The sequence below is a fragment of the Salipiger sp. H15 genome (assembly GCF_040409955.1).
Lineage (GTDB): Bacteria > Pseudomonadota > Alphaproteobacteria > Rhodobacterales > Rhodobacteraceae > Salipiger.
In genome coordinates this window covers 167,219-222,213 of record NZ_CP123388.1, presented here as the reverse complement: position 1 = coordinate 222,213, position 54,995 = coordinate 167,219, and the positions used below count along the sequence as shown (strand labels likewise).

General features: G+C 70.0%; 54 protein-coding genes (1 of these 54 cut by a window edge). 32 read left to right on the top strand and 22 right to left on the bottom strand.

Annotated elements, in window-relative coordinates; genetic code table 11:
* The 6 genes in view from PVT71_RS27245 to PVT71_RS27220 are tightly spaced (at most 4 nt apart) and all read left to right on the top strand, a layout consistent with a single transcriptional unit that may run on beyond the window.
* Positions 1–657, top strand: the 3' portion of a protein-coding gene (locus PVT71_RS27245; protein ID WP_353476371.1) for an ABC transporter ATP-binding protein. The gene continues 423 nt to the left of window position 1, outside the view; the window shows 657 of its 1,080 coding nt (coding positions 424–1,080); the start codon falls outside the window, past its left edge; it ends in the stop codon at positions 655–657.
* Entirely contained in the window at positions 654–1,484 is an 831-nt protein-coding gene (locus PVT71_RS27240; RefSeq protein ID WP_353476370.1) for an ABC transporter permease, read from the top strand. The genes PVT71_RS27245 and PVT71_RS27240 overlap by 4 nt, the downstream gene beginning before the upstream one ends.
* Positions 1,481–2,281 (top strand): ABC transporter permease, encoded by an 801-nt coding sequence (locus PVT71_RS27235; protein ID WP_353476369.1) that lies wholly within the window; start codon positions 1,481–1,483, stop codon positions 2,279–2,281. Before PVT71_RS27240 ends, PVT71_RS27235 begins: the two co-directional genes overlap by 4 nt.
* A gap of 4 nt (positions 2,282–2,285) precedes the next feature.
* The gene (locus PVT71_RS27230) at positions 2,286–3,185 is read left to right on the top strand and encodes a polysaccharide deacetylase family protein (RefSeq protein ID WP_353476368.1); all 900 of its coding nucleotides are present in this window, start codon (positions 2,286–2,288) and stop codon (positions 3,183–3,185) included.
* Entirely contained in the window at positions 3,182–4,537 is a 1,356-nt protein-coding gene (locus tag PVT71_RS27225; protein WP_353476367.1) for an amidase, read from the top strand. The genes PVT71_RS27230 and PVT71_RS27225 overlap by 4 nt, the downstream gene beginning before the upstream one ends.
* Positions 4,537–5,280, top strand: a complete 744-nt coding sequence (locus PVT71_RS27220; protein WP_353476366.1) for an aspartate/glutamate racemase family protein — start codon at positions 4,537–4,539, stop codon at positions 5,278–5,280. Before PVT71_RS27225 ends, PVT71_RS27220 begins: the two co-directional genes overlap by 1 nt.
* Before the next feature lie 58 nt (positions 5,281–5,338).
* Here PVT71_RS27220 and PVT71_RS27215 read toward each other — a convergent pair whose 3' ends face one another.
* The 4 genes from PVT71_RS27215 to PVT71_RS27200 are packed head-to-tail and all read right to left on the bottom strand — an operon-like array spanning position 5,339 to position 9,118.
* Entirely contained in the window at positions 5,339–6,127 is a 789-nt protein-coding gene (locus PVT71_RS27215; protein ID WP_353476365.1) for a heme ABC transporter ATP-binding protein, read from the bottom strand.
* A 3-nt stretch (positions 6,128–6,130) separates the two neighbouring features.
* Positions 6,131–7,198: an iron ABC transporter permease gene (locus PVT71_RS27210; protein ID WP_353476364.1), complete on the bottom strand. Its 1,068-nt coding sequence runs from the start codon at positions 7,196–7,198 to the stop codon at positions 6,131–6,133.
* A 1-nt stretch (position 7,199) separates the two neighbouring features.
* Positions 7,200–8,066, bottom strand: coding sequence for an ABC transporter substrate-binding protein (locus tag PVT71_RS27205; protein WP_353476363.1), 867 nt, complete (start codon positions 8,064–8,066; stop codon positions 7,200–7,202).
* The gene (locus PVT71_RS27200) at positions 8,063–9,118 is read right to left on the bottom strand and encodes a ChuX/HutX family heme-like substrate-binding protein (RefSeq protein WP_353476362.1); all 1,056 of its coding nucleotides are present in this window, start codon (positions 9,116–9,118) and stop codon (positions 8,063–8,065) included. Before PVT71_RS27200 ends, PVT71_RS27205 begins: the two co-directional genes overlap by 4 nt.
* Positions 9,119–9,575: 457 nt before the next feature.
* On the opposite strand from PVT71_RS27200, the gene PVT71_RS27195 reads away from it, so the two are divergent.
* Positions 9,576–11,576, top strand: a complete 2,001-nt coding sequence (locus tag PVT71_RS27195; protein WP_353476361.1) for a TonB-dependent receptor — start codon at positions 9,576–9,578, stop codon at positions 11,574–11,576.
* A gap of 103 nt (positions 11,577–11,679) precedes the next feature.
* Here the strand turns inward: PVT71_RS27195 and PVT71_RS27190 are convergent, their stop codons facing one another.
* Together PVT71_RS27190 and PVT71_RS27185 are read right to left on the bottom strand one after the other, a co-directional pair.
* On the bottom strand, positions 11,680–12,351 hold the full coding sequence (locus PVT71_RS27190; RefSeq protein ID WP_353476360.1) for a response regulator transcription factor: 672 nt from the start codon (positions 12,349–12,351) through the stop codon (positions 11,680–11,682).
* A complete protein-coding gene (locus PVT71_RS27185) occupies positions 12,348–13,682 on the bottom strand; it encodes a sensor histidine kinase (protein WP_353476359.1) in 1,335 nt (444 codons plus the stop codon). The genes PVT71_RS27190 and PVT71_RS27185 overlap by 4 nt, the downstream gene beginning before the upstream one ends.
* Positions 13,683–13,856: 174 nt before the next feature.
* Here PVT71_RS27185 and PVT71_RS27180 point away from each other — a divergent pair, with 174 nt between their 5' ends.
* The 7 genes from PVT71_RS27180 to PVT71_RS27150 are packed head-to-tail and all read left to right on the top strand — an operon-like array spanning position 13,857 to position 19,772.
* Positions 13,857–14,834, top strand: a complete 978-nt coding sequence (locus PVT71_RS27180; protein ID WP_353476358.1) for a MoxR family ATPase — start codon at positions 13,857–13,859, stop codon at positions 14,832–14,834.
* Positions 14,831–15,667: a DUF58 domain-containing protein gene (locus tag PVT71_RS27175; RefSeq protein ID WP_353476357.1), complete on the top strand. Its 837-nt coding sequence runs from the start codon at positions 14,831–14,833 to the stop codon at positions 15,665–15,667. The genes PVT71_RS27180 and PVT71_RS27175 overlap by 4 nt, the downstream gene beginning before the upstream one ends.
* A complete protein-coding gene (locus PVT71_RS27170; protein ID WP_353476356.1) occupies positions 15,664–16,035 on the top strand; it encodes a hypothetical protein in 372 nt (123 codons plus the stop codon). Before PVT71_RS27175 ends, PVT71_RS27170 begins: the two co-directional genes overlap by 4 nt.
* The gene (locus PVT71_RS27165; protein WP_353476355.1) at positions 16,032–16,988 is read left to right on the top strand and encodes a VWA domain-containing protein; all 957 of its coding nucleotides are present in this window, start codon (positions 16,032–16,034) and stop codon (positions 16,986–16,988) included. The genes PVT71_RS27170 and PVT71_RS27165 overlap by 4 nt, the downstream gene beginning before the upstream one ends.
* Positions 16,985–17,920: a VWA domain-containing protein gene (locus tag PVT71_RS27160; RefSeq protein ID WP_353476354.1), complete on the top strand. Its 936-nt coding sequence runs from the start codon at positions 16,985–16,987 to the stop codon at positions 17,918–17,920. The genes PVT71_RS27165 and PVT71_RS27160 overlap by 4 nt, the downstream gene beginning before the upstream one ends.
* Positions 17,917–18,570: a hypothetical protein gene (locus PVT71_RS27155; RefSeq protein WP_353476353.1), complete on the top strand. Its 654-nt coding sequence runs from the start codon at positions 17,917–17,919 to the stop codon at positions 18,568–18,570. The genes PVT71_RS27160 and PVT71_RS27155 overlap by 4 nt, the downstream gene beginning before the upstream one ends.
* Positions 18,564–19,772 (top strand): hypothetical protein, encoded by a 1,209-nt coding sequence (locus PVT71_RS27150; protein WP_353476352.1) that lies wholly within the window; start codon positions 18,564–18,566, stop codon positions 19,770–19,772. Before PVT71_RS27155 ends, PVT71_RS27150 begins: the two co-directional genes overlap by 7 nt.
* A gap of 148 nt (positions 19,773–19,920) precedes the next feature.
* Here the strand turns inward: PVT71_RS27150 and PVT71_RS27145 are convergent, their stop codons facing one another.
* Positions 19,921–22,038 (bottom strand): gamma-glutamyltransferase, encoded by a 2,118-nt coding sequence (locus PVT71_RS27145; protein WP_353476351.1) that lies wholly within the window; start codon positions 22,036–22,038, stop codon positions 19,921–19,923.
* Between the two features lie 105 nt (positions 22,039–22,143).
* Between PVT71_RS27145 and PVT71_RS27140 the strand changes: the two genes are divergently transcribed.
* From PVT71_RS27140 to PVT71_RS27125, 4 genes are read left to right on the top strand one after another with little or no spacing between them, the layout of a single operon-like run.
* Complete coding sequence (locus PVT71_RS27140) at positions 22,144–22,923, top strand: GntR family transcriptional regulator (RefSeq protein ID WP_353476350.1); 780 nt, start codon at positions 22,144–22,146, stop codon at positions 22,921–22,923.
* 39 nt (positions 22,924–22,962) lie between these two features.
* Positions 22,963–23,901: a tripartite tricarboxylate transporter substrate binding protein gene (locus PVT71_RS27135; RefSeq protein WP_353476349.1), complete on the top strand. Its 939-nt coding sequence runs from the start codon at positions 22,963–22,965 to the stop codon at positions 23,899–23,901.
* Positions 23,898–24,521: a hypothetical protein gene (locus PVT71_RS27130; RefSeq protein WP_353476348.1), complete on the top strand. Its 624-nt coding sequence runs from the start codon at positions 23,898–23,900 to the stop codon at positions 24,519–24,521. Before PVT71_RS27135 ends, PVT71_RS27130 begins: the two co-directional genes overlap by 4 nt.
* A 13-nt stretch (positions 24,522–24,534) precedes the next feature.
* Positions 24,535–26,118: a tripartite tricarboxylate transporter permease gene (locus tag PVT71_RS27125; RefSeq protein ID WP_353476347.1), complete on the top strand. Its 1,584-nt coding sequence runs from the start codon at positions 24,535–24,537 to the stop codon at positions 26,116–26,118.
* A gap of 57 nt (positions 26,119–26,175) precedes the next feature.
* On the opposite strand, the gene PVT71_RS27120 is transcribed toward PVT71_RS27125, so the two are convergent.
* The gene (locus PVT71_RS27120) at positions 26,176–27,114 is read right to left on the bottom strand and encodes a LysR family transcriptional regulator (RefSeq protein ID WP_353476346.1); all 939 of its coding nucleotides are present in this window, start codon (positions 27,112–27,114) and stop codon (positions 26,176–26,178) included.
* A gap of 134 nt (positions 27,115–27,248) precedes the next feature.
* On the opposite strand from PVT71_RS27120, the gene PVT71_RS27115 reads away from it, so the two are divergent.
* The 3 genes from PVT71_RS27115 to PVT71_RS27105 are packed head-to-tail and all read left to right on the top strand — an operon-like array spanning position 27,249 to position 30,814.
* Positions 27,249–27,767: a sugar dehydrogenase complex small subunit gene (locus PVT71_RS27115; RefSeq protein ID WP_353476345.1), complete on the top strand. Its 519-nt coding sequence runs from the start codon at positions 27,249–27,251 to the stop codon at positions 27,765–27,767.
* Positions 27,768–27,803: 36 nt separating this feature from the next.
* A complete protein-coding gene (locus PVT71_RS27110) occupies positions 27,804–29,423 on the top strand; it encodes a GMC family oxidoreductase (protein WP_353476344.1) in 1,620 nt (539 codons plus the stop codon).
* Complete coding sequence (locus tag PVT71_RS27105; RefSeq protein WP_353476343.1) at positions 29,423–30,814, top strand: cytochrome c; 1,392 nt, start codon at positions 29,423–29,425, stop codon at positions 30,812–30,814. Before PVT71_RS27110 ends, PVT71_RS27105 begins: the two co-directional genes overlap by 1 nt.
* Before the next feature lie 41 nt (positions 30,815–30,855).
* Here PVT71_RS27105 and PVT71_RS27100 read toward each other — a convergent pair whose 3' ends face one another.
* The gene (locus tag PVT71_RS27100; RefSeq protein WP_353476342.1) at positions 30,856–31,350 is read right to left on the bottom strand and encodes a MarR family winged helix-turn-helix transcriptional regulator; all 495 of its coding nucleotides are present in this window, start codon (positions 31,348–31,350) and stop codon (positions 30,856–30,858) included.
* A gap of 169 nt (positions 31,351–31,519) precedes the next feature.
* On the opposite strand from PVT71_RS27100, the gene PVT71_RS27095 reads away from it, so the two are divergent.
* Entirely contained in the window at positions 31,520–32,710 is a 1,191-nt protein-coding gene (locus tag PVT71_RS27095) for a hypothetical protein (protein WP_353476341.1), read from the top strand.
* A complete protein-coding gene (locus PVT71_RS27090; RefSeq protein ID WP_353476340.1) occupies positions 32,710–33,945 on the top strand; it encodes a Zn-dependent hydrolase in 1,236 nt (411 codons plus the stop codon). The genes PVT71_RS27095 and PVT71_RS27090 overlap by 1 nt, the downstream gene beginning before the upstream one ends.
* A gap of 99 nt (positions 33,946–34,044) precedes the next feature.
* Here PVT71_RS27090 and PVT71_RS27085 read toward each other — a convergent pair whose 3' ends face one another.
* From PVT71_RS27085 to PVT71_RS27040, 10 genes are all read right to left on the bottom strand, one after another.
* Complete coding sequence (locus tag PVT71_RS27085) at positions 34,045–35,052, bottom strand: alcohol dehydrogenase catalytic domain-containing protein (RefSeq protein ID WP_353476339.1); 1,008 nt, start codon at positions 35,050–35,052, stop codon at positions 34,045–34,047.
* A 32-nt stretch (positions 35,053–35,084) separates the two neighbouring features.
* On the bottom strand, positions 35,085–35,864 hold the full coding sequence (locus tag PVT71_RS27080; protein WP_353476338.1) for an SDR family oxidoreductase: 780 nt from the start codon (positions 35,862–35,864) through the stop codon (positions 35,085–35,087).
* Between the two features lie 5 nt (positions 35,865–35,869).
* A complete protein-coding gene (locus tag PVT71_RS27075) occupies positions 35,870–36,367 on the bottom strand; it encodes a 2,4'-dihydroxyacetophenone dioxygenase family protein (RefSeq protein ID WP_353476337.1) in 498 nt (165 codons plus the stop codon).
* Between the two features lie 11 nt (positions 36,368–36,378).
* On the bottom strand, positions 36,379–37,896 hold the full coding sequence (locus PVT71_RS27070) for a tripartite tricarboxylate transporter permease (protein WP_353476336.1): 1,518 nt from the start codon (positions 37,894–37,896) through the stop codon (positions 36,379–36,381).
* A gap of 10 nt (positions 37,897–37,906) precedes the next feature.
* On the bottom strand, positions 37,907–38,389 hold the full coding sequence (locus PVT71_RS27065; RefSeq protein WP_353476335.1) for a tripartite tricarboxylate transporter TctB family protein: 483 nt from the start codon (positions 38,387–38,389) through the stop codon (positions 37,907–37,909).
* Between the two features lie 11 nt (positions 38,390–38,400).
* The gene (locus PVT71_RS27060) at positions 38,401–39,372 is read right to left on the bottom strand and encodes a tripartite tricarboxylate transporter substrate binding protein (RefSeq protein ID WP_353476334.1); all 972 of its coding nucleotides are present in this window, start codon (positions 39,370–39,372) and stop codon (positions 38,401–38,403) included.
* A gap of 15 nt (positions 39,373–39,387) precedes the next feature.
* The gene (locus PVT71_RS27055; RefSeq protein ID WP_353476333.1) at positions 39,388–40,152 is read right to left on the bottom strand and encodes a FadR/GntR family transcriptional regulator; all 765 of its coding nucleotides are present in this window, start codon (positions 40,150–40,152) and stop codon (positions 39,388–39,390) included.
* A 306-nt stretch (positions 40,153–40,458) separates the two neighbouring features.
* Positions 40,459–40,584, bottom strand: a complete 126-nt coding sequence (locus PVT71_RS27050; protein ID WP_353476332.1) for a hypothetical protein — start codon at positions 40,582–40,584, stop codon at positions 40,459–40,461.
* A complete protein-coding gene (locus tag PVT71_RS27045; RefSeq protein WP_353476331.1) occupies positions 40,559–40,750 on the bottom strand; it encodes a hypothetical protein in 192 nt (63 codons plus the stop codon). The genes PVT71_RS27050 and PVT71_RS27045 overlap by 26 nt, the downstream gene beginning before the upstream one ends.
* A 13-nt stretch (positions 40,751–40,763) precedes the next feature.
* Positions 40,764–41,942, bottom strand: coding sequence for an MFS transporter (locus tag PVT71_RS27040; RefSeq protein ID WP_353476330.1), 1,179 nt, complete (start codon positions 41,940–41,942; stop codon positions 40,764–40,766).
* 89 nt (positions 41,943–42,031) lie between these two features.
* On the opposite strand from PVT71_RS27040, the gene PVT71_RS27035 reads away from it, so the two are divergent.
* The 4 genes from PVT71_RS27035 (at position 42,032) to PVT71_RS27020 (ending at position 45,388) form a co-directional block, all read left to right on the top strand.
* Positions 42,032–42,937, top strand: coding sequence for a LysR family transcriptional regulator (locus PVT71_RS27035; RefSeq protein ID WP_353476329.1), 906 nt, complete (start codon positions 42,032–42,034; stop codon positions 42,935–42,937).
* Positions 42,938–43,207: 270 nt separating this feature from the next.
* The gene (locus tag PVT71_RS27030; protein WP_353476328.1) at positions 43,208–43,978 is read left to right on the top strand and encodes an amino acid ABC transporter substrate-binding protein; all 771 of its coding nucleotides are present in this window, start codon (positions 43,208–43,210) and stop codon (positions 43,976–43,978) included.
* Positions 43,979–43,982: 4 nt separating this feature from the next.
* Positions 43,983–44,657 (top strand): amino acid ABC transporter permease, encoded by a 675-nt coding sequence (locus tag PVT71_RS27025; protein WP_353476327.1) that lies wholly within the window; start codon positions 43,983–43,985, stop codon positions 44,655–44,657.
* Positions 44,654–45,388: an amino acid ABC transporter ATP-binding protein gene (locus tag PVT71_RS27020; protein WP_353476326.1), complete on the top strand. Its 735-nt coding sequence runs from the start codon at positions 44,654–44,656 to the stop codon at positions 45,386–45,388. Before PVT71_RS27025 ends, PVT71_RS27020 begins: the two co-directional genes overlap by 4 nt.
* A 132-nt stretch (positions 45,389–45,520) precedes the next feature.
* Here the strand turns inward: PVT71_RS27020 and PVT71_RS27015 are convergent, their stop codons facing one another.
* The 3 genes from PVT71_RS27015 to PVT71_RS27005 are packed head-to-tail and all read right to left on the bottom strand — an operon-like array spanning position 45,521 to position 48,332.
* Positions 45,521–45,829: an antibiotic biosynthesis monooxygenase gene (locus PVT71_RS27015; RefSeq protein WP_353476325.1), complete on the bottom strand. Its 309-nt coding sequence runs from the start codon at positions 45,827–45,829 to the stop codon at positions 45,521–45,523.
* Positions 45,830–45,861: 32 nt separating this feature from the next.
* The gene (gene lsrK / locus PVT71_RS27010) at positions 45,862–47,391 is read right to left on the bottom strand and encodes an autoinducer-2 kinase (RefSeq protein ID WP_353476324.1); all 1,530 of its coding nucleotides are present in this window, start codon (positions 47,389–47,391) and stop codon (positions 45,862–45,864) included.
* Between the two features lie 2 nt (positions 47,392–47,393).
* The gene (locus PVT71_RS27005) at positions 47,394–48,332 is read right to left on the bottom strand and encodes a sugar-binding transcriptional regulator (RefSeq protein ID WP_353476323.1); all 939 of its coding nucleotides are present in this window, start codon (positions 48,330–48,332) and stop codon (positions 47,394–47,396) included.
* Positions 48,333–48,551: 219 nt separating this feature from the next.
* Here PVT71_RS27005 and lsrA point away from each other — a divergent pair, with 219 nt between their 5' ends.
* The 5 genes from lsrA to PVT71_RS26980 all read left to right on the top strand — a co-directional run bounded on the left by lsrA (position 48,552) and on the right by PVT71_RS26980 (position 54,372).
* Positions 48,552–50,027 carry an autoinducer 2 ABC transporter ATP-binding protein LsrA gene (gene lsrA / locus PVT71_RS27000; protein ID WP_353476322.1) on the top strand — a complete coding sequence of 492 codons (1,476 nt, stop codon included), beginning with the start codon at positions 48,552–48,554 and terminating at the stop codon, positions 50,025–50,027.
* Positions 50,020–51,030 carry an autoinducer 2 ABC transporter permease LsrC gene (locus PVT71_RS26995; RefSeq protein WP_353476321.1) on the top strand — a complete coding sequence of 337 codons (1,011 nt, stop codon included), beginning with the start codon at positions 50,020–50,022 and terminating at the stop codon, positions 51,028–51,030. Before lsrA ends, PVT71_RS26995 begins: the two co-directional genes overlap by 8 nt.
* Positions 51,027–52,010: an autoinducer 2 import system permease LsrD gene (locus PVT71_RS26990; RefSeq protein WP_353476320.1), complete on the top strand. Its 984-nt coding sequence runs from the start codon at positions 51,027–51,029 to the stop codon at positions 52,008–52,010. The genes PVT71_RS26995 and PVT71_RS26990 overlap by 4 nt, the downstream gene beginning before the upstream one ends.
* A gap of 35 nt (positions 52,011–52,045) precedes the next feature.
* Entirely contained in the window at positions 52,046–53,062 is a 1,017-nt protein-coding gene (gene lsrB, locus PVT71_RS26985; RefSeq protein WP_353476319.1) for an autoinducer 2 ABC transporter substrate-binding protein LsrB, read from the top strand.
* Positions 53,063–53,130: 68 nt separating this feature from the next.
* Positions 53,131–54,372 (top strand): class II aldolase/adducin family protein, encoded by a 1,242-nt coding sequence (locus PVT71_RS26980; RefSeq protein ID WP_353476318.1) that lies wholly within the window; start codon positions 53,131–53,133, stop codon positions 54,370–54,372.
* The last annotated feature ends 623 nt before the right edge of the window (positions 54,373–54,995 follow it).

Here is a 54,995-nt window from a genome sequence, read left to right as displayed (position 1 = left end):
GCGCTGTCGGGTGGCCAGCAGCAGCGCGTCGCGGTGGCCCGTGCGCTGGTGGTCGGCCCGGATCTGCTGCTGCTCGACGAGCCCTTCTCGGCGCTCGACCGCAAGCTGCGCGAGACCATGCAGGTGGAGCTGAAGTCGCTGCTGCGCGACCGCGGCATCACGGCCATCTTCGTCACCCACGACCAGGAAGAGGCGATGGGCGTCTCGGACCGGATCGCGGTGATGAACGCCGGCAGGATCGAGCAGTTCGCCGATCCCTCGACGCTCTACGCGCGGCCCGCCTCGCCCTTCGTGATGGATTTCGTCGGCCTCTCGACCCGGCTCTCGGGGCGCGTCACCGCCGCCGGGGACGGCGTGCTGCGGATCGAGACCCCGCATGGCCCGCTGCGCGCCCGGGGCGATCTGCCCGTCGGGTCCGCTGCCATGGTCGGGGTGCGCCCCGAGCTCATCGCCGTGGGTCAGGGCGAAAACAGCGTGACGGTCACGCTCGAGGACGCGATGGTGCTGGGCTCGAAGACGGTGCTGCACGGCCGCGCCGCCGAGGGCGACCGCATCCTCTGCGAGCTGCCCGGCATCCGCACCGGGCTCGCGCGCGGCGAGACGGTGACGCTCGGCTGGGCGGTCGACGACACGCTGGTCTACGGGGACGCGGCATGAGCGCCCGGATCGACCGCATCTCGCTGCTGGCGGTCCCGGCGCTCGGCTTCCTCGCCGTGGTCTACGCGCTGCCGCTGGTGCTGCTGCTGGCGAAATCGGTGCAGACGCCCGAGGGCTTCTCGCTGGCCGAGTACCGCGCCTTCTTCGCCGACGAGTACAACATGCGCGTGCTCTGGCGCACGCTGCGGGTGGCGGCGCTCACCACGCTGCTCGCGCTGGTCATCGCCTATCCCACCGCCTTCGCCATGAGCCGCGCGAGGGGAGGCTGGCTGACCGTCTTCCTCGTGGCGATGGTGCTGCCCATGTCGCTCGGCGTGGTGGTCAAGGCCTTTGCCTGGTCGATCCTCTTCCGTGCCAACGGGGCGCTCAACGGCGCGCTGCAATGGATCGGGCTGATCGACAGGCCGATGCGCATGATGTTCACCGAGGCCGCCCTGGTGGTCGGGGCGGCGAACGTCTTCCTGCCCTTCATGGTGCTGCCGATCTACGCCGTCGTCCGCCAGCTCGACCAGCGCCTGCCCGAGGCCGCGGCCTCGCTGGGGGCGACGCCGATGTTCCGCTTCTTCAACGTGACCCTGCCGCTGACCCTGCCGGGTGTCGTCGCGGGATCGGCCTTCACCTTCTCGCTGGCGGTGTCGATGTACGTCATCCCCTCGCTGATCGTCGGCGAGCGCCAGCAGACCCTGTCGATGCTGATCGCCCGGTCGTTCCTCTATCTTCGCAACGAGCCGCTCGGCTCGACCATCTCGGCGGTGCTGCTGGGCATCGCGGTGCTGGTGGTCGTGCTGTCGAGCTGGCTCGCCCGCAGGCTGGGAGCCCGCACATGACCCAGACGGACCGCATCTTCCGCACCCTCTCGTGGATCGTCGGGCTGGCCTGCGTGGCCTTCCTGATGCTGCCCATCGTGATCACGCTGGCCGCCTCCTTCACCTCCTCGCCGGTCTACACGCTGCCGCCGCCGGAATGGTCGCTGCGCTGGTACCGCTCGCTGGGCGAGCGCAGCGGGCTCTGGGAGGCGGTGCTGCTCTCGGTGAACCTCGCCGTGGTCTCGACGCTGATCTCGCTGGTGCTGGGCACGCTCGCGGCGGTCGCCGTCACGCGCGGCCAGTTCCCCGGCCGCGAGGCGGTGGCCACCTTCGCCGTCTCGCCGCTGATGATGCCGGGGCTGGTGCTCGGCGTGGCGCTCCTGCAGTTCTTCCGCGAGATCGGGCTGCGCGACGCCTACTGGTCGCTGCTGCTCGGCCATATCGTCATCACCCTGCCCTTCGTGATGCGCACGCTGCTGGCCTCGATGGCGGCCTTCGACTTCTCGCTGATCGACGCCGCCCGCACGCTGGGGCTGAGCTATCCGAAGTCGATCCTCAAGGTGCTGGTGCCGAGCCTGGCGCCCGCCTACCTGACCTCGGGGCTCTTCGCCTTCCTCGCCTCGATGGACAACTACCCGATCTCGATCTTCCTGACCGACGCGCGCAACAAGACCCTGCCGATCAAGATGCTGCAGTACCTCGAGGAACAGCCCGACCCGTCGCTGGCGGCCATGTCCTCTGGGCTGATCCTGCTGGCGATCATCGTGCTGGTCATCGGCGCGCGCACCGTCGGTCTCAACCGCATGATCCAGGGCTGAGCACATGACCGAGCAGACACAGGACCGCCGCGATTTCCGGGGCTATTTCGGCGCCGAACCCGCGCCCTGCTGGCCAGGGGGAGCCCGGCTCGCCGTCTCCTTCGTGGTGAACGTCGAGGAGGGCGCCGAGTATTCGATCGGCGACGGCGACGCGCGCAACGAGTCCACCTACGAGATCCGCGAGGAGGTCGAGCAGGTGCCCGACCTCTGCATGGAGACCCATTTCGCCTACGGCACCCGGCAGGGCTACGCCCGCATCGCCCGCGCCTTCGACGGGGTCGGCGCGAAGGCCACCTTCTCGACCTGCGGCCGGGTGGCCGAGCGCGCGCCGTGGCTTCTGCAGGATGCGGTGGCGCGGGGCCACGAGGTCTCGTGCCATGGCTGGCTCTGGGAGCGGCACGCCAACATGGCGCGCGCCGAGGAAGAGGCGGTGATCGCCCGCACCCATGCCGCCATCACCCGCGCCTGCGGTGTCGCGCCGGTGGGCTGGCACACCCGCTCCTCGGCCTCGGTGAACACCCGGGCCCTGCTGAAGGCGCGCGGCGATTTCCTCTATGACAGCGACGTCTACGACGACGACATCCCGCGCATGGAGGGCGGCCACGTCATCCTGCCCTATGCCTTCGACACCAACGACATGCGCTTCTCGCCCGGTGGCGGCTTCGTGCAGGCGCGGGATTTCTCGGATTACGTGATCGGCGCCTTCGAGCGGCTCTACGCCGAGGGCGCAGAGGCCGCGCGCATGATGTCGATCGGCCTGCACCTGCGGCTGATCGGACGCCCGGGGCGGATCGCCGGGCTCGAGAAGGTGCTTGAGCACATCACCGCCCGCGACGGCGTCTGGATCGCGCCGCGCCGGGACATCGCCGCCCATTGGGCGGCAACGCAGGGAGCCCGCGCATGAACCTCATGGATCTCACGGCAACCGCGCTCGCGGCCGAGGTGCGCGCCGGGCGCGTCACGCCGCAGGCCGCCGCCGCCGCCGCCCGCGTGCGCGCCGAGGAGCGCAATCCGGCACTCAACGCGCTGACGCTGATCAACCCTGCGCTCGAGGCCGAGGCAGAGGCGGTGGCCGCGCGGCTCGCGGCGGGCAGGGACTTGCCGCTGGCCGGGGTGCCGGTGGTGATCAAGGACAACATCTGGGTGCAGGGCCTGCCGGTCACCCAGGGCTCGAAGCTTTTCGAGGACTTCGTCGCGCCCGAGGATGCGCAGGCGGTGGCGCGGCTGCGCGCGGCGGGGGCGGTGGTCCTCGGCATCGGCACCTGTTCGGAATTCGCCTGCAAGGGCTCGACCAACACGCCGCTCTACGGCATGACCCGCAACCCGCTCGACCCGTCCCGCACCCCCGGCGGCTCGTCGGGCGGGCCGGTCGCGGCGGTGGCGGCGGGCATGGCGCCCCTGGCGCTCGGCACCGACGCCGGCGGCTCGACCCGGCGCCCGCCGGCGCATGTCGGGCTGGTGGGGCTGAAGCCGACGCAGGATCTCATCCCCTACGGACCCGGCTTCGACGAGCCGGTCTGGGGCATCTCGGTGCTGGCGCCCATCGCCCGCACGGTTGAGGACATCAGCCTTGCCATGGCCGTGCTGGCCGATCTCGCCCCCGCGACGCCGCTCGCCGGCACCATCGCCTTTGCCGCCGATTTCGGCCTCGGCCAGCGTCTCGATCCCGGCGTCGGCGCGGCCTTCGAGGCCGGCATCGCCGCAATCGCGGCGGCGGGCCATGCGCTGGAACCGGCGGCCCCCGACTGGCAGGGGCTCGACGGCATGTCGGTCATGCCGCTGCAGCACTCGGGGCTTGCCGCGCTCTTCGGGACACGCTGGCGCGAGGCACCGGAGATTTTCGACCCGGACCTCGGGGCGCAGATCGAAAGCGGGCTCGGGCTGAGCGGCGTCGCCGTGGCCGAGGCCCACCAGGCCAGCCACCGGATCCGGGAGATCATGCTGGAGTTCCTGTCGCGCCACGCCGCGATGATCACACCCACCACGCCCTGCGCCGCCTGGCCGGTCGAACTGAGCGCCCCGGCAAGCATCGGCGGCGCGCCCTGCGGTCCGCGCGATCACGCCGCCTTCACCTCACAGCTGAACCACGCGGGATGCCCGGCGATCACCCTGCCTTGCGGGACCGACCCGGCGGGCCTGCCGCTCGGGATGCAGATCATCGCCGCGCCCGGGCGCGATGCGCACCTGCTGGCCCTCGCGGCCGCGATCGCGCCGCTGCTGCCTTCGGCCGCGTGCCCCAGCCCGGAGGGTCGGTGATGCGGCTTCTTCTCGTGAATCCCAACATGACCGAGGCGATGACCGACAGCATGGCCACCATCGCCCGCCGGGTGGCGGGCGGACGGGCCGAGATCCTGCCGCTGACCGCCCTGCGCGGCTTTCCCTACATCGCCTCGCGCGCCGAGGCGCAGATCGCCGGCGGCATCGCGCTCGAGATGATCGCCGACAATATCGAGGGCATCGACGCGGTGATCATCGCCGCCTTCGGCGATCCCGGCCTCGTGGGCGCGCGCGAGATCTTCGACGTGCCGGTCGTCGGCATGGCCGAGGCCTCGGTGCTTTCGGCGGCGATGCTGGGCGAGCGGTTCTCCATCGTCACCTTTTCGCCGGTCATGACGCGCTGGTACAGCGACTGCGTCGCGGCAACGGGGCTTGCCGGGCGCTTCACCGGGGTGCGCACGCCGAGGCGGCACGTGCCCGAGCTGCTGAACAACCGCGCCGCGCAGCACGAGGCGCTGGTCGCGCTGGCCCGCGAGGCGGCGCTCGAGGATGGTGCCGACGTGGTCATCCTTGGCGGCGCGCCGCTGGCCGGGCTTGCCCCCGAGATCGCCGGGGAGGTTCCGGCGGTGGTGCTCGATCCGATCTCGGCAGCGACGGCGCAGGCGCAGACGCTGGCCTCGCTGCGGACCGCCGGGCTGGCGCGCGCCTCGCGGCCGATCGGCAAGGCCTCGGTCGGGCTGTCACCGGCGCTGAGCCGGATCATCGCGATGGAGGCGCCGTGACCGCGGCGCGGCGGGGGGCTTCCGGCGGCGAACCCGTCCGCCGGATCCGCCCCGGGGTCTAGCCGGCGCCGCCCAGCTGCGCCGAATGCGGCAGCACGTAGGGGCCGGTGACGGGCGGCGTGCTCACGCGCAGCGTGCAGCCGTAGGCGCGGGACAGCAGTTCGTCGCGCAGCAGCGTCCCGGCGCTGCCCTGCTCCAGCAGCCGTCCCCCGGCCAGCAGCGCGACGCTGTCGGCGAACATCGCGGTGAGGTTCAGGTCGTGCATGATCGCCACCACGCCGCCGCCCGCGTCGGCGAAGTCGCGGGCGATCCGCATGACCTGCAGCTGGTGCGCGATGTCGAGGCTAGAGACCGGCTCGTCGAGGAACAGCCAGCGCGCCTCGCCCTCCTCGACCGGCTCCCAGACCTGGCAGAGCACGCGGGCAAGCTGGACGCGCTGTTGCTCGCCGCCCGAAAGCTCCTGGTAGGGCCGCCCGGCGTATCCCGAAAGCCCCACGCGCGCCAGCGCGCGCGGGGTGAGGTCGGGCGCGCCAGCCGCGCTCCTGCGGATCTGCCCGAGCCGGACGACCTCGGCCACGGTGAAGGGAAAGGCCAGCGGCGTGAACTGCGCCAGCACTGCGCGGCGGAGGGCAAGACGCCAGGGAGGAGTGCCCGAGAGATCCTCTCCGCCGAGCGTGATGCGCCCTTCGTAGCCGAGATCGCCGGACATGGCGCGCAGCAGCGTGGTCTTGCCCGAGCCGTTCGGCCCGACGATCGCCGTCAGCGCACCGGGCGCGGCGCGAAAGCTCACCCCGTCGAGGACCCGGCGGCGCCCCAGGGTCACGGTGACATCAGTTGCGTTCAGCATGGCTCAGATCTCCAGGCTGCCGCGCCGGCGCAGCAGGATCCACAGGAAGAAGGGCCCGCCGATCACCGCGGTGACGATGCCGATGGGCAGCTCGCTCGGCGCGACGATGCTGCGGCTGACCACATCGGCGAGCAGCAGCAGGCTCGCCCCCAGCAGGCCCGAATTGACCAGCAGCGCGCGGTGATCCGGCCCGGTGGCAAGGCGCAGCAGGTGCGGCACCACGATGCCGACGAAGCCGATGCCGCCCGAGATCGCCGTGGCCGCGCCGACCGCCGCCGCGACCACGAGGATCGCGCCGGTCTTCAGGCGCTGCACCGGGACGCCGAGGTGATGCGCCGCCGCCTCGCCGAGCGCCAGCGCGTTGAGCCCGCGCGCGAGGGCCGGGGCGGCGACGAGCGCGGCCAGCATCAGCGGCGCCGCGGCAAGGGTCTTGCCCCAGGACGCGCCGGCGAGCGAGCCGAGGCTCCAGAAGGTGAGGTCGCGCAGCTGCTGGTCGTCGGCCATGTAGATGAGCAACCCCGAGAAGGCCGCGGTCATCGCCGCCAGCGCGATGCCACCCAGCAGCATCGTCGCCACGGAAGTGTGCCCGCCGCGGGTCGCGATCACGTAGAGCAGGCTGACCGACAGCCAGCTGCCCGCGAAGGCCAGCACCGGCACCAGCGCCGCGCCGAGAACCCCGGCGATCCCCGCGGGCAGCAGCCCGCCGAGCACGATGGCCGAGATCGCGCCCAGCCCCGCCCCGGCGCTGACGCCGACCAGCCCGGGATCGGCCAGCGGGTTGCGGAAGAGCCCCTGCAGCACCGCGCCCGCCACCGCGAGCGAGGCGCCGACCATCATGCCGGTCAGCAGCCGGGGCAGGCGGATGTCCCACAGGATGATCCGGGCACGGGCGTCGATCTCGCGGCCCGCCAGCAGGTCCGCCAGCGCGGCGGGCAGCGAGACGCCCGAGGCCCCGACCGCGAGGCTGGCATAGGCCGCGACAAGCAGCAGCGCGACGAGGGCCCAGCTTGTGCGGCGGGCCAGTCCGCGCCGGTCGCCGACGAGGTGGCCCTCGGGATGGATCGCCACCATCTCAGCCACCCGCGAGCGCGTGGGCAAGCTCGGTCGCCGCCTCGGCGGTGCGCGGCCCGAAGCCGAGCAGCTTCATCCCGTCCATGCGCAGCACCGAGCGGGCCTCGCCCGCCGGGGTGGACCGGATCGCCGGGTGCGCGAAGAGCGCGTCATCGCTGACCGCCAGAGCGCCACCGCGCGCCATCATCAGGATCACGTCGGGCGCGGCCGAGATGACGGCCTCGTCCGAGAGCGGCTTGTACCCCTCGAACCCGGCAATGGCGTTCACCCCGCCGGCAAGGCGGATGATCCCGTCCGCGGCGGTGTTCGCGCCGCCCGCCATGATGCGCCCGCCCTGCATCGACAGCACGAAGAGCACCCGGCGCGGCGGGGTGCCCGAGGTCTCCTCCCCGACGATCCTGCCCGCGTCGTCGAGGGCGCCCGCCACGTCCGAGGCGAGTCGCTCGCCCTTTTCGGGCACGCCCAGCACCTCGGCGACGCGGCGGATCTTGGTGAGCACGGCGGCGCGGTCGTAGCCCTCGGGGATCTCGACGAACTCGACGCTGGCCTCCTTCAGCAGATCCACCGCCTCGGGCGGCCCGGCGCCCTCCTCGGTCAGGACCAGCGTGGGGTTCACCGACAGCACGCCCTCGGGCGAAAGCTGCCGGATGTAGCCGACGTCGGGCAGGGCGGCGACCTCGGGCGGGTAGGTCGATGTGGTGTCGCGCGCCACGAGCCGGTCTTCTTCGCCAAGGGCATAGACGATCTCGGTGACCGAGCCGCCGATCGAGACGATGCGCTGCGCCTCCCCGGCGCGAGAGGGCGCGGGCAGGAGCGGCAGCGCAAGGAGCGCCGCCAGCGTCAGGCGGCGACAGGTGGCGAGCCTCACGACAGCACCTCGGCGGGCGCGACCTCGGGCAGGGCGCGGGCGATCGCCTCGAACTCGGCGGCGCGGTCCTGCGGTTTGCGCACACCGAAGATCTGCAGGATGATCCGGCCCTCGGCGTCGAAGGCCTCGACCGAGACCGCCATGCCGCGCCGGGTCGGCTTGTGCACCTCCCAGACCTCGGCGACGTGGTCGCTGCGCAGGTGCATGTCGAAGCCGGGGTCGAGCACGTTGAGCCAGGGGCCCATCATCCTGATATTGGTGACCGGACCGGAATGGATCTGGATGCAGCCGTTGTTGCCGACGAAGACCATCACCGGCACCTGTTTCGCCGAAAGCTCGGTGAGCAGCGCCTCGAGGCTCTGCGGCGCGACCGGGCGGACGTAGGGCGCCCCGGCGACGCGGTAGGCCCCGAGCCGGTTCATCTTTAGCCGGCTGACCATCGTCAGGAACTGGTGGGTGTCGGTCAGCTTGTCCCAGTTCTCGCGCAGTTCCCCGGCGCGGTCGGCGCGGGCGCGCGCGGGCTCGGGGGCCTCGCGCGGCTCGGTTTGAAGCGTCTCGTCCTGCACCTCGAGCGCGAGATCGGCGACCACACCTGCCCAGGCCTCGTGGTCCGAGCCGTCGCGCAGGTGGATCTTGTGCACCGCGTCGCCGGCGGCGTCGAACACCAGCAGCGCGCGGCGGAGGCCCTTTTCGGTCTGCTGGTCGAGCGCGAAGCCATGCACCCAGTGGCGCGGGAAGATGCGCAGGTCGATCTCGCCGTTGAGCACCATCGAGGCGTGCTCGCCGGAATGGTAGTTGGCGTACCGCCCGAGCTTCTCATGCACGCAGGAGGGGGTGCGGGTGAGGGCGAGAACCTCGCCCAGCTTCTCGGCGGCGGCCATCAGCCGGTCGGGATCGGCGCTGATGCGGGTGACGCCGTGACCCACGTGGGCGGCTATCAGTTCAGCCTCGCTGATGCCGAGCTGCTCCGCGAGATCGCGCTCGCGCAGGGTGGATTTCTCGAGACGCGCGGCACGGATGTCCTGCGCGGAAAGCGGCGGGGTTTGAGCCATAAGTCACTCCTGGCCATGTGGGGGACGCGATGTCTGGCTGGCACCCGGCGGATGCTTAGGCTGGAGCGGAAAATACACCTGTATTTCCGACTTATCTACTCAGGTAGTGGAGGTGGTGCAAGAGCTTCGTGGTGGCTCGCGGGAACGACACGTCGCAATGCCTTGAAATCAGGCGATGTCTTCACATCTGACGTGCCCGAACTCCCGCGTGCCATATTCCAGACTAAAACACTTGACTTTAGGCGGGCGGAGAGCGTAGCCCTTCGAGAGCGCCAGCTGAGCGTGTTTCCGGCCCCCGGACGCCTGCGCAAGCGAACACCCCACATCATGAACCGAAGGACGGTCGGCCAAGGGCCCGCACCGTCCGATAACGAGTGCGCCGGCGCGCCGCCATGGCCGGGGCCTGCCTGCGCCCGCAGGCAGGCCGTCGCCGGCGAAGGGACAAGGACGAAAGACGATGAGACTTGCAGCATTCCTCCGGGGCGCGACCGCGATCACGCTGGCGCTGGCGGCGACCGGGACATCCGCCGCGGCGCAGGACGCGGCCGACCCCGAGGCGACCTTCCTCGGGCGCATCGTCGTCGGCTATTCGGCCGACGGCACCCCGGTCTACGCGGGCGAGAACAGCTCGCATCTCGAAGGCAGCTCAGTGACCGCGCAGGGCGGCACCGCGACGGTCGATGACGTGCTGCGCCAGACGCCGGGCGTCTCGACCCGCCTCAACCCCGGGCAGCCGGGCGTCGCCGTGTCGATCCGCGGCCTGCAGGGGCAGGGCCGGGTGGCGATGACGGTCGAGGGCGTGCCGCAGACCTTCCGCTTCAACGGCCACGCCTCCGAGGGCTACGCGAATTTCGAGCCGCTATTCCTGCAGGGTATCGACATCACCCGCGGCGCGGTGGTGACCGCGGGGGGCAGCGGCTCGGCCGGGGCGGCGAACTTCCGGCTGCTCGAGGCCGAGGACATCGTCGACGGGCAGGGCGCGGGCGGGCGGGTCCGGCTCAGCTACGGCGACAATGGCGACGACTTCGGGCGCATGGGCGCGGCGGCCTATGTGGGCGCGCGTGGCTCGATCCTCGGCGCCTATGCCCGCACCACCGCCGATGCCTTCGAGGACGGCGCGGGCAACGAGGTGGCCAACACCGACAAGGACCGCGACAGCTACATGCTGCGCGGGCGCACCGCGCTGACCGAGACCCAGAGCCTCGAGGTCCTGGCGACGCGGATGAACGCGGACTATGCCTCGAACTCCTACGAGCAGGAGATGACCACCGACCTCTACAAGCTGGGCTACAGTCTGAACTACAGCCCGGCGATCAACCTCAAAGCGAATGTCTACCGCGCGATCACCGACAATGAGTACACCGGCTCGATCGACGGCACCGGTTCCTACGTCGGGCGGCAGATGCGGACCATCACCACCGGGCTCGACGTCACCAACGTGAGCGAACTGGCGCTCGGAAGCTGGGTGCTGACCTCGACCAACGGTTTCGAGTATTACGAGGATGTCCTCGGCGGGGCCGAGGGCGGCGCGAACCCGACCTTCGGCGAGGCGAAGACGCTGGGGGTCTACACCGAGAACATCTTCTCGAACGGCCCGTGGGAGATCACCGCGGCGCTGCGCTACAGCGACTACAGCCTGCACGGCAGGCTCGACAACGAGCTGGAGTCGGGTGACGTCGACATCGACGAAAGCTCCCTCGATCCCAAGCTGACGCTGGCCTACCAGGTCAACGACTGGCTTCAGCCCTACGTCTCCCTCTCGCGCAGCACCCGCGCACCCTCGCTGCAGGAGACCCTGCAGGAAAGCTTCCACGGCTACGGCTTCTTCAACCTCTACCTCGGGCCGAACCCCGATCTTCAGGCCGAGACCACCGAGGGCGGCGAGATCGGCGTCAACATCGCGCGCGGCAACATCATCGCCCCGGGCGACCGGCTGACCGCGCGGCTCGCCTACTTCAAGATGAACGTCGAGGATTACGTCGCCTACGTCATGGAGGACACCTACACCTCGGTCGGCCCGACCACGCTCGCCTTCTATGACAACATCGACGGCACGACGGTCACGCAGGGCTTCGAGCTCGAGGCGGCCTACGAGTCAGAGCTCTGGTCGGCGGCGCTGTCCTACACCAGTTCGGACTCGACCCCGCCGTCGGGCTACGAGGGCTACGAGCTGCAGCCGCCCGAGACCTTCTCGACCACGCTGGCCCGCCACTTCCTCGGCGGCGACCTGACGGCGGGCGCGACCTACAGCTACACCGCCGCGGGCGTGTCGATCGACAGCGAGGCGGAAAGCGATGCCTACGGGCTCTGGGACGTCTTCGCGAGCTACGAGGCGACGGACAACCTGCTGATCACCGCAAAGGTCGCCAACCTCGGCGACGAGGAATACCTGCCCTATGCCTCGACCGGCAACGGTCCCGGCCGCACCTACTACCTTGGGCTGCAGATGACCTTCTGAGCCGGGCAATGCGTGGGTTCCCGTCCGGCCCTAAAGGCGGGGACCCCTTGCACGCTTTCCCCTCGGGCGGGTGCCGGACATTGCCGGTCTCTGAGCGGGTTCCCTACGCCGGTCCCGCCGGATGCCCCGCGCCGTCCTGCTCGCCGACCAGCCCGGCCTCGAGGGCGAACCAGACCAGCTTCGCGTCGGTGTCGAGGTCGAGGATGCTCTTGATCTGGTAGTGGTTGTTCTGGACCGTCTTGCGGCTGATGGCGAGATCGTCGGCGATGCGCTCGGCGGTCCAGCCGCGCGCGATGAGGCGGAGGATCTCGGTCTGCCGCACCGAGAGGTCGCGCAGCCGGGTCTCATTGCCCATGATCCGGTCCTGGGCGATCGCCCGCATCAGGTCGGGAGAGATGATGCTGCGCCCGGCGATCGCGCCGCGGATGGCGGCGATCAGTTCCTCGGGGTCGCTGCTTTTCGTGACATAGCCGGTAGCGCCGGCCTCGATGGCCTTCAGGGCAAAGGCGGCGCCCTGGTGCATGGTGAAGACGACGACGCGTGCATCGGGGTTGTACTGGCGGATGTGCCGGAGCGCCTCGATCCCGGTCGCGCCGGGCAGGGTCACGTCCATGATGACGGCGTCGGGCGCGGTCTCGCGGTAGCGCACGTAGGCGCCGCGCGCGTCCTCGGCCTCGGCGACGATGGTCATGTCGGGCTGCAGCTCGATGAGCCGCCGGTAGCCCTCGCGCACCACCGGGTGGTCGTCGACGATCATCAGGCTGATCTTCCTCACGCCGCGTCCGCCCATGCCGGAATGGGGATCGAGACCGCGACCCGCACGCCGCGGCCGGTGTCGCGGATGTCGAGCGCGCCGCTCTGCGCCTCGATGCGCTCGCGGATGCCGAGAATGCCGTGCCCGCCCCGTGCCTCGCCGCTGAGCCCGCCGCCGTCGTCCTGCACGATCAGGACCAGCGCGCCCCGCTCGCCGGTAAGCTCGACGCTGACGGTTGCGGGCGCGCCGTGGCGCATGGCGTTGGTGACGCATTCCTGCACGATCCGGTAGAGATCGAGCGCCACCGCGTCGGGCACCCGGTCCTCGGGCACGTCGATCTTCAGCTCCATCTTCACGCCGCGCTCCCGCTCCCAGCCCGCCAGCATGGTGCGCAGGCTGGCAAAGAGGCCGATCTCCTCGAGATCCGGCGGCCGCAGCCGGGCGAAGGCGCCGCGCAGGCATTCCATCATGCTGCGGATGTTGGTGCCGATGCTGCGGGCGTCGCGCACCACGTCCGGTCGGTCCGCCGCGGCGATGGCAATCGAGGCGGCAAGGGCATTGGTCGCGGTCAGGGTCTGGCCGAACTCGTCGTGCAGGTCACGCGCCAGCTGGCGGCGTTCCCGGTCCTCTACCTCGAGCAGCTTGCGGGTCAGCGCGCGCTGCCGCTCGGCGCCCGCCCGCAGCGTGCCGGACAGCTGGTTGAGCGCGGCGGCGATCTGCCGGAACTCCTTCGCGCCACCGGGCGCGATCTGCATGCCGAGATCACCCGCCGCAAGGTGGTCGAGCCCCCGCACGATCCGCGCCACCGGCCCGAGCCGCCAGACCACCGCCAGCGTGCCGAGCGCGAGGACACCCGCGGCCATGGCCAGCGTCTGCCAGACCGCGAGGCACACCCGCTGCCACGAGAGCGTCGCCACCGCCAGCGGATCGAAGGAGGCGGTGATGGTGAAGGCGCCGTTCTGCGAGGCCGAGCCCTCGCGGCTGACCGGCTCCGGCACGGTGAAGAAACGCTTCGCGAGGTCGCGGTAAGCCTTGGGCGGGATCGGCCCGAAGACCTGCCAGCCGGCGCAGAGGCGGCGCGGCGAAATGGTGCCCTGCTGGAACTCGATGCAGGTGCCGGGCGCCATCACGGCGAGCAGCTTGATCGAGGTCCACTCGGCATAGTGCGGATCGCCGGCGCGCGGCTCCATGTGGTAGTTGCGCTCGAGCACCATGCCGGCGCGGGCGAGCGTGGTGCGCATGTCGTGCCCGGCGGCGTGATAGGCCTCGGCCGCGGTCCAGCCCAGCGTGGCGAGCCCCGCCAGCAGCGTCACCAGCCAGAGCATCCCTATCAATCCCGAACGCAGGCTCATGCCGGAGTGCCTTTCAGACCGTTGGCCCGGAGTGCCGGACCCCTCTCGCGAGGATCGGGCAATTCGGGCCGTTTGTCGCGGGCAATTTGCCCGCCCTGCGCCGCGATCGGCAAAAGGGGCTATGAAAATGGGGGTTTGGCGTGCTCACTCGGGGCGGCGAAGGGAGGACGCGGGATGGAGGATGTTGTTCTGGGATTGTCGGGTGCGGGCGCGGCGCGGCGCCTGATCGACCACGTGGCGCGGGGCCTCGTCGGGCGCCGCGACCTCGTGGAGCGGATGGTGATCGCGCTGCTCTCCGGCGGGCACGTGCTGGTCGAGGGCGCGCCAGGGATCGCCAAGACGCGGGCGGTGCGGCGGCTGGCGGAGGCGATGGAGGTCAGCCTCGGCCGGGTGCAGTGCACGCCCGACCTCATGCCCTCGGACATCACCGGGATGCAGGTCTTCCGGCAGGAGGAGGGCCGGATGGAGTTCCTGCGCGGCCCGGTGTTCAACGGGCTGGTCCTCGTGGACGAGATCAACCGCGCCCCGCCGAAGGTGCAGTCGGCGCTGCTCGAGGCGATGGCCGAGGCGCAGGTCACCGCGGCGGGCAAGACCTTTGAACTGCCGACGCCCTTCATGGTGATCGCGACGCAGAACTCGCTGGAGCATGAGGGTACCTTTCCCTTGCCCGAGGCGCAGCTTGACCGGTTCCTGATGCACGTGGTGCTGGACCTGCCGGACGAGGCGGCGGAGCTGGCCATTCTCGATCTGGTCGACGGCGAGAGCCGCGGCGAGACGGAGAGGGTGCAGGAGAAGGTCTCGCGCGACGATCTGATGCGGATGTCGCGCGAGGTGCTGGACGTGCACCTGTCCGCGGCGCTGAGAAATTACATCGTGGCGCTGGTGCTGGCGACGCGGCGCGAGGCGCCGGGCCTGTCGGTGACCTCCCGCATCCGCCAGCCGGTGTCGCCGCGCGGCACGCTGGCGCTGGCGGCCTCGGCGCGGGCGCGGGCCTACCTGCATGGCCGCGATTTCGCGATCCCCGAAGATGTCGAGGTGCTGGTGCCGGACGTGCTGGCGCACCGGATGACCCCGACATGGCGGGCGCTGGCCGAGGGCGACACGTCGCGCAGCCTGCTTGCCGAGATCGTCGCGAGGGTGAGGCCGCTGTGACCGGGCGGAGCGTTCCCGGGGCCGAGGTCACGCTCGAGCGGCTGATCGCGCTCCGCGAGGAGGCCGGGGCGGGGATGGTTGTGGGCGAGAGCCGCAGCGAGACCGGGCACCGCTCGGGCAGGCGGCAGGGCCGGGGCGGCGACATCTTCGACCTGCGCCCCTTCCAGCACGGCGACGACCCGCGCCACATCGACGCCGCGGCGAGCGCCCGGAGCGGCCGCGCGCAGCTTCGGCGGCGGCACGAGGAGTTGGAGCAGACCGTGCTGCTGCTGGCGGATTTCCGGCATCCGATGCTCTGGGGCACGCGCGGCCGGCTGCGCTCGGTCGCGGCGGCGGAGGAACTGGCGCGTGTCGGCTGGCGGGCGGTCGCGGCGGGGAGCCGGGTCGGTCTGCTTGTCCTGCGCGACGGCGGCGCCGAGGCGCTGGTGCCGAGACCGCGCGAGCAGGCGATGCTCGATGTGGCGGGCGCGCTGGTGCAGGGCCACGCCGCGGCGCTGGAAACGCCGGGGCAGGGGAGCGAGCCGCTCAGCGCCGCGATCTTGCGCGCGACCGCGATGGCGCGCCCCGGCGCGTCGGTGGTGCTGGCGACGGGGATGGACCTGCCCGGCGCGGATTTCGCCATTGCCGCCGCAGCGCTGATGCAGAAATGCCGGCTCGAGGTCCTGCTGATCCGGGACGCGCTGCACCGCGATCCGCCGCGAGGCATCTTCTCCGTCCGCATCGGCGAGCGCATCCTCGGCGCGCGCTTCGCGCCGTGGCGCGCGCCGGACCTGCTCGAAGAGCTCGCCATCCGCACCCGTGTCGTCGATGCCGCCGAAGGAGCCGCCGCATGAGCCCCGAGGAACTCGTCTCGCAGCTCGCGCCGATACGGGTGCCCGCGGAATTCGCGCGGTTCGGCCTGCAGGACGCGCTCTGCGCGATCTCGCTCGGCCTTGTCGCGGGGCTGCTCCTGGCGAGGCTCCTGCGGGTGTTCGTCCGCCCGCGCGTGGCGCCCCGGGGCGATGTGAAGGCCGAGATCGCCGCGCTCGCGGGGCTAGGGCGTCACGAGCGGCTGCTGGGGCTGGCCGCGATCCTCGCGCGCATGGAGCTGCCGCCCCCCGCGGGCCTGTCGGAGGCGCTCTATGACCCGGGCGCCGAGTTCGACCCCGCCATTGCCGAACGCGCCGTGCTCGCGGCGCGGGAAGCGGGGCCACGCGCATGAGCTTCGCCTTCCCCCTCGCAGCCCTGCTGCTGCCCCTGCCGCTGCTGCTCCTCTGGCTCGCGCCGCCCGAGCGCCATGCCCCGGGGGCGCTCGCGCTGCCGCCGGCGCCGGCCGAGGCGGCGCGGCCGGCGCGCGCAACCTCGGCAGCGCGCCACGCGAGGCTGGTCCTGCCCGGCCTTGCCTGGGTGCTTGTCGTCATGGCGCTCTCGGGCCCGCGCGTCGAGCAGGTCTTCGACATCCTCTCGGACTCGGCCCGCGACATCGTGCTGGTGCTCGACCTCTCGGGCTCGATGGAGCGCGAGGATTTCTCGCTCGACGGCCGGCAGGTCTCGCGGCTGGCGGCGGTGCAGTCGGTCGCCGCGCGCTTCGTCGAGGGCAGGGCGGGGGATCGCGTCGGCCTCGTCGTCTTCGGCGACCGCGCCTATGTCGCCGCCGCACCGACGCAGGACGTGGCGGCGGTCGCGCAGGTCATCGGCACCACGCGGATCGGGGTCTCGGGCAAGGCCACCGCCATCGCCGACGGGCTGGGGCTGGCGATCAAGCGGCTGCGCGAGCGCGACGCGAAAAGCCGGGTGGTGATCCTGCTCTCGGACGGGCAGGACACCTCCGGCGCCGTCGATCCGGTCGCGACGGCGGAGGTCGCGAAGGATCTCGGCATCCGCATCCACACCATCGCGCTGGGGCCTCAGGATCTCGAGACCGCGCCCGGCACGCGCGACGCGGTCGACACGGCGACGCTGCGCGACATCGCGCAGCTGTCGGGCGGCACGATGTTCCGGGTCCGGACGACCGATGACCTGCGCGCGGTGACCGAGGCGATCGACACGCTCGAGCCGAGCCCGGCCAAGGCGCCGCCGATCCGCGGCTGGCGCGAGCTCTGGGTCTGGCCCGCGGCGGCGGCGCTGGTCCTGCTCGCGATCGCCCTGTATCTCACCGGGCGGGAGGCGGCATGATCGAGCTTGGCCCCCTCGTCCTCATGCGCCCGTGGTGGCTGGCCGCCCTGCCGGTGCTGGCGCTCGCGACGGTGCTGGCCCTGCGCCGTGCCGATGGCTTGGGCGCGTGGCGACAGGTCGTCGACGCCGAGCTCTTTGCCGTGCTGCGCCGCCTCGGCCATGTGATCGAGGCGCGTCCCGATCCGCGGCCGCGCTGGCTCGGCGGTGCCGCGGCGCTGCTGTCGTTCGGCCTTGCAGGCCCGGCGACGCGGAACGCCGACGCGCCCGCCTTCCGCAATCTCGACGCGGTGATGATCCTGCTCGACCTCTCGCCCTCGATAACCGAGGGCGGCAGCCTTGGCGCGGCGCAGGCGGCGGTGTCGCGGGTGATCGACCGGCACGGCACGCGGCCCGTCGCGCTGGCCGTCTTCGCCTCCGAGAGCTTCCTCGTCAGCGTCCCGGTCGAGGACCCCGAGCCCCTGCAGAGCGCCATCGCCGTCCTCGACGCCGGCACGATGCCGGTGGCCGGGAGCCGCCCTGACCGGGCGCTTGCGATGGCCCGCGACGCCCTGCGCGACGCCGCGGCCGAGCGCCCCGACGTGGTGCTGGTCTCGGACGGCGGCGCGGTGGGGCCCGAGGCGCAGGCCATTGCCCGCGACATGGCGGCAGACGGCATCCGGCTGTCGGCGGTCTTCGTGGCGCCAGGCGCGCCGCCCTACGGGGCGCCGCCGCCGGACCGGGCGGCGCTTGCCGCGCTCGTGGCCGTGGGCGGCGGCAGGCTGGTGGAGGCGGGCGACACGGCGGCGCTCGAGGCGCTCCTGCAGGACCGGACCGGCGCGGGGCTTGCCGAGACGGCGCGGCGGACGCTGCTGTTCGAGGATCACGGGCGCCTTCTCGTCGCGCTGGCCTTCGCCGCCATGCTGCCGCTCTTCCGGCGGAGGAAAGCGCCATGACGCGGCGCGAGCTCGTCACGCTGGCAATCGCCGCACTCTGCGCCCTCGCCGCCGGACCGGACGCCTGGGCCAAGGTGGCCTGGCGGCTGGGGGCGCCCGGCCTCGCCCTGCCGCTGCTCACCGATGACGCCGCGCGGGGGGCGGCGCTCTACTCTGCCGGGCGGTATGACGAGGCCGATACCGCCTTTGCCGCGGTCGGCCGCAGTGCCACCTACAACCGCGGCATGACGCTGGCGGCCAGCGGCAGCTACCAGCTCTCGGTGGCCTATTTCGATGCCGTGCTCTTCGCCGACCGCTACGACGCCGACGCCAAGCACAACCGGCAGGTGGTGAGCGCCCTCGTCGATCCGGTGGTCGGCGAGGCGATGGGCCACGGGCGGATCAAGGCGCTGCTCGCCGAGCGGGGGTTCGAGGCCGACACCTTCGACACGGATGATCCCATGGCGCCGGTCAGGACGCTCGACTGGGTGACCGACCGCGATGCGCTCAAGCGCGGCGTCACCCGCGACCGCAGCGTCGCGGCGAGCGCGAAATGGATCGCCTCGCTGGCGGATGCGCCGGGCGAGTATCTCAAGGCGCGGCTCGCCGCCGAACTCGAGCGCCGGGTCGAGACCGGCGAGGCCGCGGCGGCGGAGGCATCGCGATGGTGAGGCTGCTGTCGCTGATCGCCTGCCTCGTGATGCTGTCCGGCGCCGCGTTCGCGCAGGACGAGACGCTCTCGCTCGAGCTCGTGCTCGACCCGCGCGAGACGCCCGCCTTCGAGGGCGAGATGGTCCTCGGGACCATCCGGGGCGTCTACCGCGAGACCATCGCCCGCGAAGAGCTCAAGCTGCGCAGGATGACCGATTTCGACTGGATCCGGCTCGGTCAGGACCATTGGCGGCAAGAGCTCGTGGACGGCCGCGCCGCGCGGGTGATGGAGCGGCGGATCGCCTTCTACCCGAAACGGTCGGGGCGGCTCGAGATCCCCGCCATCGTGCACCAGCTGGAACTTGTGGTGCCCGGCGGGGGACGGGCGACGCGCCTCCTGCGCTCGCGCCCGGTCGGTATCGAGGTGCGGCCGAGGCCGGTCACCGGGGAGGCGCCGTGGCTGCCGGTGCGGGCGCTGGAGGTTTCGGACCACTGGAGCGCCGACCCCGCCGTGCTCGAGGACGGGCAACTGGTCGAGCGGCGGGTGATCCTGCGGGCCCTCGGGGCGACGCCCGAGATGATGCCGCGGCAGCCGCCCCTGCGCGAGCCGTGGCTCATCACCTTCTCGCCGCCGGCGCAGGTCAACATGGACGTGACGCCGGAGGGCCCGGTCACCACGGTCGAATGGCGCTGGAAACTGCGGCCGGTCACCGGCGAGCCCGGCGTCATTCCCGAGGCCACCATCGCCTATTACGACACCACCCTCGGGCGTTCTGCGACGGCCATCCTCCCGGCTTCCCCGATCGGCTACGCGAGCTTTGCGAACAACGCGAGATCCGGCTGGACCAGCGGGCTTGGCCCGGCGGGTCTGCCGCTGGCGACGGGGCTGATCGCGTGCCTGGCGGGATTGGCGGTGTCGCTGGGCAATGGGCGCCTTCGCGCCGACCCGGGGCGCGTGCTGCTGACCGGGATCCGAACCCGTTTTCTGCTGCTCCGGCTCGGCTACCTGCTGCGCCGGGGAAGGCTCACGGAGTACAGGCGCGAGGCCGCTCTGGCGCTGCGCCTCTGCGGTGTCGCGCCGGACGTCCGGGAGACGCTGCTTTCGAGCGTGGATGCGGCGATCTTCGGCGGGCAGGACCGGCCAGCGTCCCGACATCTCGGGGAAATGCACCGGGCCGTCCGGGAAGCGGTTGCTGGCCGGTCAAAGATGGTCCTGACCTGACGCAGGGCATATCCGACGCCCGGACAGACGTGCGGCGCCAGTGTGCTTGCCCCTGATCAGACCATGGCGGAAAGAGCCGCTTTGCGATCCCTTTGCGGGAGCTTTGGGGCGTCCGAGCCGCCCGCCGCCGCAAGGAGACCGTTCCCGCCTATTCCAGCTCTCCGCGGCGCGCGATAGCCGCGGCGCAGGCGCGGCCGAGGGCGATCTCGTCGGTGGAGAAGGCGGGCGCGGCGCGCAGGTAGTTGATCGTGCCGAGAACCCGGTCGCCTGCGACCACCGGCACGTTCAGCACCGCCTCCAGCCCGAGGCCGAGGATGGTCTCGTGGTCGGAGAAGGCCCAGGAGATGTCCGCGGCGCCGAACCCGGCGTTCACCTCGCGGCGCAGCAGCACCTTCTCTCCCCAGGGCGTCGCGCGCTTGGGTTTGCGGCCGCTCACAGGGTAGACCTCGGGCAGCGTGGAATAGAGCCGTTCGACCTCCATCTCCGCGGCGTGGAAGCGCATGGCGGAGAAGAGGCCGTTCGGGATCGCCGCGTTGCAGAGCGCGTAGGCCTCGGCGAGCTGCGTCGCGGGATCGGCGATGCGCGCGAGCGCGGCATCAGGTTCGCCCGCTCCTCCCGACGCGGCGGTGCCGACCCGGCGGGTGTCGGCGACGGCGCTTGCGCCCGTGGGTTCGCGCAGGGCGATGCAGACGCCGCCAGCCATCCAGGTTTCCTGCGGCCAGGCCTCGAGATCGTGGCCGCGGGCCGCGAGGTCGGAGATCTGCGCCGGGGCAAGGTCGGCCTCGTAGAGCACCTTGTTGGGATGCACGTCATGCGGCGCGAAGCTGCCGGGGAAGGCGTAGGTGGCGACGCGCGGCGCGCGCACGGCCTGCTCGGGCGTCATGCCGAGGTCGAGCATGTTCAGCAGCACCTGGATCATCGCCTGCACCTGCACGTCGCCGCCGGGCGTGCCCATCGCGAGCCAGGGCTTGCCCTCCTTCAGCGCGAGGATCGGGTTCGGGGTGAGCCGCGGCCGCTTGCCCGGCGCGAGGGCGTTGAGGTGGCCGGGGATCGCCCGCGACTGCGAGCCGCGCGACGAGACCGAGAGCCCGGTGCCGGGGATCACCAGCGTGTCGTAGCTGGGATCGCTCGGCGTGGCCGAGAAGATGTTGCCCGCGCCGTCGATGACGCTGACATGCGAGGTGTCGGCGCAACCGACGTGGAAGACCGCGGGCGCGCCGCTCGGCTCCGCGGGCGTGCCGGGGGCGGGAAGCGGGTCGGACTTCGCGCCGATCCCGGCGAGCCGCGCGGCAAGGAAGTCGGGGGCGAGCAGCGCGGCGGGGCGGATCGCCATGTGATCGGGATCGGTGACGAAGGCCTCGCGGTCGGCAAAGACTCGCTTCAGCACCTCGACGAGGAAATGCAGGTCGAGCGCGCCGTCGCGGGTGGCGGCGCCGGGGCCCGCGGCCTCGATCATCGCCAGCGTCTCGGCCATCGAGATGCCCTGGCACCAGGCGCCGCAGCAATGCACCTCGACGCCGCGGAAGCGCACCGGCAGCGTCGCCTCCTCGCGCACCTCGTAGCCGGCAAGGTCGGCGGCGGTCAGCAGCCCGCCGTTCGCCGCGTGGAAGGCGACGATGCGCTCGGCGATCGGGCCCTCGTAGAAGGCCGCGCGCGCGGCGGCGAGCCCGGCGCGGCGGTCGCCGGGGCAGGCGGCCTCGGCGGCGATCATCTGCTCCAGCGTCCAGGCGAGGTCGCGCTGCACGAAGCGCGTGCCGACCACGGGCGGGCGGCCGCCGGGCAGGAAGATCTCGGCGGTGGAGGGAAAGCGGGCGTATTTCTCCTGCCGGGTGGCAATGAAATCGGCGAAGAGCGGGTAGACCTCGAACCCCTCGCGGGCGGCCTCCACGGCCTCCTCGGCGATGTCGGCGAAGCGCATTGTGCCCTTCTCGGAGAGGGCGCGGATCCAGCTGGCGGGGGCGGCGGGGATGACGGTGCGCAGGATGCCCTCGGGGACATGGTCGCCGTGGGCGCGGTGCATCGCCTCGACATCGGCGGCGGCAGGCCAGCCGCCGACCCCGTCCTGGCTGGTGACCTGCCCGGTGGCTGCGTCGAACATGATGATGGGCGCGACCCCGGCAACGGACACGAGATCGGGCTGGACCACGCCCAGCGTCAGCCCGGCGGCGACCCCCGCATCCACGGCATTGCCCCCGGCACGAAGGATTCGCTCGGCGGCGCGGGTTGCGGTCGGGTGCCCGGTGGCAACTGCCCAAGTTTCCATCATGCCGCCCTGCCTCTCCAAATAACTTCCTAGTTTTCTTATCCTACATTATTAACTACGTAGTTGACAAGTGCAAACACTCATTATTACCGTTGTTGTATGAGCACCATGACCAGCAAGCTCTCCCTCGCGCCGCTCGTGGCGCAGTGGGAGGCGACCCCCGACACCGGCGTGAAGTACCAGCGCCTGGCAGAGGCTTTCGCCGCCTGCATCCATTCCGGCACCTTCATGCCGGGCGGGCACCTGCCCAAGGAGACCGAGATCAGCGCCGCGCTGCCGGTGGGCCTGTCGACGGTGCAGAAGGCGCTGGCGCAGCTCGTCGAGGAAGGGCTGGTGATCCGCCGCCGCAAGCTCGGCAGCTTCATCGCCGAGCTGAACCACCAGGTGCCCGAGGTCCACGTCTACCGCTTCCGCGACCCCGTGACGGGCGAGGAGATGATGCCCTTCACCCGCGTCCTGCGGGTGCAGCGGGTGCCGACGGCGGAATATGGCCCGCTGCTGACCGGCTTCGAGGCCGAGGAGGTCATGCGCCTCGACCGGCTGGTCTGGGTCTCGGGGGCCTCGCCGGCCTACAGCTCGTTCTTCATGCGCTGCGAGTACCACGTGGACCTGCCCGGCGACGGCGCCGAGACGCTGCATGGCGCCTCGTACCACCGGATGCTGTGGGAGCGCTTCGGCATCCGCACCGCGCAGGTGCGGCACAGCGCCAGCGCGGAGCTGCTGTCGCGCCATGCCTGCGAGCAGCTCGACCTCGCCGCGCCGCATGTCGGGATGATCTGGGACGCCAGCGAGTACGACCGCGACGGCCGGCTCCAGATCGTGCAGCGCTTCGAGCTGCCGCGCGGCCATCGCCCGATGGAACTGGTCGAGCGCAAGCCCGGCCTCTGACCCCAACAAGAAAACGCAAACACAACAGTGGAGATAGACATGAAAAGATCGCTTCTGATCGCCGCCTCGATGCTGGCCCTCGCCGGCCCCGCCTTTGCCGAATGGCAGCCCGACGGGCCGATCCGCCTGTGGATCGGCTACGGCGCCGGCGGCGGCACCGACGTGCAGGGCCGCACCCTCGCCAAGGAAATCGAGGCGCGGCGCGGCTGGAAGATCGCGCCCGAGAACAAGGCGGGCGAGGACGGCACGGTCATGTCGGCGCAGCTGAAGTCCGAGGCGCCGGACGGGCAGACGCTCGGCTTTGCGATCACCACCACCTACGACTTCGCACCGATGAACAGCGACAATCTCTCGCCCGAGGATTTCACCTACATCACCACGACCGCGGGCTCGCAGATGGCGGTTCTGGCGCGCGCCGACAGCGGCTGGAACACGCTCGAGGACCTGCAGGCCGCGGCGGCGGGCGGTGAGCAGATCGTCTGGGCCAATTGGGGCACGCAGGTCGAGGCCGGCGCCGAACTGGTGGCCCGCGGCCTCGGCATCAGCGTCAACCACCTGCGCACCGAGGGCGGCAAGGGCGCGCTCAACGCGCTGGTGTCGATGGATGCGAATGTCGGCTGGGGCGGCGGCGTGCAGAAGCCGCTGGTCGAGGCCGGCGTGCTGAAGATCCTCGCCTCGGCCGAGACCACCCCGGTCGCGCTCGACCCGGAGAAGCGGACGCTGAGGGACATGGGGATCGAGCTGAACCTCGGCTACCAGTACATCATCACCGCCCCGGCCGGCCTGCCCGAGGAGATCCGCGACGAGATCGCCGCGGTGGTGGCCGAGATCCTCGCCGATCCCGAGAGCGAGACCCGCCAGTTCATCGAGAAGCAGTACCCGCCCGCGCCGATCGTCACGCAGGGTGACGCGCTGCGCGAGCAGATCCTCGCCACCTACGACGCCAACGTCGAGATGATGAAGGCCTTCGCGCAATGACCGGCGGTCCCGAGGAAACCGCGGCGGGCGCGGCCTCCGGCGGGCGATGGAACCTCTGGATCGGCCTCGGCACGCTGGCCTTCGTGGCCCTCTGCCTGCTCGTCTGGTTTCCCCGGGACATCGGCAGCGGCTTCCTGCAGAAGAACCTCACCGGGCGCATGGTGCCCGGTGACAGCTTCTTCCCGGTGCTGCTTGTGGGGCTCATGGTCCCGCTGGCGGCGCTGCTGATCCTGAGCCAGCTCGGCGCAAGGCGCGGGTCGGGCGGCGAGGAGGTCGGGCGCATCAGCCTCGGCAACCTCGGCTTCCTCGGCCGGTCGCTGCTGCTCACCGCCGTCAGCCTGCTGGTGATGAACGCCACCGGCCCGGTGCTGGTCTGGCTGACCAACGCGCTCGGGCTCACCGCCTTCAGCGGCTACCGCGCCGCATCGGCAAGCTTTCCCTTCGACGTGTCCGGCTTCTTCGTCGGCGGCACGCTGCTGACCTGCGGCTTCATCTCGATCACCTGCCACCGGCTGCGCGGGCGCGACGTGCTGGTCGCCGCGGCCACGGTCGCGGTGATGATCCTGATCTTCGACGGCCTGCTGGACAATATCCAGCTGCCCCCGAACGCCGACCTCTGAGGACCCTCCCTCCATGGACCTACTCCTGCAATACGTCGGCCTCGGCGTGACTTCCGTGTTCCAGGGCGCCGACGGCTCCCTGCTGCTGATGCCCGTGCTGATGGTGCTGATCGGGGTGCTGGTGGGCATCCTCATCGGCGCGGTGCCGGGCATGTCCGGCCCCTTTGCCATGGCCATCGCGCTGCCGATCCTCGTGTCGATCTTCGGCTACGGCAACGACGCGCTCTACCCGGTGCTGGGCTGCCTGCTCGGCATCATGAAGGGCGCGACCGTGGGCGGGGCGGTGCCGGCGATCCTGTTCAAGACACCCGGCACCCCCGACGCCTTCCTCACCACGCTCGACGGTTACCCGATGGCGCGCAAGGGGCTGGGCAAGAAGGCGATCCAGACCGCGCATTTCGCCTCGGTCATGGGTGACAACTTCTCGGACATCGTGCTCTTCATCGCCGCCCCCGCCATCGCCGTGGCGGTCGAGCGCATCCTCGGCCTGCCCGAGAAGTCGGCGCTGATCATCCTGTCGCTCTGCTTCATGGCGGCGGTGGTCGGCAAGGCGCCGCTGAAGGGGCTGATCGGCGGGCTGCTCGGCATGTTCGTCTCGCTCATCGGATCGACCATGTCCGGCAACGGCCCGCGGCTGACCTTCGGCATCCCCGAGCTCGGCAACGGCCTGCCGCTGACCTCGGCGGTGCTTGGCGTGCTGGTGATCTCCGAGGTGCTGATCTCGATCGAGGAGATGCACGAGGCCCGCAAGACCGAGGCCCCGAGCCGCGAGCGGCCCGAGATGGGGCCGGCGCTGAGCTGGGCCGAGCGCCTGCGCATGATGCCCGGCATCCTGCGCGCCGCGGTGATCGGCACGGTGATCGGCGCGCTGCCCGGCATCGGAACCACGACCGCCGCGACCCTCAGCTACGACACCGCCAAGCGCCGCTCGAAAACGCCCGAGGCCTTCGGGCAGGGCACGCCGGACGGGGTGGTGGCGACCGAGGCGGCGAACTCCGCCGTCTCCGGCGCCAACCTCATCCCGGTGATGAGCCTCGGCATTCCCGGCAACTTCGCCGCGGTCTTCATCATCCTCGCGGTCGAGACGATCGGCGATTTCTCCTTCGGCCCGCAGGTCTTCCAGTTCACCCCGATCCAGCACATCGAGGGGTTCGACACGATCCTCAACACCAACCTCGTGATGGCCTTCGGCATGTTCACCATGATGGTGGTGGCGAATATCTTCAACTGGACGCTCGGCGGGATGCTGATGGGCGTTCTCGGCCATCTGGTGCGGATCCCGAAGGAGCTGATGCTGCCGGTCATCCTGACCGTGTCGCTCACCGCCGCCTACGTGCAGGACGGCGGCTACGTCGGGCTGCTGACGGCGGGGGTCTTCGCGCTCATCGGCTACGCACTGCGGCGCCTGCAGATTTCCATCCTGCCCTTCGTCATCGGCTTCCTTCTGGCCCCGACGCTCGAAGGGCTGGTGCGCGGCGCCTTCACCGCCTCCGGTGGGGACGCGTTCTTCCTGCTGAAGTCGCCGATCGCGCTGGGGATGCTGGCCTGCTCGGCCTTCCTGCTGTTCCGCATGGTGCGGCAAGCCCGCAACCCGTGAGAGAAGGGCCGGCGCGGCGTGCCGGACGGGCGCTGCGCCGGTCTCGAAGGCGAAGGCTCACACTTCCTTGGCCTCGTCCTGCGGCAGGTCGGAATGCGCCGCGGCCGCCGCCGCGACGATGCAGTCGCGAAAGCTCTGGATGAAGCGCGAGCGCGAGCCGTCGAGCGCGCGGGTCAGCACGCCCAGATCCCGCGTCACCACGGGATCGACCAGCCTGACCGTGCAGAGCACCGGGTGGTCCGGCGACGGGCAGTTCACCGTCGGTAGCGCACTCACCCCCATGCCCGCCTCGATCATCCCCGCCACCGCGAGGAAGTGGTTGAAATCCATGACCGTGCGCGCCGGGTGGTTGATCGACTGCATCGCCGCATCGGTGACGAAGCGCGTGCCGCTGCCGCTGTTCGCGCCGATGAAGTCGTAGCGCAGCAACTCCGACCAGGTGATCTCGTCCCGGGTGGCCAGCGGGTGGTCGCGGCGCAGCACCGCCATGAACGGATCGGCCCGGATCAGCTCGAAGTCCACGTCCTTGTTCCTGTGCGGCAGGAAGCTCGAGACCGCGAGGTCGAGCGTGCCCTCGTGGATCGCGGCAAAGAGCCCCTCGGCCGTGTCATCCCGCGCATGCACCATCACCTCGGGGTGCTCCGCCCGGAACTGCCGCAGCGCCATGGGCAGGTACTTGACCGCCGCCGAGGCGAGAAAGCCGAGCCGGAGCGTCACGTTGCGGTCCTTGCCGAAGTCCCGTGTCCGGTCGAGCGCGTCGCGCAGCGCTGGCAGCAGCCGCGACAGGTGCGCCTGCAGCTCGGCCGCTTCCGCGGTGAGCCGCACCGAGCGCGTACTCCTGTCGAAAAGCCGCGTGTCGAGGTGGGCCTCGAGCTGGGCGATGTTCTGCGAGAGCGCCGGCTGCGACATGCCGAGCCGGTCGGCGGCAAGCCGGAACGAGCGGGCTTCGGCGACCGCGAGAAAGGCTTCGAGCTGGCGGGGAGGGGGGAGGCTCATTGATTGACTTTGCTTAATTATGGTTCAATTAATACGATTTGTCTTATGTCAGGGCAAGCGATATGCGGTGCGGCGTTATCACGCAGGCCAGGTCGTGAATGACCGCCTTCCCCACGTCGTCAACGAGGGACACCTTGAACTCCAGAACCGATCTCCCCCGGGCCAGCCGCCGCCAGCTGCTGTTCGGGACCGCAGCCGTATTCGCCACGCTTGCCACGCCGGGCGCGCTGCGCGCGGCCCTTTCGGCGGGTGCCGAAGAGAAGTTCCTTTCGGCCTCGCAGCTGCTGGTGAACCATCACCTCGACCCGGCGGTGGGGGCGCGCATCGCGCGCTTCGCCAGCGCCACCTATCCCGACCTCGAGCAGATGCTCGACGCGATCATCGACACCGCCGCGGCCCGCGACGCGCGCGAGGTAGAGCAGTTCTTCGAGGACCTGCCCGAAGGCCCGCTGCGCGACTTCGCCTACTGGGTGATCCAGACCTGGTACACCGGCTCGTCCTCCTTCGAGCGGGGCGCGACGCTCTTCACCTACGAGGAGGCGCTGCTCTACCAGCCGACGCTCGACATGGTCGCGATCCCCAGCTTCGGCTTCTCCGCGCCGAACGGCTGGGGCAACGACCTTTATCCGCTTACCGACCTGCCGCGCTTCTGATTCGCCTTCCTTCCTCCTCCCAAGAAAAGCCTCCCCATGACCAGCTCCTCGCAAGTCGTCATCGTCGGCACCGGCGTCGTCGGCGTCGTGATCGCCGAGCAATGCCTCGACGCCGGACTCGAAGTCCTGATGATCGAAGCCGGGCCGCGCGTGTCGCGCGCCCGGATCGTCGAGAACTACCGAAACCTGCCGCTCGGCGCGAAGCCCGACGCCACCGCCTCCTATCCGCCCGCCGACTGGGCGCCGCACCCCTTCTTCGGGCAGGACTATCTCGGCAGCACCGGGCCCGACAAATACGACCCGACCTACCTGCGCTATGCCGGGGGCTCGACCTGGCATTGGGCGGGGACCTGCTGGCGCCTGACACCCGAGGACATGCGGCTGAAATCGCGCTACGGCGTCGGCCGGGACTGGGCCTTCGACTACGAGACGCTCGATCCCTACTACAACATGACGGAAACCGCGCTCGGCATCTGCGGCCCGTCGGACCCGGAGCTGCAATGGCCGCCGCGCCCGCGCTCGATGGACTACCCGATGCCGCACCTGCCGCTGTCGCAGGGCGAGCGGAAGTTCACGCAGGTGGTCCAGGAAAAGCTCGGCCTGCGCAACCTTCCCGTGGCGCAGGCGCGCAACTCGGGCACGCCCTATGACGATCGCCCCGCCTGCTGCGCCAACAACAACTGCGTGCCGGTCTGCCCGGTCGGCGCGAAATACGATGCCGCGACGGCGCTGAACCGGCTCGAGGCCAAGGGGGCCACCATCCTCGACAACGCGGTGGTCCACCGGGTCGAGAGCGGCGAGGGCAACCGGATCGTCGCGCTCCACTACCTCGACCGCAACCGCGTGAGCCACCGCGTCACCGGCGAGCAGTTCGTGCTGGCCTGCAACGGCATCGAGACCCCGAAGCTGCTGCTGATGTCGGCCGACGACCGCAACCCGGCCGGGCTCGCCAACTCTTCCGACCAAGTCGGGCGCAACATGATGGACCACCCGCAGCAGGGCTACACCTTCACCGTGACCGAGCCCTACTGGCTGGGCGCGGGGCCGGTGGTGAACAGCGGCATCATGGAGACCTCGCAGGGCGACTTCCGCGGCGACCACGCGGGCGCCTACTTCCGCCTGAACAACTTCGCCCGCAACCGCTTCATCGCCAAGCAGGCACTGGCGAGCGGCAAGGTCGGCCGGGCGCTCGACGAGGAGATCCGCCGGCGCACCGCCACCTCGGTCAACCTCGTCGCCGCCTACGAGATGCTGCCCGATCCGAACAACCGCCTGACGCTGTCGTCGGACAGGGACTGGCACGGGCTGCCGAAGCCGAGCGTCCACTGGGACGTGGGCGAATACACGCGGCGCGCCTCGCGCGAGTACGGCGAGCCCATGGCGCAGCGGATCGCCGAGGCGATGGGCGCGACCGATTTCAAGCCGGCGGGCGACAAGTTCTCGACCTCCAAGCACATCATGGGCGGCACGATCATGGGCAACGATCCGGCGGACTCGGTCGTCGACCGCCAGTGCCGGGCGCATGACCACGCCAACCTCTACCTGCCCGGCGGCGGCGCCATGGCGTCGACCGCCTGCGGCAACAGCACGATCACCATGACCTCGCTGGCCTTCATGGCGGCAGAGGCGCTCATTTCCGAGGCGAAAGGCGCCTGATGATGTTCCAGAAAGTCACCCTTTCCGCGGGTCTCGCGCTGCTCGCGGGCGCGGCGCTGGCCGCCGATTTCCCCGAGGAGCTGGTCGAGCGCGGCCGCTACGTCGCGACCGCGTCGGACTGCGTCGCCTGCCACACCGGCAGCGAGGACAAGCCCTTCGGCGGCAACCACGTGATCGCCTCTCCGGTCGGCGACATCGTCGCCACCAACATCACCCCTTCTGTGGACTATGGCATCGGCAGCTACACCGAGGCGCAGTTCTCGGACGCGGTGCGGCGCGGCGTGCGCGCCGATGGCGCCAACCTCTACCCGGCGATGCCCTACACGGCCTTTGCCCGGATCACCGACGAGGACATCCACGCGCTCTATGCCTATTTCATGCAGGGCGTGGAGCCCATCGACGCGCCGAGCGCCGAGACACGCCTGCCGTTTCCGTTCAACGTCCGCGCCTCGATGATCGGCTGGAACCTGATGTTCCGCGACACGTCGGTGCATGAGGATGAGCCCGGGAAATCCGCCGAGTGGAACCGCGGCGCCTATCTGGTCGAGGGGCCGGCGCATTGCTCGACCTGCCACACGCCGCGCGGCGTGCTGATGCAGGAGAAGGCCAGCCAGCATCTTGCCGGGGCGCAGGTCGGGGCCTGGTACGCGCCCAACATCACCTCCGATCCGCAGGACGGCATCGGCGCCTGGTCGAAGAACGAGATCGTCGCCTATCTCGCCACCGGCCGCGCCGAGGGCAGGGCGCAGGCGGGCGGCAGCATGGCCGAGGCGGTCAGCCACAGCTTCTCGAAGCTGGGTGAGGACGACCTTGCCGCCATGGCGACCTACCTTGCGGACGTGCCCGCGGTTGCCGGGACCGAGCGGTTCGGTCGGGGGCAGGCCGGGAACATGACCGCGGGCTTCCGCGGCCTCGACGCCGCGCCTTCGGGCCTTGCGGCGGGGGCGCAGGTCTATTCCGCGAACTGCGCCTCCTGTCACGGCATCAACGGCCAGGGCACGAAGGACCAGTATTACCCGAGCCTCTACCACAACTCCGCCACCGCGGGTGCCTCGACGGTCAACTTCATCGCGGCGGTCCTCAACGGCGTCGATCGCGAGACCGCGGACGGGCATGTCTTCATGCCGCCCTTCGGCGAACAGGTGAACGCCTTCAACGCGCTGAGCGACGACGAGATCGCCAGCCTTTCAAACTACGTCTTCGCGCAGTACGGGGCTGCCGACCACGAGGTTTCGGCCGCGGACGTGGCGCAGATCCGGGCGGGCGGTCCGACGTCGGACCTGCTCGCCTGGGTCCACGCGGCACTCGTGGCGGCGATGATCCTTGCTGGCATCCTGCTTGTCGCCGGCGTGATGATCCTGCGTCGGCGCCGCGCGGCCCGCACGTCCTGAACCCCGCGCAGGCAGGGCCAGGCGCCGCTCGGGCGCGCGCTTCAGCTGTCGTGCGGTGACAGCGCCTTGGAAGCGGCAAGCCCGCCCCCGAGGATCAGCTTGCGGCACAGCTTGAGGAACTGGTCGCGCTCCTCCTGCGACAGCACGCCGAAGATCTCGTCCTGCCGCTTCAGCACCTGCGCCTCGATGTCCGCAAGCACCCGCCGCCCCTCGTCGGTCGGGTAGAGCAGCCGGGCCCGGGTGTCCTCGCCGCTGGTCTCGACGGTGATCCAGCCGCGGTCGCGCAACAGTGAAACCGCGCGGCTGACCGAGTTCTGCGGCCGCGGGAACAGCAGCTGGATGTCCTTCGCAAGCAGCCCGGGAAACCGCACCACCGCGTAGAGCGCGGACCAGGCGTGCACCGGCATTCGGTAGGTCTTCTCGAAGAACCTGTTGGACACCTGGTTGTTGGCCAGCACGATGTGGCTCACCGCCATCAGGTAGCGCAGGTCGGAGGTGAAGGTCTCGCGCAGGATGTCGTCGGTCTCGTATCGCAAGCTGTCCTCGCCGTGGCTTTGTCGAGAGGTCTTCGTGGTACCCAGCGCCCCGCAAGGTTGCAATATTTCACGGCGGCATGGCGAAGCATAGCACAGCTTGCGAATTACATCCATTTGGATGTAACGATCCGTCAACCGTTGCGCCTCCCAGATTCCAAGCGAGACACGAATGCCCCAACTTGCCGCCTTTGCCGTGCTGACGTTGATCCTCTTCGTCGGCGACATCGCCGCCACCAGAACCCGCTCTCGGCTGCCGTCGATCTTCGTCTGCGCCGTGCTGTTCCTGATCGGCTACTGGACGTTCTTCCCCTCCGACATCGTACAGGTCGCCGGGTTCGGCACGCCGATCGTCTACCTGTCGATGTTCCTGCTGATCACCAACATGGGCACGCTGCTCTCGCTCGAGGAACTGCGGCGGCAGTGGCGCACGGTGGTCATCGCGCTGCTCGGCATCGCCGGGATCGCGGCGATGCTGTTCACCGTCGGCCGGCTCTTCCTCGACTACGAGACCATCGTCGTCGTGACGCCGCCGCTGACCGGCGGGGTCGTGTCCTCGCTGATCATGTCCGAGGCCGCGGCCAAGGCCGGCTTCGAGAGCCTCGCGGTGCTCGCCATCCTGATCTACGTGATGCAGGGCTTCGTCGGCTACCCGCTGACGTCCTGGATGCTGCAGCGCGAGGGACGCCGCGTGCTGGGCCTCTACCGCAGCGGGCAATGGGCCGGCACCGCCAAGGTCGCGCAGGTCGAGAGCCGTCAGGGCGCCGCGGTGCCCGCGCTGTTCCGCAGCCTGCCGGCGGAGTACAACACCGTCTATTTCAAGCTGTTCCGGCTCGGCCTCGTCGCCTTCCTCGCCTGGGGCGCGTCGGAGCTGGTGAAGCCCTATTTCGAGATCAGCCCCTTCGTGCTGTGCCTCGTGGCCGGGGTCATCGCCTCCTCGGTCGGCTTCCTCGAGCGCCAGCCGCTGCAGCTGGCGAACTCCTTCGGCTTCGTGATCATGGTGCTGATGCTGTTCATCCTCGGCGGCCTCAACCGCGCGACGCCCGAGATGCTGCTCGACCTCGCGGGCCCGATGTTCGGCGCGATCCTGATCGGCGTCGCGGGCATGTACGTCTTCTCCTTCATCGCCGGAAAGCTGCTCGGCAGCACGCCGGCGATGGCCTTTGCCTGCTCGCTGACCGCGCTCTACGGCTTCCCGGCCGACTACGTCATCACCAACGAGGTGGTGAACGCGCTCTCCGACAAGGAAGACGAACGCGAGGTGCTCTCGGCCCACATGCTGCCGCCGATGCTCGTCGCCGGCTTCGTCACGGTGACCATCGTCTCGGTGCTGCTGGCCGGCATCTTCGCGGGGCTGCTGTAATGACCCGGCATGTGAGCGAAGAGCGCATCCGCGGCATGATCGAGGCGCTGGCGGAGTTCACCGCCAGCCCGGGCCGGGGCACCACCCGGCTCACCTACAGCCCGCAGCACCGCGCGGCGCTCGACTACCTTGCCGGCCGGATGCAGGAGGCGGGGCTCGCCACCCGGATCGACAGCGTCGGCAACCTTGTCGGGCGGCTCGAGGGAAGCGATGCGTCGCTTGCCCCGGTGCTGGTCGGCTCGCACATCGACAGCGTGCCGAACGGCGGCGCCTTTGACGGGCCCGCCGGGGTCGTCGCGGCGATCGAGACGGCGTTCTGTCTGCAGCAGTTCGGCGTGACGCCGCGCCGCCCGCTCGAGGTGATCGCGATGATCGAGGAGGAGGGCGGCCGCTTCGGCGGCGGCCTGCTCGGCTCGCGCATCCTGACGGGCCAGCTCGGCCCCGACGCGCTCGCGCCCATGACCGACAGCGAGGGGGTTTCGCTTGGCGAGGCGATGGCGGGCTTCGGCCTCTCGCTGGAGGAAGCGGGCGCCGCCGCGATCCCCGAGGGCGGCATCCACGCCTTCCTCGAGTTGCACATCGAGCAGGGTCCGGTGCTCGAACAGACCGGCGACGCCGTCGGCATCGTGACCTCTATCGTGGCGCTGTCGCAGCTCGAGGTGCGGATCACCGGCGCGGCGGGGCACGCGGGGACGACTCCCATGGCGGGGCGCCGCGACGCGCTTGTCGCCGCCGCCGGGGTCATCGCCGAGCTGCCGGGCCTCTGCGCCGGGATCGACCCCCGCGCGGTGATCACGGTGGGCCAGATCGGCGTGCTTCCCGGCGGCGCCAACGTCATTCCCGAGGCCGCGATCTTCAGCGTCGATGTGCGGGCAGACAGGGTCGGGACGGTCGACGCGATCAAGGCCGCGCTCCACACCCGGCTAGCCTCGGTCGAGGCTGCCGGGTTCGAGGTCCGCACCGCCGAGCTACTCGCGGTGCCCGAGACGCCGATGTCCGAGGAGATCCGCCGCGAGCTGATCGCCGCGGCCGAGGACTGCGGGTTCGCCTGGCGCCCGATGCCGAGCGGGGCGGGGCATGACGCCATGGTCCTGTCGAAGATCGCGCCGGTCGGGTTGGTCTTCGTGCCGAGCCGCAACGGCGTGTCGCACACCCCCGAGGAATGGACCGACTACGACCAGCTGGCGCGCGGCGTCGAGGTGGTCTTCCGGGCTGCGCGGGCGCTGACGGCCTGAGGGTGCATCCCGACGCGGGCAAACAAAGGAATGCGGGAAGGGGCCTGAATGTCCTTCCCGCAAGAGCCTGTCTTCTTCAGGGAACCCGGTCTTGCCGGGTCACGCCCGGCAGTCGACCAGCACCTTGACCATGCCCGCGTCCGGATCCGTGACCAGGTCGAAGACATCACCCGCGGCGCTGAGCGGCACGATCCGGGTGATCAGGTTCAGCAGCGGCGCCTCGAGCTGCGCGACAAGCTCGGTGGCGCGGCGGAATTCCTCCCGCGTGTAGACCCGCGAGCCGACCAGCTTCAGCTCCTTGAAGCTCATGTCGAGCAGCGCGACCGGGGTCGGAGCCTTGAAGAGCGAGGCAAGGCAGATCGTGCCGCCGGTGCGCACCAGCCGCGTCATCTCGAGCGCCGCGGGCACGGCGCCGGAGCATTCCACCAGCACGTCCGCCCCGTCGCCGCCGGTGGCCGCGGCCACCGCCTCGGCAAGGCTGTCGCGGCTGGCGTCCACGGTCTCGAACCCCAGCTCCCCGGCCAGCCGCAGCCGACCCGGCGCGATGTCCGAGACGAGGATCCGCCCGGCCCCGGCTTGGCGCAGCATCAGCGCGGTGATGAGCCCGATCGGCCCCGCGCCGGTGACGACGCAGGTGTCGCCCATCGTCACGCCGGCGCGGTCGGCGACGCGCAGGCACACGGCGACCGGCTCGATCAGCGCGGCCAGCTCGTCCGACACGTGGTCCGGCACCGGCACCAGCAGCTCGGGCGCGACGGTCATCTCCTCGGCCATGCCGCCGTCGCAGTCGATGCCCAGCAGGCGCAGGCTGGCACAGACATGCGGGCTGCCGGTGCGGCAGGGATGGCAGGTCCCGCAGGAGAGCAGGGGGAAGGCGGTGACGCGCTGGCCTGCCTCGAACCCGGCATGATCCTCGATCACCTCGCCGACGAACTCGTGGCCGAGGATCAGCGGCGCCTGCGCGCGCGGGTGGCTGCCCGCGTAGATGCCGATGTCGGTGCCGCAGACGCCGCAATAGTGCAGCCGCAGCCGGACGCCCCCGGTGGCGGGCAAGGGCACGTCGCGCACGGCGACGCTCCGCGGGCCCTCGTAGACCAACGCTTTCATGTCTTCCTCCTGCTCAGGTCTGGGGATCGCGCTCAGGCGATCGCGTAGCCGCCGTCGATCGGGATCACCGTCCCGGTCATGAACCCCGCGAGCGGCGTGGCGAGGAACATGGCGGGCCCCGCCAGATCGCCGGGCTCGCCCCAGCGGCCCATCGGGGTGCGCCCGAGGATGCCGCTTTCGCGCGCCGCGTCGCCCTGCAGGTCGGCGGTCAGCGGGGTGCGGATCCAGCCCGGCGCGATGGCGTTCACCCGGATGCCGTCCTTGGCCCAGGCGATGGCCAGCGACTTGGTCAGCTGGGCGATCCCGCCCTTCGAGGCCGAGTAGCCCGGCACCAGCCCGCCGCCGAAGAACGACAGCATCGAGGCGGTGTTGATCACGCTGCCGCCGGTGCGCGCCAGCGCGTCATGCGCGGCATGGGCGCAGCGCATCGAGCCGTTGAGGTTGACGTCGACGACCTGCTCGAAGACCGCGGGCTCCAGCTCGGCGCCGCGGCGGATCAGCCCGGCGCAGTTGACCAGCGTGTAGAGATCGCTCTGCCCGCCGATGACCTCGGTCACCGCCGCGCCGTCACGCACGTCGAGCACGTCGAAGCGCAGGGCCTCGCCGAGCCCGAGCTCTTCCGCCTTCGCGGTCGCCGCCGCGGCCTCGGCTTCGGTGAGCCCCGTCGCGGTGACCCGCGCCCCGGCCCGGGCGAAGCCAAGCGCGATGCCGAACCCGATCCCCGAGGTGCCGCCGGTCACGAGGACCGAGCGGCCTTCGAGGAAAGGCGCGGCCCAACCGCCGCTGAGGGCGGAGATGTCGCTTCTTTCCATCTTGGTCATCTGATGAACTGGTCGAGGTAGCTCGCGCCGAGCCCGACTTCCTCGTAGTGCTTGCGGCACATGTCGATCTTGGTGAACACGTCCTCGAAGCCGACGTGCTTGTTGTCCTCGTCGACGTAGTACATGCAGCCCTGGATGTTGAAGAAGGTGATCATCTCCTCGCAATCCTCGGGCACGGTCAGGGTGTGGATCTCTCCCGGCGGCTCGAAGACGAAGGAGCCGGTCTCGGCGATCCAGTCATGCTCGAGGTAGTGCCAGCGGCCCTTGATCACGTAGCCGGTGACCGGGGCGGGGTGCAAATGCTTGCTGAGCACGCCGGACTTGCGCACCCGCAGCAGGTTGCACCACTGCCCGGCCATGGTGTTGAGCAGGAGCGGGCGGAACCACACGTCCGGCGCCTGCGGGACCCAGACCCGTTCGTCCTCGGGGATTGCCATTTCGGCAATCTCGGGAACGGCGAGCGGATGGGTCGATCCTTTCATAGAAGCATACATCAGGATTTCCCTTAGTTAGCGAGAGAGCTTCGGTCGGGTTTGCCGCGCCCGGAGAGGCGGCGCAGCAGGGACACCGCCGGCGGCGCGAGCCAGACCAGCAGCGTGATCACGCCCAGCACCCCGGCGATGGGGCGTTCGAAGAAGGCGAGCAGGTTGCCATCCGCCTTGATCATGCTGGACATGAAGTTCTCCTCCACGACCCGGCCGAGCACGAGGCCCAGCACCAGCGGCGCGGCGGGATAGTCGTTCGCCTCCATCACCCAGACCAGCACGCCGACGGCGGCGAGCGTCCAGAGATCGAAGAGCGCGTTGTTGGTGGCGAAGGTGCCGAGGATGCAGAGCAGCAGGATCGAGGGATAGAGCTTGCCCATCCGCACGCCGAGCAGCTGCCGCCCGCCGATGATGGCCAGCAGGCCGAGCGGGATGATCAGCAGGTTCGCCAGCACGAAGACGATGTAGATCGCGTTGACGAGGTCGGGTGAGGTGACAAAGACCATCGGCCCCGGCTGGATGCCCTTGAGCACCAGCACGCCGACCACGATCGCGGTGATCGAGTCGCCGGGGATGCCGAAGACCAGCGCCGGCACGTAGCTGCCCGAGAGCGCCGCGTTGTTGGCCGAGGCGGCCCCGGCGATGGCCTCGGGCTCGCCCTTGCCGTAGTTGTCCGCGCGCTTCGAGAACTTCTGGCTGATCGCGTAGGCGATCCAGGCGGCAATGTCCGCTCCGGCGCCGGGCAGCGCGCCGATGAGCGTGCCGATCAGGCTGCCGCGGGTCACCGCGCCCTTGTGGGTCCAGAGGTTGCGGCCCTGGCCGCGCAGGATCGACAGCCCGGCCTTGGCCGGCTTCTGCGGGGTGATGAGCGGGTGCTGCGCCGAACGCAGGATCTCGGCCACCGCGAAGGCGCCGATCATCACCGCGATCAGCGAAACGCCCGCCTGCAGGTCGATCAGCCCGAAGGTGTAGCGCGGCAGGCCGGTGGTCACGTCGAGGCCGATCATCGTGAGGAACAGGCCCAGCAGCAGCGACATCGTGCCCTTGAGCCGGTCGCGCCCGGCCACCAGCGTGGCGCAGGAAAGGCCGAGCAGCGCCAGCCAGAAATACTCGTAGGTCGAGAAGAGCAGCGCCACCTCGGCCAGCTGCGGTGCGGCCAGCACCAGCACCGCCGTGCCGATCAGCCCGCCGATCACCGCCACCATCATCGAGGTGCCGAGCGCGAGGTCGAGCCGGCCCATGCGGTTCAGCGCGTCGAGATCGCGCATGTAGGCGGCCGAGGCCGGGGTGCCGGGGATGCGCAGCAGCGCGCCCGGGATGTCACCGGCAAAGATCGACATCGCCGAGCAGGAGACGATGGCGCCGATGGCCGCCACCGGCGAGAGGAAGAAGGTCACCGGCACCAGCAGCGCCACCGCCATGGTCGCGCTGAGGCCCGGGGTCGCGCCGACGAAGAGGCCGAAGGCCGAGCCGAGCAGGATCACCCCCAGCACGTCGAGGCTGAAGACCATGTGAAAGGCTGAAATCAGGACATCCATGTGGGGCGCCTCAGAACAGGGAGCCGGGGAAGGGCCCGGTTGGCAGGGGCACGCGCATCACCTCGATGAAGAAGAGCGTGACGACGAGACAGACGGCGACGGCCACGACGGCGGCCGCGATCGGGCGCTCGTCCCAGAGCAGCGCGGTGACGAAGACCAGCACCACCGAGACCGGCAGCGAGCCGAGCATGGGGGCCAGCAGGCCGTAGAGCACGACCGAGAGGGGCACGAAGACGATCCGCGCCAGCCGCTTGGGGCTGCGCATCCAGTCCTCGACGGGCGGCAGGAGCCGCACCTCCGCGCCCTGCATCCGCGCCGCGAGGCTGCGCCCCGCGATCAGCAGGCCGAAGAGCACGAAGCCGCAGCCGATGATGCGCGGGAAGAGCCGCGGAGATGCGGCCCCCGCAGGTTCGGGGAAGCCTTGCGCCTGCAGGACCACGAAGATCCCCAGCACCGCAAAGCCGAGCCCGGTCCAGATATCCGGAAGCCGCATCCCTCTACTCCTCAGCTGCCGCGCTGCGCGAGGCCGATGGCGTTCATGACCTCGCCGACGCTCTTCTGCGTCTCGCCGAGGAAGTCAGAGAACTCGGCGGCGTTCAGGTAGCGGGCGCCGAAGCCCTGCTGCGCCATGAAGGACTGGAACTCCTCGCTGTCGAAGACGGTCTTCACCGCGGCCTCGAGCTTGGCGGCGGCCTCGGGATCCATGTCCTTGGGGCCGACGACGCCGCGCCAGGTGCCGCCCGAGTAGGGCGTGCCGGTCTGCTCGGCGGCGGTGGGCACGTCGGGGAAGGCCGGGTTGCGCTCGTCGGCGAAGACGGCCAGCACCTTGGAGCGGCCGGCATCCATCATGGTCTTGCCCTCGGGCAGCGACGACGGGATGATCTGCACGCCGCCGGCGGCCAGTTCCTGGAAGCCCGGTGCGGCGCCCTGCGACGGCACCATGGTGACCTTCAGCGGATCGACGCCCTGCTGCTGCAGGAAGCCCGCGAAGGCAAGGTGGTAGGCTGCGCCGACGGCGGTGCCGGACATCTTGAAGGTGCCCGCGGGCTCGGCCTTGATCGCCTCGACGGCGTCACCGACGGTCTCCCAATCGCTGCTTGCGGAGACGTGGAAGGCGCCGCTGTCGAAGTTCACCAGCCCGATCGGGGTGAAGTCCTCGTTGGTGAACTCGGCGTTGCCGGTCCAGTAGTAGGTCACCATCTCGGCGGTGGCGAAGCCGATGGTGTAGCCGTCGGTCGGCGCGGTCACCATGGCGTTGTGGCCGACGACGCCGGCGCCGCCCGAGCGGTTGACCACCGCGACATTGGTGCCGAGCTCGGCTTCCAGCCCCTTGGCCAGCATCCGCGCGACGGCATCGGTGCCGCCGCCGGCGTTCCACGGCACGATCATGGTGATCGGCTTTTCGGGGTATTCGGCCATGGCGGTGCCGGCCGCCGCGAGCAGGGCAATGCTCGCGAACGTCATCTTCTTCAGCATGGGGGTCTCCTCCGGTTAGCTGAATGTCTTGGTGAGGTTGTGCCTTTCCAGGTGGCGACGCGTGAACCAGATGGTGTCGAGCATCGCCTGTCGGGCGGCCGCCGCGTCCTTGCGCTCGATGGCGTCAAGCACGTTGCGGTGGTTGATCAGGTTGTTGCGGAAATTCTCCATGTGGGTCTCGATGGCAACCCGGAAGAGCTGGCCGAGCACGGCGTCGATGGCCGTGTCGAAGGCCTCGAGCACCGGGTTGCCGGTCGAGGCGAGAATGGCGAGGTGGAACTCCCGGTCGGCGCGGATGGCGGCGACGACGTCACCGGACTCGGCGGCGGCCTCCATCTTGTCATAGGCGACCCGGATCGCGGTGATGGCGCTGCGGCAGGCGCGCTCGGCGGCGAAGCCGGCGGCGGCGGGTTCAAATATTTCGCGGGCCTCGTCGATCGAGCTCATCAGTTCGACGTTGAAGCCGCCCGGCGGCATCATCCATCGCAGCACGTCGCGGTTCAGCAGGTTCCAGAGCTTGCGCGGCAGCACCCGCGTGCCGATGCGCGGCCGCACCTCGACCAGCCCGAGCGCGACCAGCGTGCGGATCGCCTCGCGCAGGGTGGTGCGGCTGACCCCGAGGTCATCCATCAGGCTGGCCTCGACCGGCAGGGTGCCCCCGATCTCGTACTCGCCGGCGACGATGCGCCGGCCCAGCGTGTCAAGAGCCTCGGACGCCTTCACGGGGCGCGCGGCGGCGCCGTCGGCTCCCAGGGTTTCAGGCAGTTCGAATTCGCTCACGGCTGTCTCCTCCATGTCAACCTCGGCGGCTGACCGACCGTAGCGCCTCCACCCCACGGTCCAACATGAATCAGTCATAAACATTTTGGTACGATGAATCAAACACATTGATCGTATCAAAGGTAACGTCAATTTGAGCTTTTGAGATCAATGCGTTGTATGGGGACGACGCTCTGACGCGCGGCCTCCGGCGCAGAACAAGAGGATCGGCCGCACGTCCCGCTCCGCCTCCCGAACCTAGGGCGCATCGCGCGAAAGCCCACCCCGGACGTGCCGGGGCGGGCAGGATCCGGCAGGCGCCGTACCTCAGTCGCAGTCGGGTGCCAGCCCCTCGGGCGAGACGATGCGGCCACCCGCCTGCGCCAGCGCGTCGATCCGTCCGATCTCCTCCGCGCTCAGCGTGATCTCATGCCCCTGCGAGGTTGCCCGCAAGGCGCAAGACCCTCGTGGTCCTCGGCAGGGCCACGGTGCCGGGCTCGTGCAGCAGCCAAACCTCGGCGATCTCGGCAAGCACGGGCGCGTCCATCACCTTGACCTGCGCGAGCGGCGCATCGGCCTCGAGCGGGATGCCGGCGGGCCCGATGTGTCGAATGGTCATGCTCGAGACCCTTTCACTCTGCGGGAAGGGGGGAAGCGGCCCGGTCGAGACGACCGGAGAGCCGGGTCAGCAGCACGCCGACCGCGACGACGGCCGCACCGAGGAAGGGCGCCGCGGCAAGCCCGCTGCCCTCGACGACGAGCCCGCCGGCCCACGCGCCAAGCGCGATGCCGAGGTTGAAGGCGCCGATGTTGAGCCCCGAGGCCACATCGACCGCGTCCGGCGCGACCTCGCGGGCGATCTGCACGGTATAGACCTGCAGCGGCGGCACGTTGGCAAAGGCGAAGCCGCCCCAGACCGCGATCACCGCGATGGCGGCGACCGGCGACGAGAGCGTCAGGCCAAACGCCAGCAGCACCGCCGACAGCCCGATGAAGATCAGCGTCAGCGCGCGCACCGCGCCCATCCGGTCCGCCAGCTTGCCGCCGACGATGTTGCCGACCGCGACGGAGGCGCCGTAGAGCAGGATGACGAGGCTCACCGCGCCCGCGCCGAGCCCGGTCACCTCGCTCAGCATCGGGGCAAGGTAGGTGAAGGCGATGAAATTGCCGCCGTAGCCGATCGCGGTGATCAGGTAGACCAGCAGCAGCCGCGGCGATGTCAGCACCCTGACCTGCGCGCTCAGCCCCGGTGCGGCGCGCCGGCGCAGGGTGCCGGGCACCAGCAGCGCCGAGGCGATCAGCCCGATCACGCCCAGCACGACCACGCCGAGGAAGGTGGACTGCCAGCCGAAGCTCTGGCCGATCCACGTGCCGAGCGGCACGCCGGTGACCAGCGCGACGGTCAGGCCGAGGAAGACCAGCGCGATGGCCGAGCTTTCCTTCTCGCGATCCACCAGATCGGTGGCGATGGTCGAGGCGATGGCGAAGAAGACGCCATGCGCAAGACCGGTCAGGAAGCGCGCGGCGATCAGGCTGTCATAGCCGGGCGCAAAGGCGGCGAAGGCATTGCCGGCAATGAACAGCGCCAGCAGCGACAGCAGCAGGGTCTTGCGCGGCATGCGCCCGGCAAGCGCGGTCAGCACCGGCGCGCCGATGGTCACGCCAAGCGCGTAGAGGCTGACCAGCAGGCCCGCCGAGGGCAGGGACACGCCGAGGTCCGCGGCGATGGTCGGGATGAGGCCGACGATCACGAACTCGGTCGTGCCGACGGCGAAGGCGCTGATCGTCAGCGCCCAGAGAGCTAAGGGCATGGGAGGCTCCTGTTTCCACTTTCGCCGCGAAGATGGCCGCGCTAGGCTTTTGCGTGAACAGACAGGTTGGCAAAGGCTCGTTGCGCCAGATGCACGAATTACCGCAGACCCGGGATCTTGCGGCCTTTGTCGCGGTGATCGAGGCCGGGGGTTTCGCCGAGGCCGGCAGGCACTTTGGCGTGGCGCCCTCGACGCTGAGTCGGACGGTCACCCGGCTCGAGGCGCAACTGGGCGTGACATTGCTGCGCCGGAGCACCCGTGCGATCGAACTCACCCTTGAGGGGCGCGACCTGCTCGCGGCGGCGCAGGACATCGTCACCCGGACCGAGGCGCTCGCCGATCTCGCGGCGCAGGGCCGTGCGCCGCGCGGCCCCCTGCGGGTGAACGCGCCGGCGGGCTTCGTCCTGCACGTCATCGCCCCGCAACTGGCCGAGTTCCACGCGCGCTTTCCCGAGGTCGAGGTCACGCTCGACATGACCGATCGCCTCGTCGACCTGATCGACAGCCATGCGGATGTGGCGATCCGCTTCGGCCGACTGGCCGACAGCGAGGTGCTGCAGCGGCCGCTGGGACGGACGCCGTGGCGGCTGGTGGCGGCTCCCGCCTATCTTGACCGCGAAGGCTGGCCCGACCGCCCCGAGGCGCTTGCGCGACTGCGGCAGGTCCGCTTCACCGCGCCGTCGCACATCAACGCCCTGCATTTCGAGGGGCTCTCCGGGCCAGTCGAGGTGCCCGCCTCGGTCTACGCCGAGAACGGCGAGGCGGTGCGCGGCCTCATCCTCGGCGGCATGGGGATCGCGCGCCTGTCGGAGTTCATGGTGGCCGAGGATATCGCCGCGGGGCGGCTGGTGTCGCTGTTCCCCGATCGCCTGCTGGCGGAGTCGCTGGAAATCACCGCGCTCTATCTCACCCGGACCTCGGGACTGCGGCGGCTCGCGGTCTTTCTCGACTGGCTGTCGGAAAACCTGTCCCGCAGCGGCGCCTGGACCGCCTGATCTCGGCACACGTCTTTACGCAACATGTGAGACTCGCTCCAAGCCGGACGCCTCCGCCGAAGCGCGCGCCGCCGGGCCGCGATATGCCCAGCTGAACCAACCCCATCGACGGGCCCGGGGCAAACGTGCATTCTCTGCCGGGCGGGAGAAGCGGAACGACGTTCCGGGTGCCGCGCGTCAGCTTGAGACAGGGGCCTTTTCTTTCCGGAGCCATTGATCCTCGCGCCCCGGAAAGTCACCTAGTGCTCCTAATTCAAAGGAGTTGCCAAGATGCTCAGATCCATCGCCACCGCCTCAGTCCTTGCCGCCGCGATCACCGCCGGGCTCGCCGGTGCCGCCGCCGCGCAGGAGGCCCAGACCCTGCGGGTGGGCATGTCGGGCGGCTATTTCCCCTTCACCTTCGTCAAGCAGGACGTGCTGCAGGGCTTCGAGGTCGACGTGATGAACGCCGTCGGCGAGGTGACCGGCCTCGACGTGGAGTTCGAGACCATGTCCTTCTCGGGTCTCGTCGGCGCGCTCGACGCGGGCCGCATCGACACGATCGCCAACCAGATCACCATCACCCCCGAGCGCGAGGCCAAGTTCGCCTTCACCCAGCCCTACGTCTACGACGGCGCGCAGGTGGTGGTGCGCAAGGGCAATGAAGAGATCACCGGCGTCGAGGACCTGCGCGGGCGCACCGTGGCGGTGAACCTCGGCTCGAACTTCGAGCAGCTGCTGCGTGAGCTGCCCTTCGCCGACGAGATCGAGATCAAGACCTACGAGTCGAACATCGCGCAGGACACCGCGCTCGGGCGCGTCGATGCCTTCGTGATGGACCGCGTCTCCTCGGCGCAGCTGATCCAGGAAAGCCCGCTGCCGCTGGCGCTGGCCGGCAAGCCCTTCTCGGAGATCCACAACGCGCTGCCCTTCCGCAAGGACGAGGCCGGGACCGCGCTGCGCGACGAGGTGGACGCGGCGCTGACCACGCTGCGCCAGAACGGCACGCTGGCCGAGATCTCGCAGAAGTGGTTCGGCACCGACATCACCAGCCCGGAGTGACGTGATGCGGGGACTGGACCTCGACTACATGCTGGGGCTGGTCCCCGTCATCCTGCGCTACGTCCCGCTGACACTCGGAATGGCGGCGGCGGGGATGGTGCTTGCGCTCATCCTCGCCTCGCTGCTGGCGGTCGAGCGGGTGTTCCGCATCCGCTGGCTCGACTGGGCGGTGGTGCTGTTCATCAGCTTCTTCCGCGGCACGCCGCTGCTGGTGCAGCTCTTCCTCTTCTACTACGGCCTGCCGCAGGTGCTGAGCTTCCTGACCAACATCAACGGCGTTACCGCCGCGATCATGGGCCTCACGCTGCACTTCTCGGCCTACATGGCCGAGACGATCCGCGCCGCCATCCTCGGCGTCGACCGCAGCCAGTGGGAGGCGGCGCAATCCATCGGCATGACCCAGCTGCAGATGATGCGGCGGATCATCCTGCCGCAGGCCTCCCGGGTCGCGGCGCCGACGCTGGTCAACTACTTCATCGACATGATCAAGGGCACCTCGCTGGCCTTCACGCTCGGCGTCACCGAGATGATGGGCGCGGCACAGAAGGAGGCGGCGGGCAGCTTCCTCTACTTCGAGGCCTTCCTCGTCGTGGCGCTGATGTACTGGGCCATGGTCGAGCTGCTGAGCCAGGGCCAGAAGCGGCTCGAGACCTATCTGAACAAGGCGTATGCACGATGATTTCCGTCCGCGGCCTCCGCAAGACCTTCGACGGCACGGCGGTGCTGGATGGCATCGACCTCGACATTGCCCCGGGCGAGCGGGTGGTGATCATCGGCCCTTCGGGGACCGGCAAGTCGACCCTGCTGCGCTGCCTCAACTTCCTCGACCAGCCCGACGCGGGGCAGATCACCATCGGGGACGTGACGCTCGACGCCGCGCATGCGACGCGGGGCCAGATCCTCGCGCTGCGCCGCCGCTCGGCCTTCGTCTTCCAGAACTACGCGCTCTTTGCCAACAAGACCGCGAAGGAAAACATCATGGAGGCGCTGGTCACCGTGCAGGGCCGCCCGCCGGCCGAGGCCGAGGCGCGCGCGCTCGAGGTGCTGGCCGAGACCGGGCTTGCCGAGAAGGCGGACAGCTACCCCGCCAGCCTTTCGGGTGGGCAGCAGCAGCGCGTCGGCATCGGCCGGGCCATGGCGATCGGCGCCGAGCTGATGCTCTTCGACGAGCCGACCTCGGCGCTTGATCCCGAATGGGTGGGCGAGGTGCTCGACCTCATGCGCCGCGTCGCCGCGCACCACCAGACCATGCTGATCGTCACCCACGAGATGCAGTTCGCCCGCGAGATCGCCGACCGGGTGATCTTCATGCACGGCGGCAAGATCGTCGAGGAGGGGCCGCCCGAGCAGGTCTTCGGCGCGCCGAAGGACGAGCGGCTGCAACGGTTCCTCAGCCGGCTGTCCTACTGAGATGCTGTGCGGGGTCGGCGTGCCGATGCCCGCGACCTTCTTCCGCAGGTGCCGCGTGCCCTTCCCATGCCGGGCAAGCGCGCGCCGTCCGGAGACGGCGGCACGGCTTGGCAACGGGCACGGGCGGAGGGTTCAGGCGGGCGCCTGATCCTGGATCAGCACCGGCGAGAAATAGGTCTTGCTGCGGCCACCGAGGGTGATCGGGTCGATCATCGACACGCAGGTCTGGTAGTGGGAGGTCTTGCGGTGCTCGTCGAGCGCCGCCTCGCTCTCGAAGATCTCGTAGACGTAGAAGTTGTTCTCGTCCGCGGGGTCGTGCAGCAGATCGAAACGCAGGTTGCCCGGCTCTTTCCGCGTGCCTTCGCAGTTCAGCGTGAAGGCCTTGAGGAAGGTGTCGCGCGTGCCCTCCTGGACCTTGATGTTGACGAGTTGGATCAGCATGACCGTGTCCTTTTTGCGTGAGATGGAAAGCCTCAGATGCCGGGCGCCTGCCACATCGAGGTGGTGGTGCCGTCAAGCACGAGCTGGCGCTGCGCGGCGTAGGCGTGGGCCCACCGCGCGCCGGCCTCGTCGTAGAGCGGGCGCAGCGCGGTGTTCGGGGTGAAGGTGCGCTCGATCCGCGTCCAGGCGCCGCCCGCCTCGGCGAGCGAGCCGAAATGCCCGGCGCCGGTGGCGGCGGCCGAGGCGCAGCCCTGCGCGGTGGCCTCGGTCACCTGCGGCGTGACCACGGTCAGCCCGGTGACGTCGGCGAGGATCTGCGACCAGTGCGCGGATTTCGCGGCGCCGCCGGCGAAGACCAGCCGCTCGGGCCGGTGGCCGGTGAGGGCGAAGACCGCCTCGAGGTTGCGGTGCGCGACGATGGCGGCATTCTCCTGAAGCGCTCGAAAGATCGCGGCGGGACCCGCCGCCGCCGCATCGAGCGAGAGGTTCAGCAGCGAGGGCGCGGCGTGGAACCAGTCGCCGTAGCGCATGACGTCGGAAAAGATCGGGATGATCCCGTGCGCGCCGGGCGGCACCGCCATCGAGTCGGCCTCGAGCGCCGCGTAGCCCTTGCCGTTGCCGAAGGCGTCGCGGAACCAGCGCATGACCGCGCCGGTGAAGAAGCTGATCGCCTCGGCCTGATTGAGACCGGCGACCATGTGCGGGTTGATGCGCAGCTTCATGCTCGGATCGGTGAGCGACAGGGGCACGTTGACCACCTGCTGCCAGAAGGTGCCGCCAAGCACCGCGCAGTCACCTTCATGCACGATGCCGAGGCCGAGCGCGCCGGTCTGGCAGTCGCCGCCGCCGGCGACGACCAGCGTGCCGGGGGCCAGCCCGGTCTCGGCCGCGGCGGCGGCATGGACCCTGCCGATGACCTCGCCGGTGGTGACGCCGCGGGGGAAGAGGTCGGTGGGCAGGCCGACGGTCTCCAGCGCTCCGGTCAGCGGCGCGCGGGTGCGGAGGTCGAGCAGGCCGGTGGTGCCGCCGTTCGAGGGCTCGAGCGTCAGCTCGCCCGAAAGCCGGTAGAGGATCCAGTCCGAGAGCATGGTGAGGCTGCGCGCTCGGTCGAGCGTCTCCGGGGCGTGGCGGCGCAGCCATGCGAGGCGGGGCAGGGCGCCGAGCGCATAGGTCTGGCCGGAGCGCGCGTAGATCTCGGCCTCGAGCCCGGGGTGCGCCTGCTTCAGCTCGCGCACCTCGTCCCCCGCGCGGGCATCGACGTTGGCGCAGGCCCAGATCTCGGCACCGCTGGCGTCATGCAGCACGAAGGCCTCGCGCATGGCGGTGGCGCTGACCGCGCGGATCTCGACGGGATCGATACCACTCGCCGCGATCACCTCGCGGCAGCAGCGCGCGAGCGCCGCCCAGTTGCCCGCGGTGTCGAAATCCATCGAGCCGGGGTAGCGCGGGTCGGTGGCGTGCCACCACTCCTGTCCCGAGGCGGCGATCTCGGCGCCGGTGTCGTCGAAGAGCACGGCGCGGCCGCTGCCGGTGCCGGCGTCGAAGGCAAGGAAATAGGGCATGGTCAGGCCTCCGCCGCGTCGAGCAGGGCGAGCGCGGTCGGCTCGTCGGTGATCAGGATGTCGAGGATCTCGCCGCGCAGGGCCGAGAGGATCGGGCCGGTCTTGCTCGGCCCGCCCGCCGCGCCGATTACCCGGTCCGAGGCGCGCAGCTGCTCGAGGTCGACGCCGACCACCCGGTCGTGCAGCGGCACGCCGATGTCCTGCCCGCGTCGGTCGTAGAAGCGGCAGAGGATGTCGCCGCGCGCGCCGCCCCGGCGCAGCGGGTCGATCTCGCCCGCCGGGATGTAGCCTTGCGTCACCACCGTCGCGCTCTCGCTGAGCCCGCCGATGCCGACCAGCTTGTAATCCGCCTCGAGCGCCTGCGCCATCAGCGCGGCGATCGACGGCTCCTGCATGAGCGCGCGCGCCAGCTCGGGCGTCGAGACCACGAGCGGCGCGGGGATGATGTTGACGTTGCGGTGCCAGTTCGCCTCGCGCATTCCCTCGACGTAGGTCTGCACGCCGCCGGTGAGGGAATAGAGGCCGATGCCGCGCTCCTGCGCCGTATGGCCGAGCATCCGGATCGAATGGGTGACGGTCTCGCCCCAGCCGACCGAGAGCGTCTCGCCGGGGGCGAGCTTCTGCATCAGGTACTGGGCGGCGGCCTGTCCGACGCGCAGGTTCACGTCCTCGACCGAGCTTTCGGGAATCACCCGGCAGTCGCTGAGCCCGAACTGCTGGCGCATCCGGGTCTCGAGCTCGAGGCAGCCCTGCTGGCGCGAGTTGATCCGCACCTGGATGAGCCCCGAGCTGCGCCCGGCATCGAGCAGGCGCGAGACCTTGATGCGCGAGATGTTGAGGATGTCGCCGACTTCGCTCTGGGTCAGCCCGTCGTTGTAATAGAGCCAGGCCACGCGCGCCATGAGGGCATCGTCGGTGTCGCTCTGGGGCTGTTCCATCATCGGACGGGTCCTTTTCCTGCGGGCTGCAAGCGAGATCATAATAGTTCTTCATCAAACATTTGAACAAGTCAACTGCCCAATTGTGCGGCAGTGCAGCGTAATAATTGCACATTTTCGGATTGACATAAGGTAACACGGCTGCACAAATGATGTGTCTGAGTGCAAATGAACATCACTGCGATGATCGACTCGCACTCCCGGCATCGGTGAGGAGGCGTCATGGAAACTGTGCTCGCGGAGTTGAAATCCGTGTCGAAAAGCTACGCGGGCGTCCCCGTGCTGAAGGGGGTCGATTTCTCGATCCGCGCCAGCGAGGTCCATGCGCTGCTGGGCGGCAACGGCGCGGGCAAGTCGACGCTGATGAAGATTCTGGCGGGGCTCGTCTCCGCCTCGGGCGGCGAGGTGCGGCTCGGCGGCGCGCCGCTGCATCCCGCGACCCCCGCGCAGGCGCAGGCCATGGGCCTCTACCTCGTGCCGCAGGAGGCGCATATCTTTCCCAACCAGTCGGTGCTCCACAACATCTGCGTCGGCATGCCGAAACCCGCCGGTGCCTACCGCGCCCGGGTCGAGGAGCTGATCGCCCAGCTTGGCGTCTCGCTGTCGCCCGATGCCAAGGCCGCGACGCTCGAGATCGCCGACCGGCAGATCGTCGAGATCCTGCGCGGGCTGCTGCGCGAGGCCAGGGTGCTGATCCTCGACGAGCCGACCTCGGCGCTGACCCCGCACGAGGTCGAGACGCTGTTCGGCCACATGCGCGCGCTGCGCGCCGAGGGGCACGGGCTGGTGTTCATTTCCCACAAGCTGCACGAGCTGCGCGCGGTCTCCGACCGGATCACCGTGCTGCGCGACGGCTACGTGGTGCTGAGCGAGCGGATGCGCGCGAGCCCCGATGCCGAGATCCTCGCCGCGATGAGCCCGGGCGTCACTGCGCTCGACGCGCGCGAGCGGCAGCGCGAGATCACCGGCGCCCCGGTGCTGGCGCTCGAGGGGCTGAGCGGCGAGGGCTTCGTGGACATCTCGCTGTCGCTGCGGGCGGGCGAGATCCTCGGGCTGACCGGCGTGGTCGGCGCCGGGCGCACGGAACTGGCCGAGACGCTGGTCGGGCTGCGCCCGCGAAGCGCCGGGCGGGTCACGCTTGCGGGCAAGGACTTCCGCGCCAAGGGACCGGGAGCCGCGGTGAAGGCTGGGATGGTGCATCTTTCCGAGGACCGCCAGCAATACGGGCTCTTCCTCGAGGCGCCGCTCTACTGGAACACCTCGTCGCTGGTGCATGACCGGCTGCCCTTCCTGCTGCGGCCCGGGCAGGAGCGCCGCCGCTTCGAGCAATACCGCGAGACGCTGGGCATCCGCTGCGCTGGCCCCGACCAGCCGGTCGGGAGCCTGTCGGGCGGCAACCAGCAGAAGGTGCTGCTGTCCAAGTGCCTCGCCGCCGCGCCGCGGGTGCTGATCCTCGACGAGCCGACGCGCGGCGTCGACGTCGGCGCGCGCAACGACATCTACCGCATCATCGAGGACCTCGCCGAGACCGGCACCGCGGTGCTGCTGATCTCGTCCGACTTCGACGAGGTGCTGCGCCTGTCGGACCGGATCGCCGTGATGGCGGGGGGTCATCTCGCGGGGGAATTGCCCGCCGGGTCCAGCACCGACGACATCGCCCAGCTTGCCTTCGAGGCCGGGGAGGCCGCCCATGCTTGAACGCATCGCCCGCGACCGAGTCGCGACGCTCTTCTTCGTCACGCTGGCCGTGCTGCTGGCCGTCGGCGCCGCCGCGCCGGGCTTCCTGTCGCCGCGCACCGCGAGCATCATCTGGTCCAATGGTCTGGTGCTGATGCTGGTGGCGCTGGGGATCTTCCCGATCATCCTCACCCGCAACATCGACGTCTCGGGCGGCTCGGTGCTGGGGCTCTCGGCGGTGACGCTGGGGCTGGCGCTGAACGCCGGAGTCGCGCTGCCGCTCGCCTGCGCCGCGGCGCTAGGCGTCGGGCTGCTGGCCGGGGCGCTCAGCGGCGCGCTGGTGGCGCTGCTCGGGGTACCCTCGATCGTGGCGACGCTCGGCACGCTCGGGCTCTTCCGCGGGGTGATGCTGATCGCGACAGGCGGCGAGTGGATCGAGGAACTGCCCGAGGCGCTGAAGGCGCTCGGCGCCAAGTCGGTCGCGGGCCTGTCGGTCATGGGGCTGGTCACCGCGGGCGTCATCGTCGCGGTCTGGCTGTTCCTGCGCTCGCGCCGGGGCGGCTGGGTCAAGGTCGTGGGCGACAACCGCGCCGCGGCGCGCCACCTCGGCCTGCCGGTGAAGCGCATCGAGTTCCTCTGCTTCGTCTGGGGCGGCGCGATGTACGCGCTGGCCGGGATCACCTTTGCCGCGCAGATCGGCTTCGTGCCGAACCAGGCGGGCAGCGGCATCGAGCTGCGCGCCATCGCCGCGCTGGTGCTCGGCGGGATCAGCCTGCTGGGCGGGGTGGGGACCGTGGCGGGCGTGGTCATCGGGGTGATCTTCTTCACCTCGATCGACACCTCGCTCGTGTTCCTCAAGATCCCCGCCTACTGGAACGACCTCATCGGCGGCGCCATGCTGCTGACCGTCCTGCTGATCGACGGCCGGCTGCGCATCGCGCTCGAGGCCCGTGACCGCGCCGCGCGCTACCGCCGCTCGAGCCACAAGATTGCCCCGCGCAGCGACCTGGAGGATGCCGCATGAAACGCCACCTGATGCGCTGGGAAGTGCTGCTCTTCGTAGTGCTGCTGGCCGAGCTCGCCATCTTCGGCATGATCAACCCGCGCTTCCTGCGGCCCTCGTCGCTGCTCTTCGGGACCTCGGACTTCGTGCAGGTGGGCATCGTCGCCGTGCCGCTCACGCTGGTGATCATCGCCGGCGGGATCGACGTGAGCTTCGCCTCGACCGTGGGGCTTGCCGCGATCACCTTCGGCATCGCCAACTTCTTCGGACTGCCGCTGCCGCTCTCGCTGCTGGTGGGCTTCGCCACCGGCGCAGCCGCGGGCCTGCTGAACGCAGTGGTGATCCGGCTCACCCGGCTGCAACCGCTGGTGGTGACGCTGGGCTCGCTCTACATGTTCTCGGGCGCGGCGACCGTGCTCTCGGGGCTGGTCGGCGCGAGTGGCTACGAGGGGATCGGCGGCTTTCCCGCCGGGTTCACCGCGCTCGGCTACGCGCAGGTGCTGGGCCTGCCGATGCCGCTCTTCGTGTTCCTGTGCTTTGCCGCGCTGCTGCTGGTCCTGCTGCACCTGACGCGCTTCGGACGGCTGGTGTTCCAGGTCGGCCAGAACGCGGATGCCGCGCGCCATTCGGGCATGCCGGTCTTTCGCGTGCAGCTGGTGACCTACGTGCTGACCGGGCTTGCCGCCGCGCTCGCGGGGCTCATGCTCTCGGCCTATTTCGGCTCGGCCCGGGTCGATCTCGGCAGCGCCACGCTCCTGCCGGCGATCACCGCGGCGGTGCTCGGCGGTGCCTCGATCTACGGCGGGCAGGGCTCGGTCCTCGGCACGATCATCGCCACGTTCATCATCGGCTACCTGCAGCAAGGCCTGCAGATGAGCGGTGTGCCCAGCCAGATTTCCAGCGCGCTGTCCGGGGCGCTGCTGGTCCTCGTAGTCGCCCTGCGCCACGGCGCAGAGCTGCTCCGGGACGTCTTACCGGTCCGCTCGCGGCAGGCTCACTGACCCCGGGCACTTGTTTCAATGGAGGAGGAAACATCATGCGTAAATCCCTGACGCTGCTTGGCACGGTTGCGGCCGGCCTGATGGCGGCCAACGTCGCGAGCGCCCAGGACATCGCCTTTATCCCGAAACTGGTCGGGGTGGGCTTTTTCACCTCGGGCGGCAACGGCGCGATGGCCATGGGCGACGAGCTTGGCGTCAACGTGACCTATGACGGCCCGACCGAACCGAGTGTCTCGGGCCAGGTGCAGTTCGTGAACAACTTCGTCAACCAGGGCTACGGCGCGATCGTGGTCTCGTCGGTGTCGCCCGACGGGCTCTGCCCCGCGCTGAAGCAGGCGATGGCCCGCGACGTTCTGGTGATGACCTGGGACAGCGACGTGAACCCCGAGTGCCGCTCCTACTACATCAACCAGGGCACGCCGGACCAGCTGGGCGGGCTGCTGGTGGACATGGCCAATGACGGCCTCGCCGGCAAGGAAAAGGCCAAGGTCGCCTTCTTCTATTCCTCGCCGACCGTGACCGACCAGAACGCCTGGGCCGAGGCCGCCAAGGCCAAGATCGCCGCCGAGCACCCGGGCTGGGAGATCGTGACCACCCAGTACGGCTACAACGACGCGCAGAAGTCGCTGCAGACCGCCGAGAGCATCCTCGGCGCCTATCCCGACCTCGACGCGATCATCGCGCCCGACGCCAACGCGCTTCCGGCAGCGGCGCAGGCGGCCGAGAACCTCGACCGCGCCGGCAAGGTGACCATCGTCGGCTTCTCGACCCCGAACGTCATGCGCCCCTACGTGAAGCGCGGCACGGTCGAGCGCTTCGGCCTCTGGGACGTGACGCAGCAGGGGGCGATCTCGGTCGCCGTGGCGGCGCATGTGCTGAAGGACGGCCCGCTCAACGTCGGCGACAGCATCGAGGTGCCGGGCATCGGCTCGGTCGAGGTCTCGCCGAACGCGGTGCAGGGTTACGCCTACGAGGCCGAGGGCAACGGCATCATCCTGCTGCCCGAGCGCACTGTCTTCAACGCCGAGAACATCGACAACTACGACTTCTGAGGCCGCTCCGGCCACAGACCACCCGGGGGCGCTTGCGGCGCCCCCGGTCCATGACAGGGAGAACCAAGATGCTGAGCCGCTGGAACGACAAGGAAGCAGAGGCCTTCGCGGCCGGGGCCGAGGCCCGTGGGGAGCCCGCCGCGCTGGGGCTGCGGGTCTATACCTCGCGGCTGATCGGGCAGGACCCGGACCTCGTGCTGCACGGCGGCGGCAACACCTCGGTGAAGATCCCCGCGGCGAACGGCACGGTGATCCACGTCAAGGGCTCGGGCTGGGACCTCGGCGACATCGAGGCGCCGGGCTTGCCTGCCATGCACCTCGCGCCGCTGCTCGCCACGCGCGACGTGCCGCGCATGTCGGATGAGGACATGGTCGCCTTCCTGCGCAGCCATCTCCTCAATCCCGCCGCGCCCAACCCCTCGGTCGAGGCGCTGCTGCACGCCTACATGCCGCATGCCTTCGTCGATCACACCCACGCCACGGCGATCCTCGTGCTGGCCGACCAGGCCGACATGGAGCCGGTGGTGCAAGAGATCTTCGGCGGACGGGTCGGCTGGGTGCCCTACGTGATGCCGGGCTACGATCTCAGCCACGCCTGCAAGGACGCGCTGGCGCGCGATCCCTCGGTCGACGGGCTCTGGCTGGCGCAGCACGGGCTCTTCACCTTCGCCGAGACCGCGCGCGAGAGCTACGAGCTGATGATCGAGTTCGTGACCATGGCCGAGGACTATCTCGAAGCGCGCGGCATCACCGTTCCGGCCCCGGAAGACACCGACCGCGCGGCGCCCGAAGTGCTCTCGCGCAACCTCGCCGAGGCGCTCGCCGCGCGCGGTGTGCTTGGCGAGGACCCGGCGCTCGACTTCCGCTCGACCCCGTCGATCCGCGCCTACCTCGGGCGCGACGACCTTCCGGAGCTTGCCCGGCGCGGCACGGTGACCCCCGACCACGTGATCCGGCTCAAGCCCTTCGGCATGCTGCTGGAAAGCGGTGCCGGTCGCGAGCAGATCGACGCCGCCCTTGACCGCTTCGCCGCCGAGTACCGCGCCTATTTCGAGCGCAACGCGCCCCACGCGGGGGAAGAGAAGATCATGCTCGACCCCTTGCCGCGCGTCATCCTCGTGCCGGGCGAGGGCATCTTCGGCGTCGGCGCGACCGTGAACGCCGCCCGCATCGCGGGAGACCTCTTCGAGCAGACCTGCCGCGTGGTGAACGCAGCCGAGGCCTACCGCCGCTTCACCCCGATCTCCGAGCGCGACCTGTTCGACATGGAGTACTGGTCGCTGGAACAGGCGAAGCTGAAGAAACAGTGAGGGATCGTTTCGCGGGCCGAAGTGCGGCCCGCGGGCACTTTCGGGATGGCATGTAATCGGACGAAGCAGGTCAAATCGCGAATTTTTCTAAAAAATTTGGCGAGATTTTCGGCTAGAATCTCGAAATATCAAATGGGAGTTTTTGCTTTTACATAATCTGGATTACGCGAGGCCACTAGCGCTCACACACACGAGTACATTCCGCCCGGTTCCGTCGCTCTGGCAAAACCTGACGTGATGGAGTAGTTCGGCCCTTCCCGCCCTGAGGCAGGGTCGATGTGATGTTCTGTTATGGGTCAACACGCCATGCGCGGCATCGGGCACCGGATCGCATTCTACAACAACCGCTGCCCTCATCCGCCGCATCCCATGCGCACTCCTGCCGAGGCATTTCGAATGTCGGCTTAACCCCAGCAGAGCCCGCTGGGACAAAACAATTCCTTTCGATTGCGGGTGCGCCGTTCCGCATCGAGAATTGGAACCGCGTCCACAACGCGCAGATGCCGCATTCGGCACTCGGGAACTTGACGTCGAGTGCCTTTGCCACCCTATTGAAACCAGCCCGGAAGCTCGCAAAGGTTTTGGACCAAACAACCAGCCATGTGCTGCCGAGCTTGCATCAA

What these genes read in the sequence shown, in the direction of transcription:
- PVT71_RS27240 (WP_353476370.1), top strand. Translation starts at nt 654, where the DNA reads ATGAGCGCCCGGATCGACCGCATCTCGCTGCTGGCGGTCCCGGCGCTC.
- PVT71_RS27235 (WP_353476369.1), top strand. Translation starts at nt 1,481, where the DNA reads ATGACCCAGACGGACCGCATCTTCCGCACCCTCTCGTGGATCGTCGGG.
- PVT71_RS27230 (WP_353476368.1), top strand. Translation starts at nt 2,286, where the DNA reads ATGACCGAGCAGACACAGGACCGCCGCGATTTCCGGGGCTATTTCGGC.
- PVT71_RS27225 (WP_353476367.1), top strand. Translation starts at nt 3,182, where the DNA reads ATGAACCTCATGGATCTCACGGCAACCGCGCTCGCGGCCGAGGTGCGC.
- PVT71_RS27220 (WP_353476366.1), top strand. Translation starts at nt 4,537, where the DNA reads ATGCGGCTTCTTCTCGTGAATCCCAACATGACCGAGGCGATGACCGAC.
- PVT71_RS27215 (WP_353476365.1), bottom strand. Translation starts at nt 6,127, where the DNA reads ATGCTGAACGCAACTGATGTCACCGTGACCCTGGGGCGCCGCCGGGTC.
- PVT71_RS27210 (WP_353476364.1), bottom strand. Translation starts at nt 7,198, where the DNA reads ATGGTGGCGATCCATCCCGAGGGCCACCTCGTCGGCGACCGGCGCGGA.
- PVT71_RS27200 (WP_353476362.1), bottom strand. Translation starts at nt 9,118, where the DNA reads ATGGCTCAAACCCCGCCGCTTTCCGCGCAGGACATCCGTGCCGCGCGT.
- PVT71_RS27195 (WP_353476361.1), top strand. Translation starts at nt 9,576, where the DNA reads ATGAGACTTGCAGCATTCCTCCGGGGCGCGACCGCGATCACGCTGGCG.
- PVT71_RS27185 (WP_353476359.1), bottom strand. Translation starts at nt 13,682, where the DNA reads ATGAGCCTGCGTTCGGGATTGATAGGGATGCTCTGGCTGGTGACGCTG.
- PVT71_RS27180 (WP_353476358.1), top strand. Translation starts at nt 13,857, where the DNA reads ATGGAGGATGTTGTTCTGGGATTGTCGGGTGCGGGCGCGGCGCGGCGC.
- PVT71_RS27170 (WP_353476356.1), top strand. Translation starts at nt 15,664, where the DNA reads ATGAGCCCCGAGGAACTCGTCTCGCAGCTCGCGCCGATACGGGTGCCC.
- PVT71_RS27165 (WP_353476355.1), top strand. Translation starts at nt 16,032, where the DNA reads ATGAGCTTCGCCTTCCCCCTCGCAGCCCTGCTGCTGCCCCTGCCGCTG.
- PVT71_RS27160 (WP_353476354.1), top strand. Translation starts at nt 16,985, where the DNA reads ATGATCGAGCTTGGCCCCCTCGTCCTCATGCGCCCGTGGTGGCTGGCC.
- PVT71_RS27155 (WP_353476353.1), top strand. Translation starts at nt 17,917, where the DNA reads ATGACGCGGCGCGAGCTCGTCACGCTGGCAATCGCCGCACTCTGCGCC.
- PVT71_RS27150 (WP_353476352.1), top strand. Translation starts at nt 18,564, where the DNA reads ATGGTGAGGCTGCTGTCGCTGATCGCCTGCCTCGTGATGCTGTCCGGC.
- PVT71_RS27145 (WP_353476351.1), bottom strand. Translation starts at nt 22,038, where the DNA reads ATGATGGAAACTTGGGCAGTTGCCACCGGGCACCCGACCGCAACCCGC.
- PVT71_RS27140 (WP_353476350.1), top strand. Translation starts at nt 22,144, where the DNA reads ATGACCAGCAAGCTCTCCCTCGCGCCGCTCGTGGCGCAGTGGGAGGCG.
- PVT71_RS27135 (WP_353476349.1), top strand. Translation starts at nt 22,963, where the DNA reads ATGAAAAGATCGCTTCTGATCGCCGCCTCGATGCTGGCCCTCGCCGGC.
- PVT71_RS27130 (WP_353476348.1), top strand. Translation starts at nt 23,898, where the DNA reads ATGACCGGCGGTCCCGAGGAAACCGCGGCGGGCGCGGCCTCCGGCGGG.
- PVT71_RS27125 (WP_353476347.1), top strand. Translation starts at nt 24,535, where the DNA reads ATGGACCTACTCCTGCAATACGTCGGCCTCGGCGTGACTTCCGTGTTC.
- PVT71_RS27120 (WP_353476346.1), bottom strand. Translation starts at nt 27,114, where the DNA reads ATGAGCCTCCCCCCTCCCCGCCAGCTCGAAGCCTTTCTCGCGGTCGCC.
- PVT71_RS27110 (WP_353476344.1), top strand. Translation starts at nt 27,804, where the DNA reads ATGACCAGCTCCTCGCAAGTCGTCATCGTCGGCACCGGCGTCGTCGGC.
- PVT71_RS27105 (WP_353476343.1), top strand. Translation starts at nt 29,423, where the DNA reads ATGATGTTCCAGAAAGTCACCCTTTCCGCGGGTCTCGCGCTGCTCGCG.
- PVT71_RS27095 (WP_353476341.1), top strand. Translation starts at nt 31,520, where the DNA reads ATGCCCCAACTTGCCGCCTTTGCCGTGCTGACGTTGATCCTCTTCGTC.
- PVT71_RS27090 (WP_353476340.1), top strand. Translation starts at nt 32,710, where the DNA reads ATGACCCGGCATGTGAGCGAAGAGCGCATCCGCGGCATGATCGAGGCG.
- PVT71_RS27085 (WP_353476339.1), bottom strand. Translation starts at nt 35,052, where the DNA reads ATGAAAGCGTTGGTCTACGAGGGCCCGCGGAGCGTCGCCGTGCGCGAC.
- PVT71_RS27080 (WP_353476338.1), bottom strand. Translation starts at nt 35,864, where the DNA reads ATGGAAAGAAGCGACATCTCCGCCCTCAGCGGCGGTTGGGCCGCGCCT.
- PVT71_RS27075 (WP_353476337.1), bottom strand. Translation starts at nt 36,367, where the DNA reads ATGTATGCTTCTATGAAAGGATCGACCCATCCGCTCGCCGTTCCCGAG.
- PVT71_RS27070 (WP_353476336.1), bottom strand. Translation starts at nt 37,896, where the DNA reads ATGGATGTCCTGATTTCAGCCTTTCACATGGTCTTCAGCCTCGACGTG.
- PVT71_RS27065 (WP_353476335.1), bottom strand. Translation starts at nt 38,389, where the DNA reads ATGCGGCTTCCGGATATCTGGACCGGGCTCGGCTTTGCGGTGCTGGGG.
- PVT71_RS27060 (WP_353476334.1), bottom strand. Translation starts at nt 39,372, where the DNA reads ATGCTGAAGAAGATGACGTTCGCGAGCATTGCCCTGCTCGCGGCGGCC.
- PVT71_RS27045 (WP_353476331.1), bottom strand. Translation starts at nt 40,750, where the DNA reads ATGACCATTCGACACATCGGGCCCGCCGGCATCCCGCTCGAGGCCGAT.
- PVT71_RS27040 (WP_353476330.1), bottom strand. Translation starts at nt 41,942, where the DNA reads ATGCCCTTAGCTCTCTGGGCGCTGACGATCAGCGCCTTCGCCGTCGGC.
- PVT71_RS27035 (WP_353476329.1), top strand. Translation starts at nt 42,032, where the DNA reads ATGCACGAATTACCGCAGACCCGGGATCTTGCGGCCTTTGTCGCGGTG.
- PVT71_RS27030 (WP_353476328.1), top strand. Translation starts at nt 43,208, where the DNA reads ATGCTCAGATCCATCGCCACCGCCTCAGTCCTTGCCGCCGCGATCACC.
- PVT71_RS27025 (WP_353476327.1), top strand. Translation starts at nt 43,983, where the DNA reads ATGCGGGGACTGGACCTCGACTACATGCTGGGGCTGGTCCCCGTCATC.
- PVT71_RS27020 (WP_353476326.1), top strand. Translation starts at nt 44,654, where the DNA reads ATGATTTCCGTCCGCGGCCTCCGCAAGACCTTCGACGGCACGGCGGTG.
- PVT71_RS27015 (WP_353476325.1), bottom strand. Translation starts at nt 45,829, where the DNA reads ATGCTGATCCAACTCGTCAACATCAAGGTCCAGGAGGGCACGCGCGAC.
- lsrK (WP_353476324.1), bottom strand. Translation starts at nt 47,391, where the DNA reads ATGCCCTATTTCCTTGCCTTCGACGCCGGCACCGGCAGCGGCCGCGCC.
- PVT71_RS27005 (WP_353476323.1), bottom strand. Translation starts at nt 48,332, where the DNA reads ATGATGGAACAGCCCCAGAGCGACACCGACGATGCCCTCATGGCGCGC.
- lsrA (WP_353476322.1), top strand. Translation starts at nt 48,552, where the DNA reads ATGGAAACTGTGCTCGCGGAGTTGAAATCCGTGTCGAAAAGCTACGCG.
- PVT71_RS26995 (WP_353476321.1), top strand. Translation starts at nt 50,020, where the DNA reads ATGCTTGAACGCATCGCCCGCGACCGAGTCGCGACGCTCTTCTTCGTC.
- PVT71_RS26990 (WP_353476320.1), top strand. Translation starts at nt 51,027, where the DNA reads ATGAAACGCCACCTGATGCGCTGGGAAGTGCTGCTCTTCGTAGTGCTG.
- lsrB (WP_353476319.1), top strand. Translation starts at nt 52,046, where the DNA reads ATGCGTAAATCCCTGACGCTGCTTGGCACGGTTGCGGCCGGCCTGATG.
- PVT71_RS26980 (WP_353476318.1), top strand. Translation starts at nt 53,131, where the DNA reads ATGCTGAGCCGCTGGAACGACAAGGAAGCAGAGGCCTTCGCGGCCGGG.